At 60.2% G+C, this 57,262-nt stretch carries 54 protein-coding genes (1 of these 54 only partly in view); 24 read left to right on the top strand and 30 right to left on the bottom strand.

The features are described 5' to 3' along the window. Together mksE and mksF are read left to right on the top strand one after the other, a co-directional pair. Positions 1–597, top strand: the 3' portion of a protein-coding gene (gene mksE, locus F3J45_RS06445; RefSeq protein WP_167059083.1) for an Mks condensin complex protein MksE. The gene continues 111 nt to the left of window position 1, outside the view; 597 of the gene's 708 nt are visible here — the last part of the coding sequence; the start codon falls outside the window, past its left edge; its stop codon occupies positions 595–597. Beyond that, positions 594–3,425, top strand: coding sequence for an Mks condensin complex protein MksF (gene mksF / locus F3J45_RS06450; RefSeq protein ID WP_167059086.1), 2,832 nt, complete (start codon positions 594–596; stop codon positions 3,423–3,425). The genes mksE and mksF overlap by 4 nt, the downstream gene beginning before the upstream one ends. A 124-nt stretch (positions 3,426–3,549) precedes the next feature. Here the strand turns inward: mksF and F3J45_RS06455 are convergent, their stop codons facing one another. The 5 genes from F3J45_RS06455 to rplU form a co-directional block, all read right to left on the bottom strand. Then, positions 3,550–4,011 (bottom strand): CreA family protein, encoded by a 462-nt coding sequence (locus tag F3J45_RS06455; RefSeq protein WP_167059089.1) that lies wholly within the window; start codon positions 4,009–4,011, stop codon positions 3,550–3,552. Then, positions 4,008–5,126 carry a glutamate 5-kinase gene (proB, locus tag F3J45_RS06460; protein ID WP_167059092.1) on the bottom strand — a complete coding sequence of 373 codons (1,119 nt, stop codon included), beginning with the start codon at positions 5,124–5,126 and terminating at the stop codon, positions 4,008–4,010. The genes F3J45_RS06455 and proB overlap by 4 nt, the downstream gene beginning before the upstream one ends. An 85-nt stretch (positions 5,127–5,211) precedes the next feature. Then, a complete protein-coding gene (gene cgtA / locus F3J45_RS06465) occupies positions 5,212–6,441 on the bottom strand; it encodes an Obg family GTPase CgtA (protein ID WP_167059095.1) in 1,230 nt (409 codons plus the stop codon). 188 nt (positions 6,442–6,629) lie between these two features. Beyond that, positions 6,630–6,887 carry a 50S ribosomal protein L27 gene (gene rpmA, locus F3J45_RS06470; RefSeq protein WP_003247464.1) on the bottom strand — a complete coding sequence of 86 codons (258 nt, stop codon included), beginning with the start codon at positions 6,885–6,887 and terminating at the stop codon, positions 6,630–6,632. Positions 6,888–6,925: 38 nt separating this feature from the next. Then, positions 6,926–7,240 (bottom strand): 50S ribosomal protein L21, encoded by a 315-nt coding sequence (gene rplU, locus F3J45_RS06475; protein WP_003247466.1) that lies wholly within the window; start codon positions 7,238–7,240, stop codon positions 6,926–6,928. 244 nt (positions 7,241–7,484) lie between these two features. Here rplU and F3J45_RS06480 point away from each other — a divergent pair, with 244 nt between their 5' ends. From F3J45_RS06480 to F3J45_RS06490, 3 genes are all read left to right on the top strand, one after another. Then, positions 7,485–8,453 (top strand): polyprenyl synthetase family protein, encoded by a 969-nt coding sequence (locus F3J45_RS06480; protein ID WP_167059100.1) that lies wholly within the window; start codon positions 7,485–7,487, stop codon positions 8,451–8,453. A 168-nt stretch (positions 8,454–8,621) separates the two neighbouring features. Then, positions 8,622–8,963, top strand: a complete 342-nt coding sequence (locus F3J45_RS06485; RefSeq protein ID WP_167059102.1) for a zinc ribbon domain-containing protein YjdM — start codon at positions 8,622–8,624, stop codon at positions 8,961–8,963. A gap of 81 nt (positions 8,964–9,044) precedes the next feature. Beyond that, on the top strand, positions 9,045–9,290 hold the full coding sequence (locus F3J45_RS06490) for a hypothetical protein (protein WP_167059105.1): 246 nt from the start codon (positions 9,045–9,047) through the stop codon (positions 9,288–9,290). A gap of 102 nt (positions 9,291–9,392) precedes the next feature. Here F3J45_RS06490 and F3J45_RS06495 read toward each other — a convergent pair whose 3' ends face one another. The 5 genes from F3J45_RS06495 to F3J45_RS06515 form a co-directional block, all read right to left on the bottom strand. After that, complete coding sequence (locus tag F3J45_RS06495) at positions 9,393–10,010, bottom strand: FKBP-type peptidyl-prolyl cis-trans isomerase (protein WP_167059108.1); 618 nt, start codon at positions 10,008–10,010, stop codon at positions 9,393–9,395. An 86-nt stretch (positions 10,011–10,096) separates the two neighbouring features. Further along, on the bottom strand, positions 10,097–10,402 hold the full coding sequence (locus F3J45_RS06500) for a DUF6482 family protein (RefSeq protein ID WP_167059110.1): 306 nt from the start codon (positions 10,400–10,402) through the stop codon (positions 10,097–10,099). A 202-nt stretch (positions 10,403–10,604) separates the two neighbouring features. Continuing rightward, positions 10,605–11,093 carry a TIGR00645 family protein gene (locus F3J45_RS06505; protein WP_167059113.1) on the bottom strand — a complete coding sequence of 163 codons (489 nt, stop codon included), beginning with the start codon at positions 11,091–11,093 and terminating at the stop codon, positions 10,605–10,607. Positions 11,094–11,201: 108 nt separating this feature from the next. Beyond that, the gene (locus F3J45_RS06510; RefSeq protein WP_167059115.1) at positions 11,202–11,540 is read right to left on the bottom strand and encodes a hypothetical protein; all 339 of its coding nucleotides are present in this window, start codon (positions 11,538–11,540) and stop codon (positions 11,202–11,204) included. A gap of 163 nt (positions 11,541–11,703) precedes the next feature. Continuing rightward, positions 11,704–14,142: a Lon protease family protein gene (locus F3J45_RS06515; protein WP_167059118.1), complete on the bottom strand. Its 2,439-nt coding sequence runs from the start codon at positions 14,140–14,142 to the stop codon at positions 11,704–11,706. Positions 14,143–14,395: 253 nt separating this feature from the next. On the opposite strand from F3J45_RS06515, the gene F3J45_RS06520 reads away from it, so the two are divergent. The 4 genes from F3J45_RS06520 (at position 14,396) to F3J45_RS06535 (ending at position 17,895) form a co-directional block, all read left to right on the top strand. Continuing rightward, positions 14,396–14,884 (top strand): DUF3015 domain-containing protein, encoded by a 489-nt coding sequence (locus F3J45_RS06520; RefSeq protein ID WP_167059120.1) that lies wholly within the window; start codon positions 14,396–14,398, stop codon positions 14,882–14,884. A 75-nt stretch (positions 14,885–14,959) separates the two neighbouring features. Further along, entirely contained in the window at positions 14,960–16,813 is a 1,854-nt protein-coding gene (locus F3J45_RS06525; RefSeq protein WP_167059123.1) for a DUF4105 domain-containing protein, read from the top strand. Positions 16,814–16,975: 162 nt separating this feature from the next. Continuing rightward, positions 16,976–17,338, top strand: a complete 363-nt coding sequence (locus F3J45_RS06530) for a hypothetical protein (RefSeq protein WP_240164546.1) — start codon at positions 16,976–16,978, stop codon at positions 17,336–17,338. Positions 17,339–17,406: 68 nt separating this feature from the next. Continuing rightward, on the top strand, positions 17,407–17,895 hold the full coding sequence (locus F3J45_RS06535) for a GreA/GreB family elongation factor (RefSeq protein WP_167059125.1): 489 nt from the start codon (positions 17,407–17,409) through the stop codon (positions 17,893–17,895). 144 nt (positions 17,896–18,039) lie between these two features. Here the strand turns inward: F3J45_RS06535 and gdhA are convergent, their stop codons facing one another. The 3 genes from gdhA to F3J45_RS06550 all read right to left on the bottom strand — a co-directional run bounded on the left by gdhA (position 18,040) and on the right by F3J45_RS06550 (position 21,961). After that, positions 18,040–19,380 (bottom strand): NADP-specific glutamate dehydrogenase, encoded by a 1,341-nt coding sequence (gene gdhA / locus F3J45_RS06540; RefSeq protein WP_167059128.1) that lies wholly within the window; start codon positions 19,378–19,380, stop codon positions 18,040–18,042. A gap of 303 nt (positions 19,381–19,683) precedes the next feature. Then, positions 19,684–21,351 carry an energy-dependent translational throttle protein EttA gene (ettA, locus tag F3J45_RS06545; protein ID WP_167059131.1) on the bottom strand — a complete coding sequence of 556 codons (1,668 nt, stop codon included), beginning with the start codon at positions 21,349–21,351 and terminating at the stop codon, positions 19,684–19,686. A gap of 274 nt (positions 21,352–21,625) precedes the next feature. After that, complete coding sequence (locus F3J45_RS06550; protein ID WP_205300424.1) at positions 21,626–21,961, bottom strand: hypothetical protein; 336 nt, start codon at positions 21,959–21,961, stop codon at positions 21,626–21,628. Positions 21,962–22,304: 343 nt separating this feature from the next. Between F3J45_RS06550 and F3J45_RS06555 the strand changes: the two genes are divergently transcribed. The 4 genes from F3J45_RS06555 (at position 22,305) to F3J45_RS06570 (ending at position 29,314) form a co-directional block, all read left to right on the top strand. After that, positions 22,305–26,135 (top strand): GGDEF and EAL domain-containing protein, encoded by a 3,831-nt coding sequence (locus F3J45_RS06555; RefSeq protein WP_205300002.1) that lies wholly within the window; start codon positions 22,305–22,307, stop codon positions 26,133–26,135. A 213-nt stretch (positions 26,136–26,348) separates the two neighbouring features. Next, on the top strand, positions 26,349–27,602 hold the full coding sequence (gene glyA, locus F3J45_RS06560) for a serine hydroxymethyltransferase (protein ID WP_167059136.1): 1,254 nt from the start codon (positions 26,349–26,351) through the stop codon (positions 27,600–27,602). Between the two features lie 235 nt (positions 27,603–27,837). Further along, a complete protein-coding gene (locus F3J45_RS06565; RefSeq protein WP_167059139.1) occupies positions 27,838–28,794 on the top strand; it encodes an arsenic resistance protein in 957 nt (318 codons plus the stop codon). A gap of 202 nt (positions 28,795–28,996) precedes the next feature. Further along, positions 28,997–29,314 (top strand): DNA-binding transcriptional regulator, encoded by a 318-nt coding sequence (locus tag F3J45_RS06570; RefSeq protein ID WP_167059143.1) that lies wholly within the window; start codon positions 28,997–28,999, stop codon positions 29,312–29,314. Between the two features lie 94 nt (positions 29,315–29,408). On the opposite strand, the gene F3J45_RS06575 is transcribed toward F3J45_RS06570, so the two are convergent. From F3J45_RS06575 to F3J45_RS06610, 8 genes are all read right to left on the bottom strand, one after another. Continuing rightward, positions 29,409–30,338, bottom strand: coding sequence for a malate dehydrogenase (locus F3J45_RS06575; protein ID WP_167059146.1), 930 nt, complete (start codon positions 30,336–30,338; stop codon positions 29,409–29,411). Positions 30,339–30,437: 99 nt separating this feature from the next. Continuing rightward, positions 30,438–31,973 (bottom strand): hypothetical protein, encoded by a 1,536-nt coding sequence (locus tag F3J45_RS06580; RefSeq protein ID WP_167059149.1) that lies wholly within the window; start codon positions 31,971–31,973, stop codon positions 30,438–30,440. Positions 31,974–32,526: 553 nt separating this feature from the next. Continuing rightward, on the bottom strand, positions 32,527–33,144 hold the full coding sequence (locus tag F3J45_RS06585) for a LysE family translocator (RefSeq protein WP_167059152.1): 618 nt from the start codon (positions 33,142–33,144) through the stop codon (positions 32,527–32,529). Between the two features lie 68 nt (positions 33,145–33,212). Then, positions 33,213–33,845, bottom strand: a complete 633-nt coding sequence (locus F3J45_RS06590) for an alanyl-tRNA editing protein (RefSeq protein ID WP_167059155.1) — start codon at positions 33,843–33,845, stop codon at positions 33,213–33,215. Positions 33,846–33,961: 116 nt separating this feature from the next. Further along, positions 33,962–34,771, bottom strand: coding sequence for an AraC family transcriptional regulator (locus tag F3J45_RS06595; protein WP_167059158.1), 810 nt, complete (start codon positions 34,769–34,771; stop codon positions 33,962–33,964). Positions 34,772–34,869: 98 nt separating this feature from the next. Next, complete coding sequence (locus F3J45_RS06600; protein ID WP_167059161.1) at positions 34,870–35,100, bottom strand: hypothetical protein; 231 nt, start codon at positions 35,098–35,100, stop codon at positions 34,870–34,872. A gap of 443 nt (positions 35,101–35,543) precedes the next feature. After that, positions 35,544–36,017, bottom strand: coding sequence for a helix-turn-helix transcriptional regulator (locus F3J45_RS06605; protein ID WP_167059165.1), 474 nt, complete (start codon positions 36,015–36,017; stop codon positions 35,544–35,546). Positions 36,018–36,718: 701 nt separating this feature from the next. After that, positions 36,719–37,537 (bottom strand): hypothetical protein, encoded by an 819-nt coding sequence (locus F3J45_RS06610; protein WP_167059168.1) that lies wholly within the window; start codon positions 37,535–37,537, stop codon positions 36,719–36,721. Positions 37,538–37,878: 341 nt separating this feature from the next. Between F3J45_RS06610 and F3J45_RS06615 the strand changes: the two genes are divergently transcribed. The 3 genes from F3J45_RS06615 to F3J45_RS06625 all read left to right on the top strand — a co-directional run bounded on the left by F3J45_RS06615 (position 37,879) and on the right by F3J45_RS06625 (position 39,423). Continuing rightward, the gene (locus F3J45_RS06615) at positions 37,879–38,598 is read left to right on the top strand and encodes an HNH endonuclease signature motif containing protein (RefSeq protein WP_167059171.1); all 720 of its coding nucleotides are present in this window, start codon (positions 37,879–37,881) and stop codon (positions 38,596–38,598) included. Between the two features lie 80 nt (positions 38,599–38,678). Next, positions 38,679–39,044, top strand: coding sequence for a hypothetical protein (locus F3J45_RS06620; protein WP_167058698.1), 366 nt, complete (start codon positions 38,679–38,681; stop codon positions 39,042–39,044). A gap of 43 nt (positions 39,045–39,087) precedes the next feature. Next, positions 39,088–39,423, top strand: coding sequence for a hypothetical protein (locus tag F3J45_RS06625; protein ID WP_205300425.1), 336 nt, complete (start codon positions 39,088–39,090; stop codon positions 39,421–39,423). 313 nt (positions 39,424–39,736) lie between these two features. On the opposite strand, the gene F3J45_RS06630 is transcribed toward F3J45_RS06625, so the two are convergent. Continuing rightward, the gene (locus tag F3J45_RS06630) at positions 39,737–40,630 is read right to left on the bottom strand and encodes a LysR family transcriptional regulator (RefSeq protein WP_167059174.1); all 894 of its coding nucleotides are present in this window, start codon (positions 40,628–40,630) and stop codon (positions 39,737–39,739) included. A 128-nt stretch (positions 40,631–40,758) separates the two neighbouring features. Here F3J45_RS06630 and F3J45_RS06635 point away from each other — a divergent pair, with 128 nt between their 5' ends. Then, on the top strand, positions 40,759–41,607 hold the full coding sequence (locus F3J45_RS06635) for a nitroreductase family protein (protein WP_167059177.1): 849 nt from the start codon (positions 40,759–40,761) through the stop codon (positions 41,605–41,607). Positions 41,608–42,591: 984 nt separating this feature from the next. Further along, positions 42,592–43,338: a hypothetical protein gene (locus F3J45_RS06640; protein WP_167059180.1), complete on the top strand. Its 747-nt coding sequence runs from the start codon at positions 42,592–42,594 to the stop codon at positions 43,336–43,338. A 102-nt stretch (positions 43,339–43,440) separates the two neighbouring features. Here F3J45_RS06640 and F3J45_RS06645 read toward each other — a convergent pair whose 3' ends face one another. Next, positions 43,441–43,605 carry a hypothetical protein gene (locus tag F3J45_RS06645; RefSeq protein ID WP_167059183.1) on the bottom strand — a complete coding sequence of 55 codons (165 nt, stop codon included), beginning with the start codon at positions 43,603–43,605 and terminating at the stop codon, positions 43,441–43,443. Between the two features lie 248 nt (positions 43,606–43,853). On the opposite strand from F3J45_RS06645, the gene F3J45_RS06650 reads away from it, so the two are divergent. The 3 genes from F3J45_RS06650 to F3J45_RS06660 all read left to right on the top strand — a co-directional run bounded on the left by F3J45_RS06650 (position 43,854) and on the right by F3J45_RS06660 (position 46,365). Next, the gene (locus tag F3J45_RS06650) at positions 43,854–45,437 is read left to right on the top strand and encodes a recombinase family protein (protein ID WP_167059186.1); all 1,584 of its coding nucleotides are present in this window, start codon (positions 43,854–43,856) and stop codon (positions 45,435–45,437) included. Between the two features lie 437 nt (positions 45,438–45,874). After that, a complete protein-coding gene (locus F3J45_RS06655) occupies positions 45,875–46,021 on the top strand; it encodes a hypothetical protein (RefSeq protein ID WP_167059189.1) in 147 nt (48 codons plus the stop codon). A gap of 65 nt (positions 46,022–46,086) precedes the next feature. Continuing rightward, a complete protein-coding gene (locus F3J45_RS06660; protein WP_167059192.1) occupies positions 46,087–46,365 on the top strand; it encodes a hypothetical protein in 279 nt (92 codons plus the stop codon). A gap of 984 nt (positions 46,366–47,349) precedes the next feature. Here the strand turns inward: F3J45_RS06660 and F3J45_RS06665 are convergent. Next, positions 47,350–48,174 (bottom strand): hypothetical protein, encoded by an 825-nt coding sequence (locus F3J45_RS06665; RefSeq protein WP_167059195.1) that lies wholly within the window; start codon positions 48,172–48,174, stop codon positions 47,350–47,352. A gap of 298 nt (positions 48,175–48,472) precedes the next feature. Between F3J45_RS06665 and F3J45_RS06670 the strand changes: the two genes are divergently transcribed. After that, positions 48,473–48,739 (top strand): hypothetical protein, encoded by a 267-nt coding sequence (locus F3J45_RS06670; protein WP_167059198.1) that lies wholly within the window; start codon positions 48,473–48,475, stop codon positions 48,737–48,739. A 279-nt stretch (positions 48,740–49,018) separates the two neighbouring features. Further along, on the top strand, positions 49,019–49,411 hold the full coding sequence (locus tag F3J45_RS06675; protein WP_205300426.1) for a hypothetical protein: 393 nt from the start codon (positions 49,019–49,021) through the stop codon (positions 49,409–49,411). 836 nt (positions 49,412–50,247) lie between these two features. Here the strand turns inward: F3J45_RS06675 and F3J45_RS06680 are convergent. From F3J45_RS06680 to F3J45_RS06705, 6 genes are all read right to left on the bottom strand, one after another. After that, positions 50,248–51,465, bottom strand: coding sequence for a hypothetical protein (locus F3J45_RS06680; protein ID WP_167059201.1), 1,218 nt, complete (start codon positions 51,463–51,465; stop codon positions 50,248–50,250). A 286-nt stretch (positions 51,466–51,751) separates the two neighbouring features. Further along, entirely contained in the window at positions 51,752–52,555 is an 804-nt protein-coding gene (locus F3J45_RS30470) for an endonuclease NucS domain-containing protein (RefSeq protein ID WP_167059204.1), read from the bottom strand. A gap of 583 nt (positions 52,556–53,138) precedes the next feature. Next, positions 53,139–53,894: a DUF3944 domain-containing protein gene (locus F3J45_RS06690; protein WP_167059207.1), complete on the bottom strand. Its 756-nt coding sequence runs from the start codon at positions 53,892–53,894 to the stop codon at positions 53,139–53,141. 243 nt (positions 53,895–54,137) lie between these two features. Next, the gene (locus tag F3J45_RS06695) at positions 54,138–54,413 is read right to left on the bottom strand and encodes a hypothetical protein (protein WP_167059210.1); all 276 of its coding nucleotides are present in this window, start codon (positions 54,411–54,413) and stop codon (positions 54,138–54,140) included. After that, entirely contained in the window at positions 54,410–55,390 is a 981-nt protein-coding gene (locus F3J45_RS06700) for an integrase domain-containing protein (RefSeq protein ID WP_167059213.1), read from the bottom strand. Before F3J45_RS06700 ends, F3J45_RS06695 begins: the two co-directional genes overlap by 4 nt. A 412-nt stretch (positions 55,391–55,802) precedes the next feature. Continuing rightward, a complete protein-coding gene (locus F3J45_RS06705; protein ID WP_167059216.1) occupies positions 55,803–56,627 on the bottom strand; it encodes a hypothetical protein in 825 nt (274 codons plus the stop codon). A 424-nt stretch (positions 56,628–57,051) separates the two neighbouring features. Here F3J45_RS06705 and F3J45_RS30280 point away from each other — a divergent pair, with 424 nt between their 5' ends. Beyond that, a complete protein-coding gene (locus F3J45_RS30280; RefSeq protein ID WP_255431987.1) occupies positions 57,052–57,183 on the top strand; it encodes a hypothetical protein in 132 nt (43 codons plus the stop codon). The last annotated feature ends 79 nt before the right edge of the window (positions 57,184–57,262 follow it).

Genomic DNA, 57,262 nt, shown 5'->3' on the forward strand with positions numbered 1-57,262 from the left:
TTCCAGGACCAGTACCGCACCCTGTTCAAGGCCCTGGGCTTCGAGCTGGTGTGCGATACCCGCGGCTTCTACTACTTCGTGCCCGAGCAGGCTGCCGCGCAGGTCAACAAGACCGCCCAGCGCCTGTCGCTGTTCACCTTCATCCTGGTCGAGTACCTGGCCGACCAGGGCCGCGACCCGATGGCCGTGCTCGACGGCGGCAGCATCGGCCGCGACGAGCTGCCCTCGCTGCTGGACAAGTACCGCGACCTGTTCCTGCAGGCCGAAGTGCAGACGGTGGACGAGCTTGAAGAAAAGATCATGCGGCGCATGACCCAGCTGGGCTTCGCCCATGAGGAAGGCGGCATCTACCGCTTCCTGCCGCCGATGCACCGCTTCCTCGACGTGTGCCTGTCGGTGCAGCAGGACCGCGACCTGGCCGCCAGCCTGCACAGTGACCTGCCACTGCCCACTCCGGAGCTGGTGGTGGAAGAAAGCCCCGAACAACTCAACCGCACCGACGACCCGCTCGACCTCAGCCCGTTCGACGGCGAGGAAAGCGAAGAGGACGCCCTGGCCCGGGCCATCCGCGAAGAGCAACAGGAGATTGACGCATGAGCCAGGAACGCTACGGCATCCGCCGCTTCGCACTGCTCAACACCGCCGGCTACAGCCTCGGCCTGTTCCCGCTGGAGCACCCGCTGTCGGTCTACGGCGCCAACAACCTGGGTAAATCGGCGTCGATCAACGCCCTGCAGTTCCCGATTCTGGCGCGCATGTCGGACATGAGCTTCGGCAAGTACAGCCTGGAGCAGTCCCGCCGCTTCTACTTCGCCAGCGATACGTCCTACATCCTCTGCGAACTGAACCTGCCCCACGGCCCGCACGTGATCGGCGTGGTCGGCCGCGGCCCGGGCGGCGGTTTCGGCCACCAGTTCTTTGCCTACAAAGGCGAGCTGGATCTGGCCCACTACCAGAAGAACGACACCTGCCTGCGCCAGAAGGAGCTGTTCACCAACCTTGAGCGCCTGGGCCTGAAGGCCTATGAACTGAAGCCGGACGAACTGCGCCGGCTGCTGGTGGGCGGCCACTCCACCTGCCCGCTCGACCTCACCCTGATTCCGCTGCGCTCAACCAGCGAGCAGAGCCTGAAAACCTTCCGCGCGCTGTTCATCAACCTGCTGCACATGCGCGAGATCACCGCCGCCAAGCTCAAGCAGCTGTTCCTCGACGCCTTCGAGCACAGCCTGCGCTCGGGCAGCGTCGACTACATCGCCGCCTGCGAGGAAGCCTTCCGCGACGTGCGCCGCATGGAGCAGGACTACAACGCCCTGGTCGCGGCCGGCCCACTGGTCGAGGCCCTGGCCGGCGGCGTGGCCCAGCGCGACATCCTGCGCGGCAAGCTGCACCGCATTTCGCCGGTGCTCGACACCCTGCTCGGCACCTGGCAGGAATACGCCATGGCGCGCAAGGAAGAGCTGGTGATCCAGGCCGAGCACTACCGTGGCGAGCAGGACCGCCTGCAGAACGACCAGCGCGGTGGCACCCAGGAACTGATGCGCCTGGAGCGTGAAATCACCGGTATCCAGCGCTGGCTTGGCGAGCTGTCGGTGCTCAAGCACCGCTTTGCCCTGGTCGATGACGTCAAGGTGCTGGAACAAGGGCTGCTGGCGGCCAAGGACGCCCACGACGAACTGGCCGGTGCCCTGGCCCAGTCGCGCCAGTTCAGCGCCGAAGACCTCGACGAGCGCGTGCGCGACCTGGAAAAACGCCTGAAGCAGGTCAAGCAGCAGCTCGACCACGCCGACAACAACAGCTATGCACGCCTGCGCGAAGAGTTCTCGCAGCAGGACGTCGACCGCCTGATGCGCCTGTTCAACGGCGCGCTGTTCAGCCTGCCGCTGGGCGACCGTGGCATCGAGCTGGACGACAGCGACCTGTGGGTGAAATCCCTGGAAGCGGTGCTCGACGGCTTCAAGGGCGAGCGCTTCGAGGCCCCGGGCCTGTCGATCGACCTCACCCACATCGACCCGCCTGCCCTGCAGGCCCTGGCCGACCGCGCCGCCCTGCGCGACCAGAAAGAGCGCCTGGAAAAAGAGCTCAAGCAGCTCAAGACCCAGCAATCGGTTGCCGCCGACCGCTCCGCCTCCAAGGCCCAGACCGAAACCCTGTACCAGCAGGTGCTGGATGCGCAAAAGGCCCTGGAAGATTTCCGCCGCAGCGAAACCCTGGCCGCCGAGGAACCCGAGAAGCTGGAGCAACTGGCCCAGCTGGAAGCTGCCCAGGACGAGCTCAAGCGCTCAAGCGACGCCTTCACCGAGCGCGTTCAGCAGCTGTCGGCCAAGCTGCAGCTGGTCGGCCGCCAGATCGGTGACCTTGAGTCCAAGCAGCGCACCCTGGAAGACGCCCTGCGCCGCCGCCAACTGCTGCCAGCCGACCTGCCCTACGGCACGCCGTACATGGAAGCCATCGACGACTCGATGGACAACCTGCTGCCACTGCTCAACGACTACCAGGACAGCTGGCAGGGCCTGCAGCGCGTCGACAACCAGATCGAGGCGCTATACGCCCAGGTGCGCCTGAAGGGCGTGGCCAAGTTCGACAGCGAAGACGACATGGAGCGCCGCCTGCAGCTGCTGGTGAACGCCTATGCGCACCGCACCGACGAGGCCCTGACCCTGGCCAAGGCTCGCCGCGCCGCAGTGACCGACATCGCCCGGACCCTGCGCAACATCCGCAGTGACTACGACAGCCTGGAACACCAGTTGGCCCTGTTCAACCGCGAGATCAACAAGCGCCAGGTGTCCAACCTGGAAAGCTTCCGCGTGGTGCTGGCACCGAACAAGGAAGCGCTCAAGCACATCGACCAGATCATCCACAGCGCCGGCCAGTACGAAGAAGGCGAAACCCTGTCGGTGTTCGACCTGACCCAGAGCGCCGAGCAGGACAACAAGAACGAAGAGGCCAAGGAATACCTGGCCCGCCTGGTGGCCGCCAACCACAACCAGCTGGGCCTGAAAGACCTGTTCGAGCTGGCGTTCGAGATCACCAAGGTCAATGGCCAGCCGATCATCCACGCCGACATCGACGGCGCGGCGTCCAACGGCACCACCATGACCATCAAGGCGCTGACCAACATGTACCTGTTGCTGCACTTGATGGACCGCGACCTGGCCGGGCGCATTCGCCTGCCGTACTACCTGGACGAGGCGGCGGACATCGACGAACGCAACCAGGCGGCGCTGCTGGAAACCAGCCTGCAACTGGGCTTCGTACCGATTCTGGCGAGCGTGAAGCCGCAGGTGTCGGCGCGCGTGGCGATTGACCTGGAAGGTGGCAGCGGGCCGAATGGCATCTACATCGACGAGGCGGACTGGAAGTACATCAGCCGGCTGGATGAGGTGAAGGCGGTTGTGCGTGAGGATCAGGCCGAGGAGTTGGCCTGATTCAGGTGCAAGGGGCCGCTTTGCGGCCCTTCGCGACCTCTGGTCGCTCCTACCGGGGAAATTGCATCTCCCTGTAGGAGCGACCAAAGGTCGCGAATGGAGGCCAAAGGCCTCCCCTGGGCCCTCAATGATTCCAAGGCAAAATCGGAATCGCGGTCACCGCATTCTGCGGGCTACCTTCAACGATGCGGTCGCTGTACACCAGGTACACCAGCGTATTGCGCTTCTTGTCCAGGAAGCGCACCACCTGCATGGTCTTGAACACCAGCGAGGTGCGCTCCTTGAACACCTCCTCGCCATCTTTGAGCTCACCCTTGAAGTTGATCGGCCCCACCTGACGGCAGGCAATCGACGCCTCCGCGCGGTCCTCGGCCAACCCCAGGCCACCCTTCACGCCACCGGTCTTGGCCCGCGACAGGTAGCAAGTCACGCCCTCGACCTTGGGGTCGTCGAACGCTTCGACCACGATACGGTCGTTCGGCCCCAGGAACTTGAACACCGTGGACACCTGGCCGATTTCCTCGGCCCCGGCCAGCATCGGCAGGGCAAAGGCTGCCAGGGCCACTGCCCGCTTGAGCCTCTTCATACCAGCACCAGGTTGTCGCGGTGCACCAACTCAGGCTCGGCGATGTAGCCCAGCACGGCCTCGATCTGGTCGGAGGGCTGGCCGATGATCTTCTGCGCTTCCAGCGCGCTGTAGTTGGCCAGGCCCCGGGCCACTTCACCGCCATCCGGGCCGACGCACACCACCATCTCACCGCGACGGAAACTGCCCTGCACGGTTTTCACGCCCACCGGCAGCAGGCTCTTGTTGGCTTCGCGCAGCGCCTGCACGGCGCCGGCGTCGAGCACCAGGGTACCGCGGGTTTGCAAGTGACCAGCCAGCCACTGCTTGCGCGCCGCGAGCATGCCGCGCTCGGGCGACAACAGGGTGCCCAGGCGCTCACCGGCCTTCAGGCGGTCCAGCACGCGCTCGATGCGCCCGCCAATGATGATGGTATGGGCGCCGGAACGGGCCGCCAGGCGCGCAGCGCGCAGCTTGGTCTGCATGCCGCCACGGCCCAGCGCGCCGCCGGTGCCGCCGGCCACGGCGTCAAGCGACGGGTCGTCGGCGCGGGCTTCATAGATCAGCTGGGCTTCAGGGTTGTTGCGCGGGTCGGCGTCGAACATGCCGTCACGGTCGGTGAGGATCACCAGCAGGTCGGCTTCCACCAGGTTGGCCACCAGCGCGGCCAGGGTGTCGTTGTCGCCGAAGCGGATCTCGTCGGTGACCACGGTGTCGTTCTCGTTGATCACCGGCACCACGCCCAGGTCCACCAGGGTACGTAGGGTGCTGCGGGCGTTCAGGTAACGCTTGCGGTCGGACAGGTCGTCGTGGGTCAGAAGAATCTGCGCAGTGTGCTTGCCGTGCTCGCCGAAGCTCGACTCCCAGGCCTGCACCAGGCGCATCTGGCCGATCGAGGCGGCCGCTTGCAGCTCGTTCATTGCACTGGGTCGCGAAGTCCAGCCCAGCTGGCTCATGCCGGCAGCCACGGCCCCGGAGGACACCAGTACCAACTCCACGCCCGCTTCACGCAGCGCGACCATCTGCTCGACCCACACGGCCATGGCGCCGCGGTCGAGGCCCTTGCCATCGGCGGTCAGCAGGGCACTGCCAATCTTCACGACCCAGCGCTTGGCGCCCGTCACCTTGCTTCGCATCTTCTTCCAACCTATGTCGAATCTGTAGATACCGTGGATACAAAAACGCCGCTCCAATGAGCGGCGTTTAGTGTACTGCAACCGATCAGTCGCGCACGTAAATGATTTCCGGGCCGTCTTCGTCGTCCTCGAAATCATCATCCCAGCCATCGTCGTCATCGCCGATGTCGTGCACGCTCTTGACGCCGGTGCGACGCAGGGTACGGGCGTCGTCCAGGGCCTGCAGCTGGGCGCGGGCTTCGTCTTCGATGCGCTGGTCGAGCTCGGCCAGCTCCTCGGCGTAGGCCGGGTCGTTGGCCAGGCGGTCGGCGCGGTCTTCGATGTAGCGCATCAGGTCGTGGCTGAGCTGCTCGGTGCCCTGCTTGGAGATGGCCGAAATCACGTAGACCGGGCCCTCCCACTGCAGGCGCTCGACCACTTCCTTGACCCGCTCGTCGCGCTCGTCTTCCATCAGCATGTCGGACTTGTTCAGCACCAGCCAGCGCTCACGGTCGGTCAGCGACGGGCTGAAGCGGGTCAGCTCGTTGATGATGACTTCGGCGGCATCGGCCGGGCTGCTGCCGTCCAGCGGCGCCAGGTCGACCAGGTGCAGCAGCACGCGGGTACGCGCCAGGTGCTTGAGGAAGCGAATGCCCAGGCCAGCACCGTCGGAGGCGCCTTCGATCAGGCCGGGGATGTCGGCGATGACGAAGCTCTTCCAACGGTCGACGCTGACCACGCCCAGGTTCGGCACCAGGGTGGTGAACGGGTAGTCGGCGACTTTCGGCTTGGCAGCCGACACCGAGCGAATGAAGGTGCTCTTGCCAGCATTCGGCAGGCCCAGCAGGCCAACGTCGGCCAACACCTTCAGCTCCATCTTCAGGTCGCGCTGGTCACCCGGTTTGCCGGGGGTGGTCTGGCGCGGTGCACGGTTGGTGCTGGACTTGAAGCGGGTGTTGCCCAGGCCGTGCCAGCCGCCCTGGGCGACCATCAGCTTCTGGCCAGGGGTGATCAGGTCACCGATCACTTCCTGGGTCGAGGCGTCGATCACGGTGGTGCCGACCGGCACGCGCAGGAACAGGTCGTCGCCCTTCTTGCCGGTGCAGTCGGTGCTGCCGCCGTTGGAGCCGCGCTGGGCTTCGTGGTGACGGGTGTAGCGGTAGTCGACCAGGGTGTTGAGGTTTTCGTCGGCCACCATGTACACCGAACCACCGTCACCACCGTCGCCGCCGTTGGGGCCACCGTTCTCGATGAACTTCTCGCGACGGAAGCTCATGCAACCGTTGCCGCCGTCACCGGCCTTGACCCGAATGGATACTTCGTCAACAAACTTCATTAAAACCGCCTCTCGCCTGCGGGCGAGCTGAATACCTAAAAAACCTGAGGCTCTTGCAAAAATGAGCGCGGCGGCCCCGTACGACCGTAGAAAACCACGCCGGCAGCCCATACAAACAGCTTTGCAAGAGGCTCACCACAAACGAAAAAGCCCCGTCGCATGACGGGGCTTCTGGAGCGACGTCGCGATTAGGCTGCGACGATGCTCACGTAACGGCGCATGAACTCGCCTTTCTTCTCGAACTTGATCACGCCTTCGATCTTGGCGAACAAGGTGTGGTCCTTGCCCATGCCAACGCCGTAGCCAGCGTGGAATTCGGTGCCGCGCTGACGGACGATGATGTTGCCTGGCTTGATAACCTGGCCGCCATACATCTTCACGCCAAGGCGTTTCGATTCTGAGTCGCGACCGTTACGAGTACTACCACCAGCCTTTTTGTGAGCCATGGTTCAATTCTCCAAATAAATTCAGGGGACCTAGGCGATTAAGCCTGGATACCGGTGATTTTGATCTCGGTGAACCACTGGCGGTGGCCCATACGCTTCATGTGGTGCTTACGACGACGGAACTTGATGATGCGCACTTTGTCGTGACGGCCTTGCGAAACGACTTCGGCAACCACTTTAGCGCCGGCGACGACTGGTGCGCCGATGGTGACTTCTTCACCGTTGGCAACCAGCAGAACGCGATCGAAGGTTACGGATTCGCCAGTGGCGACTTCCAGTTTTTCGATCTTGAGGAATTCACCTTCAGCGACTTTGTACTGCTTGCCGCCGGTAACGATTACTGCGTAAGACATGGTATTTCTCCGATAATCCTGCTCACCCAGCGCTTTATATGATGAGTATTGGCTGGCATGGCTGCACGGGGCTGGAACGGCCCTGTGCAATTGCGTAAGGCAGGTGCTGCCCAGGAAGTTAGGGTGCGCGATTGTACGCAACCGGCGTTTTGCTTGCAAGTGCCGCCCCCGGCCCGCTGGCACCGCGCCTTGACACACCGGGACCTGCGACCTAGCATGCCGCGCAACCTCACTGGAGCAACCGATGCAACCCCAATCCTTCTACCGCGCGGTAGCTGACGATTTCAGCGCCGTCGACGAGATCATCAAGAAGCAGCTGACCTCGCGCGTGCCGCTGGTATCGAAGATCGGCGATTATATCACGTCGGCCGGCGGCAAGCGCCTGCGCCCCCTGCTGGTGCTGCTGTGCGGCAAGGCCCTGGGCCGCGAGGGCGACGACCTGCGCCTGCTGGCCGCGACCATCGAATTCCTGCACACCGCGACCCTGCTGCATGACGACGTGGTCGACATGTCTGGCATGCGCCGTGGCCGCTCCACTGCCAATGCCCTGTGGGGCAACGCGCCAAGCGTGCTGGTGGGCGACTTCCTCTATTCGCGCTCGTTCGAGATGATGGTCGAGCTGGGCTCGATGCCGGTCATGCAGATCCTCTCCAAGGCCACCCGGGTGATCGCCGAAGGCGAAGTGCTGCAGCTGTCGCGGGTACGCGACGCCAGCACCACCGAAGAGGTGTACATGGAGGTGATTCGCGGCAAGACCGCGATGCTGTTCGAAGCCTCGACCCACAGCGCCGCCGCACTGGCCGGCGCCACCGATGCCCAGCGCGAGGCGCTGCGCACCTTCGGTGACCACCTGGGGGTGGCCTTCCAGCTGGTCGACGACCTGCTCGACTACGAAGGCGATGCCGATGCCCTGGGCAAGAACGTCGGTGACGACCTGGCCGAAGGCAAGCCGACCCTGCCGTTGATCTACACCATGCGCGAAGGCACGCCCGAGCAGGCTGCACTGGTGCGCAAGGCGATCCAGAAGGGTGGCCTGGAGGATCTGGAGCAGATTCGCGAGGCTGTCGAAGCGTCGGGCGCATTGAAGTACACCGCCGAGCTGGCGCGTGACTACGTCAAACGTGCCATCGCCTGCCTGGAAGTGCTGCCGGCCAGTGAATGCCGGGATGCGCTGGTTGAGCTGAGCGAGTTTGCTGTCGCCCGTACCCACTGATAGACCGAGTCGCCTTCATTCGCGGGGCAAGCCCGCTCCTACACAGGATATGCGTTCCCTGTAGGAGCGGGCTTGCCCCGCGAAGCTTTTGTACGGACAAAAACACTTCCCCGGCAAAACCTTATACACTGTGGGCTTTTAACCGCCCGTCTGTTTTAAGGATCCGAAGTGAGCACTCTGCCACCCTGCCCCAAATGCAATTCCGAATACACCTACGAGGATGGCACCCAGCTGGTCTGCCCCGAGTGCGCCCACGAGTGGTCGGCCAACGGCGAAGCCGAAGCTGCCAGCGATGACGTGGTGAAGAAGGATTCGGTCGGCAACGTGCTGCAGGACGGCGACACCGTCACCGTAATCAAGGACCTCAAGGTCAAGGGCTCGTCCCTGGTGGTGAAGGTCGGCACCAAGGTCAAGAACATCCGCCTGTGCGATGGCGACCACGACATCGACTGCAAGATCGACGGCATCGGGGCGATGAAGCTGAAATCCGAGTTCGTCCGTAAGGTCTGATTACAAATTCCGCCAATTGGCACTTGCTATTATGATAATAAGAATTATTCTCATTGGAATTGGTATCCAAGGAGAATAGCCATGACTTATCTGATCGACGCTTGGCTGGACCGCCCCCATCCCTACCTGCGCATTCTTCACCGGGAAACCGGTGAGGTGTGTGCGGTGCTTGAAGAAGAAGCGCTGGACGAGCTGCGCGACCAGGGTGACCTGGACCTGAACGGGTTGAATTCGAGCGAGCCGATCGTGCTCAAGGAGTTGGTGCGCAATTTGTTTCTGTTCTGCTATGCGCGGGCGTTGCGCCCTGGGGGAGCGGATTGGAATTGAGGCTGGCAGGGCCGGCCTCTTCGCGGGGCAAGCCCGCTCCTGCAAAGGAAACCTCTATCCTTGTAGGAGCGGGCTTGCCCCGCGAATGGCCTTAAGCAGGCATTACAGAACGTCGAGCAGCTCGACGTCGAACACCAGGGTACTGTGCGGCGGGATGCTACCAACGCCTTGGGCGCCGTAAGCCAGCTCGCTCGGCACGTACAGGCGCCATTTGCTACCGGCATTCATCAGTTGCAGGGCCTCGGTCCAGCCCGCGATCACGCCACCCACCGGGAATTCAGCCGGCTGGCCACGGTCGTAGGAGCTGTCGAACACGGTGCCGTCGATCAGGGTGCCGTGGTAGTGGGTACGCACGTTGCTTTCGCGGGTCGGCTTGGCGCCTTCGCCAGCGGTCAGCACTTCGAACTGCAGGCCCGAAGCCAGGGTGGTGACGCCGTCACGCTTGGCGTTCTCGACCAGGAATTCCTTGCCAGCGGCAGCGGCCGCTTCGGCCTTGGCAGCCGCTTCGGCTTGCATCACTTCGCGGATCACCTTGAAGCTGGCCGACAGGTCGGCTTCGCTGACGCGGCTGTCGGCACCGTTGAAGGCGTCGGTCAGGCCGGCCAGGATGGCTTCCAGGCTAACGCCCGGTGGCGGGTTGTCGCGCAGTTGGCCGCCCAGCTGGCGGCCGATGCCGTAGCTGACGCGCAGTTCGTCGGTGGACAGGTTGAGTTCGGACATTGTCATGCTCCACTGCAGGGCGCAGTGAGGCCGCGCCCTTGATGAAAAGGGCGAGCAGCCTAGCACACTGGAAGCAACGCGAGCAGCTACCAGGCCGAACGCTGGGAAATCGGCACCTTCAGGTCTTCTTCAGGGTGCGAGCCCATGCCGCACATTTCATCCTGCACCGACCAATGCACCAGGTTCATCGAAACCATCGGGATGGTCTGCAACAAGGTGCGTGCATCTTCCACCGAATGCACCCGCAGGCGTTCGCCGCGGATATCGGCCAGGGGGTGCGCATGGCCTTTGACCCGCGCCTCGATCAGGTAGTCGCCGCCTTCGATGGCGATCAGGTTCAGTTCGTCGACATGGCCTGCCCTGGCCTCGGAGTTGAGTTGATGCAGGTTCATGAGATCACCTCGCGATGGGAACCACGCATGAGTGCTCATTTTTTGTACGGGCAGGGGGATTAGACAAGACCCCGCTCGTCAGTTGGTGTGGGAGCGGGCTTGCCCGCGAAGCAGGCACCGCAATGGATGGCACGGGCTGCGCCCGTGTTCGCGGCGGTTCGACGCCTCGACAAGCCCGCTCCCACAAGGACCCTCACAGGCCTCAGTGCTTGGTCAGCTTGTCCAGGTAGCCCATGCAGAAGGCCGAGATGACGAAGGTCATGTGGATGATCACGTACCACATCAGGTAGTCGGTGGAGATGTTCTGGGCATCCATGAACACCCGCAGCAGGTGGATGGAGGAAATCGCCACGATGGACGCTGCCACCTTCATCTTCAGCGACGAGGAGTCCATCTTGCCCAGCCAGCTGAGCTTTTCCTTGCTTTCGTCGATGTCCAGCTGCGAGACGAAGTTCTCGTAGCCGGAAATCATCACCATCACCAGCAGGCCGCCCACCAGCGACATGTCGATCAACGACAGGATCACCAGGATCAGGTCGGCCTCACTGAGGGCGAAAACGTTGGGCAGGACGTGGACCACTTCCTGGAAGAACTTCAGCGCAAGCGCCAGCAAGCCCAGGGACAGGCCGAAATAGATGGGTGCGAGCAGCCAGCGCGAGGCATACATCGCGTTTTCGAGAAAACGTTCCATGGAGGGTTTGGGACTCGTCAGGTGACTGGAAAATCGAGCGCGAGTATAGCCAGCCACCTGTGACAGCAAAAGCCTGCGGCCAGTTGCCGCAGCGAGCAGGATGTATGCTCAGGTTTCAGGATGGAACTGATAGTCCCCGAGGTTACGGCAGCGCTCGCCGTTGATCCGGCGCAACTGCGCCTGCAGGTGCAGGCACCAGATCTGCGGGTCTTCGGCCACCTGATAGCCGTGCAAGGTCAGGCTGTCGACGATGGCATTGAGCACGGATTCAGCCACCAGCGGCCCATGGAACGGGCCCTGGGACTTGATCGCCGAGGGTTGTTCACCGGCCATGCCGGCGGCGAACAGCAAGGTCCACATGCCATTGTCGCCGGCCAGTGGGCGGATGCTGCATTCGATGCGGGTCACCAGGCCCAGGCACTGGCGAGTAAGGCTGAGGTTGCGCATGGCCGCGTCCCCTCCAATAAGCCCTGTGTCAGCCCGGAACCCCCAGGCTGTTTCCATCCTGAACCCTGATACCGTCCTAAGTTCCAGCATAGAGGAAACGGCTGAAAAGATGGAAAACCGGCGCTGAACGGTAGCACATGGCCGCCAGCGCCGGTTTATTGACTCAGGCCGGCTTGGCCTGGGCAATTACCTCTTCCAGGCGTTCCTTTTCCGCCTTCTCGATCTCTTCCTCGCTGATCATTTCAGCGATCTCACGCAGGCGCTCGACCACCCGGGCGTTGACGCTGCCCTCGGTGAACAGGCCCTTGTCATCCAGCACCCCGGCCTCCTCGCCCACCAGCAGGCTCAGCGCCTCGTCGGCCTGGCTGACCGCATAGACGTGGAACATGCCGCTCTCCACCGCCTGCAGCACGCGCTCGTCGAGCATCAGGGTGGCGACGTTGGCACGCGGAATGATCACCCCTTGCTCGCCGGTCAGGCCACGGGCTTCGCAAAGGCGGAAGAAGCCCTCGATCTTCTCGTTGACCCCACCCACCGCCTGCACTTCACCAAACTGGTTGATGGAGCCGGTGATGGCGAAGCACTGCTTGAGCGGGGTGCGCGACAGCGCCGAGATCAGCGTGCAGGCTTCGCCCAGCGAGGCGCTGTCGCCGTCCACGTAGCCGTAGGACTGCTCCAGGGCGATGCTCGCGGAGATCGCCAAGGGGAATTCCTGGGCGTAGCGGCTGCCCAGGTACCCGGTGAGGATCATCACGCCCTTGGAGTGGATCGGCTGGCCAAGGTTGACCTCGCGCTCGATGTCGACGATGCCACTGCCGCCGGGGTACACGGTGGCGGAGATGCGCGCCGGCATGCCGAACGCCGAATCACCCACCTCCAGCACGGTGAGGCCGTTGCACTTGCCAATGGCCGCGCCTTCGCTGTCGATCAGGATGATGCCGGCGAGCATGTCGTCGAGCACCCGCTGCGACACACGCCCGGTGCGGGTGGCCTTGGCCTTGAGCGCACGCTCGATGTGGCCGGCGTCGGTCATTTCGTCACTGGCCAGCTGGCGGATGAAATCGGCCTCGCTGACCAGCTGGAACAGGTCGCCGATGCGCGCCGACAGGCGTGACTGGTTTTCCGCCAGGCGGGCGCTGTAGGTGGCCAGGCGCGCCACCGCATCGCTGGTCAACGGCGCCATGCCCTCCTCGTTGGTGCGGGTACGCAGCAACTGGGCGAACTGCTCCAGGTTCTCGTCGACCATCGGCATGTCTTCGTCGAAGTCGACCAGCACCCGGAACATCTCCTGGAAGTCCGAATCGTGGTCCTGCAGCGCGTAGTACAGCTGGCGCGAGCCGATGATCACCAGCTTGACGTTCAGCGGAATCATCTGCGGCTGCAGGCTGACGGTGGCCACGCGGCCCAGCTCGCCCAACGGCGATTCCATCTTCAGCTTGCGCGACTGCAGGGCGCGCTTGAGGGCATCCCAGACGAACGGCTCACCGAGCATCTTCTCGGCTTCGAGAATCAGGAAGCCGCCGTTGGCGCGGTGCAGCGCGCCGGGGCGCAGCTGGCGGTAGGAGGTATAAAGGGCGCCCTGGTCGGTGCTGTACTCGATGCGCCCGAACAGGTTGTCGTAGGTGGGGTGCGGCTCGAACACCACCGGCGCGCCGCCATCGGCATGGTGGCCCACCACCAGGCTTGGCGCGTACTGCTCTTCGAGCAGCTTGCGGGCAACCGCGTCGGTCTTGCTGTCGTCGACCAGTTGCTCGACCACCGTGCGCAGCAGGTTCAGTTGCACGGACTGCAGGTAGGCGCACACGGCGGCGTTCTCGGCGTACTTTTCCGACAACGGCGCCAGCAGCGGCTGCAGGGCCAGGGTGATGGTTTCTTCGTTGAGCTGGCGCAGCTGGTTGTTCGATTCGCGCTTCCACTGGGGGAGGCTGGCCAGCTCCTCGTTGAGGCGTTCCTCAAGCAGGGCGATGTCTTCGTGGAACTGCTCGCGCACCGCCTCCGGCAGTTGGGCAAACTCGGCCTCGTCCAGCGCCTTGCCGTCGGCCATCGGGGTGAAGGCCACGTTGCTGGCGTCGCGGTAGAGGGCCACGTCCTTTTCCAGCGAAGCACGCTCGATCACATCCAGGGCGCGGTCGTAGCGCTGGTTGAAGGCACGGTCGATGGCGCCTTTCTTCTGCTGGTAGGCCGGGTGCTCGAACACGGCCGGGAAGGTTGCCAGCAGGTTGTCGATCAAGCCGTTCATGTCGGTGATGAACTCGGCCGCACTGCCCGATGGCAGCTCCAAGGCGCGGGGCTCGCGGGTGTCGTCGAAGTGGTTGACGTACAGCCAGTCGGCCGGAGTGTGCTGGCGCTTGCCCTCGGCCTTGAGGTAGCGCTTGACGAACGAGAAGCGACCGGTGCCCGGCTCGCCCATCACATACACGTTGTAACCAGGGCGCGGCATGGCCACGCCGAACTGCAGGGCCTCGACAGCACGTTCCTGGCCCAGGACTCCGCGAAACGGCTCCAGATCGTCGGTATTGGCAAAGGCAAACTGCTCGGGGGAGAAACGCCGGGTCAGGGCTTCAGGCGCGAGACGCAGGCGCGCAGCGACAGGATCGGGCATTGGGTTTCCTTACTTCGGCGGGGCAGATACGCAGCATTCTGGCGCTGCCCGCGCGCGCCTTGCAAGGCTCGGCAGGACTTTATGTCGCAGCGGCGATGCCGTCATCTGCGTGCAAATTTTTCGCAATCAACAACGCAACCTTTAGATCATGCCTAAACTCCAAGCTGCGCGGGTGGGTGAAACGCTTTCCCGACCTGGCAACCGAGTTGCCAGTATCCCTGACCCTTGGTTAAGACAAATAGAGAAAAACGCTATGAAACGGATTCTTCTGGGTACTCTGTTCACCGTGGTCTCCCTCAATGCCCTGGCCGAGGCGCCAGGCGGCCCGAACTGCGGCTGGGGCAACATGCTGTTCGAAGGCCAGCGCGGCACGCCGGCCCACTTCCTGGCCTCCACCACCAACGGCACCTCCGGCAACGCCACCTTCGGCATGACCTCCGGCACCAACGGCTGCTCCACCAAGGCTTCGCTGACCTACGGTGGCAAGTCGTGGTTCGCCATGAATGGCATGATGAACGAGCTGTCCGAAGACATGGCCATGGGCCAAGGCGAAGCCCTGACCACCTATGCCGTGGTGCTCGGTGTTGCCCCACAGGACCGCGCCTACTTCAACTCGGTTACCCATCAGCACTTCAACCAGATCTTCAGCAGCGCCGACGTGACTGCCGAAACGGTCCACAGCAACACCCTGGCCGTTCTGAAGAACGACCCACGCCTGGCCAAGTACGCCACCGAGGCCTGAGTGCAGTGCTTCCCGCCCCGGCCACTGGGGCGGGCTTCACCTTTTTTCGGCATCGTTCAGAAGTAGTTGCCCGATATGCTCAAATGCCTCGCTTCCCTGGCGCTGCTGGCCTGCGCCCCGGTTCACGCCACGCCCTTGCTCGATGATGGCCAGGTCCGCCAACTGGCCAACACGCCCTACTGGCATGCCCTGGGGCATTACGAAAGCGCCAAGCTTGGCGGCTGGCGCAGCTATGTGGACGACCGCAAGTTCTTCCTCGCCGAAGACGGCGCACACCACCCCGACCAGGAACTACGGGCCACGGTACAGGCGCTGTATGCCCCGGCCAGCCTTGGCGACCAGCACGCCCAGTGCGTTTTCCCCGCGCGCACCCGCTGGCTACGCGAGCAACTTGGCCTGCAGAACCTGCCCCAACCCAACTGCCAGGCATTCAAGGCTTGGTATGAATCGGTCGACCCGCACAGCGCCGCATTGATTTTCCCGGCCGCCTACCTGAACAGCCCGTCGTCGATGTTCGGCCACACCCTGCTGCGCATCGACCAGTCCAACACCCGCAGCGACGACACCACCCTGCTGAGCTACGCCATCAACTTCGGCGCCTACATCGAGGGCAGCGACAACAGCATCCTGTATGCCTGGAAGGGCCTGATGGGCGGCTACCCGGGCCTGTTCGCGCTGATGCCCTACCAGGAAAAACTCTCCGAATACCGCAGCCTGGAAAACCGCGACCTGTGGGAATACCAACTGGACCTGACGCCGGAAGAAACCGGGCGCATGGTCGAGCACGTGTGGGAGCTCAAGCAGATCCAGTTCGATTACTTCTTCTTCGACGAGAACTGCTCGTATCGCCTGCTGGAACTGCTGCAGGTCGCCCGGCCAAGCCTGGACCTGACCTCGCAGTTCCCGCTCACCGCCATTCCCACCGACACGGTCAAGGCGGTGAAGCAGTCTGGCCTGGTGGCCAGCGAAACCTACCGCCCCTCCCGTGAGCGCGAGCTGCTGGCCCGGGCAGAGCCACTGGAGCCTGAAGAAAAGCGCCAGGTACTGGCCGTCAGTGCCGACACCACGAACTTGCAAAGCCCCGAATTCCAAGCCCTGCCCCGCGAGCGCCAGGCCTTGGTGCAGGATGCGGCCTATCGCCTGGAGCGTTACCGGGCCAACGGCCAGGAACGTGACCCCGGGCAGGCCAAGCGCAGCTTCGAGTTGTTGCGGGCGATCAACAGCAACCCGCCACCACCCTTGCAGATCGAGCGCCCTGGCCTGCCCGAGGACGGCCACGATTCGCGCACCTGGCAGCTGGGCGTGGGCACCCGCGAAGACCGTGCCTACGCCGAGTACGGCCTGCGCATGGCCTACCACGACCTCAACGACAACGCCTATGGCTTCCCGCTGGGGGCGCAAATCGAAATCCTGCAGCTCAAGCTGCGCCAGTACGAAGGCAACGACTGGCAGGTACAGCGCCTGGACCTGGCCACCATCCGCTCGCTGACGCCGCGCAACGCGCTGCTCAAGCCTTGGTCCTGGCAAGTAGCCGGTGGTCTTGAGCGGGTGCCGGGCAAGCATGATGACGAAGTGCTGGTGAGCCATGTGAATGGCGGCGCTGGCGGCACCTGGCAACTGGCCGACAACGTGCTGGGCTTTGCCCTGGGCACGGTGCGGGTCGAGCACCACAATGATTTTGCCGGGTTCATCGCCCCGGCGGCGGGGTTCAACGGCGGGCTATTGTGGCGCAACGGGCTGGGCAACCTGACGCTGGAAGCCAAGGGCGACTACTTCACCAATGGCGAAGTGCGGCGCAGCCTGAGCCTGAACCAACAGTGGGAAATCAGCCAGAACCTGGGGCTGAGGTTGAGTGCATCGCGTGAATACAGCCACCTGGCCACGGCGCAGAACGAGGTGATGCTGGAGGTGAAGTGGTATCACTATTGAGTCGTGGGTTGAGGCCATTCGCGGGGCAAGCCCGCTCCTACAGGTGCGGGCTTGCCCCGCGCTCGATGACCACACTGTGACCCAACCGACTCTTTGACACTGTTTTGACATCGGCCTGACAAATTGCCACCTAGACTTTGCGGTATCTCTCCAGGGGTTCAGGTGGTCATGTCGCGGTACGGGTTGGGCTTGTTCATTGCCTTGTTGCTGGCGGGTTGCGAAACCACCCACGACCAGATGGTCAACCACGGTTATCCCCCCGCCTACGCCGATGGCTTCCAGGACGGTTGCAGCAGTGGCCGCCAGGCCGCCGGGCTGATGGTTGGCGATTTTCGCAAGGACGTGCCGCGCTACCTGCACGAGCGCCCCTACGAAAGCGGCTGGGACGATGGCTTTCGCCAGTGCCAGGCCATGCAGAACAGCGAGGACGAGCGCCAGTACCGCGAACGGTTCTGGGACGAGCGCGACCGCCAGTGGCAGCAGGAAAAGGACCGCGACGCAGCACGTGCCTACCGCCGCAATTAGGTCGCAAACGGACATCCATTGAAACCGCCAACCTGCCACCATGGTCTTCTGCACCCAGGAGGCCAACCATGAGCCGAGCATTCGTCAACGAAGACCAGGCCGCCGCCCAGGCAGACCAGCCGGTGGAGCGCCGCATCAGCGACCAGCCCAACTACGTCACTGCCAATGGCCTGCACCAGCTGCAGCAACGGGTGGCGCAGCTCAATGCCGTGCGCAGCGAGCTGCAGGCCCAGGGTGACCGCGCCGACAAGCAGCGCCTGGCCGATACCGAGCGCGACCTGCGCTACTTCAGCGCCCGGGTGCAAAGCGCCCAGGTGGTGCCGGCGGCAACGTCCCAGGGCAAGGTGCAGATCGGCAGCCGGGTGCGCTTCGTCGATGAGCACGACCAGGAACAGGTGGTGCAGCTGGTGGGCGAGGATGAGGCCGATGCCGGGCGTGGGATGATCAACTGGGGGTCGCCGCTGGGGCGGGCGTTGCTCGGGGCGGGGCCTGGGGATGAGGTGGTGTGGCGCAGGCCGGTGGGGGATCAGGTGATTGAGGTTGTCGAGATTGGGTGAGGTGTTGGGGGCCGCTTGCGCGGCCCAATCGCGACCCTTGGTCGCTCCTACCTCGAACCATGAACGGCCAGGCCGCGAGGGTACCCTGTAGGAGCGACCGCAGGTCGCGAAGGGGCCGCGCAAAGCGGCCCCAATAACCTCGAATCAGACCACGCCCTGGGCCAACATGGCATCGGCAACCTTCACAAAGCCGGCAATGTTCGCACCCTTCACGTAGTTGACCGTGCCATCGGCCTCTTCGCCGTAATGCACGCAGGCATGGTGAATCGACTGCATGATGTTGTGCAGCTTGCTGTCCACTTCACCGGCAGTCCACAGCAGGCGCATGGCGTTCTGCGACATCTCCAGGCCCGACACGGCCACGCCGCCGGCGTTCGACGCCTTGCCCGGCGCGTAGAGGATGCCTGCCTCGATGAACAGGTCCACCGCCGCCAGGGTGGTCGGCATGTTGGCGCCTTCGGCCACGCAGATGCAGCCGTTGCGCAGCAGGGTGCGGGCGTCTTCCAGGTCCAGCTCGTTCTGGGTGGCGCACGGCAGGGCGATGTCGCACGGCAGGCTCCACGGCGTCTGGCCCTTGCGGTACTCCAGGCCGAACTGCTCGGCCAGCTCGCTGATGCGGCCACGCTTGACGTTTTTCAGCTCCATCAGCGCGTCCCACTGGGCGTCGGTCAGCCCGGCTTCGGCGAACAGGGTGCCTTCGGAGTCCGACAGCGAGATCACCTTGCCGCCCAGGTCCATGACCTTGCGCGCAGCGTACTGGGCAACGTTGCCGGAACCGGAAATGGCCACGCGGCGGCCATCGATGCGCTTGTCCTGGCGCTTGAGCATTTCCTCGGCGAAGTACACGCAGCCGTAGCCGGTGGCTTCAGGGCGGATCAGGCTGCCGCCGTAGGTCATGCCCTTGCCGGTCAGCACCGAGGTGAACTGGTTGGCCAGGCGCTTGTACTGGCCGAACATGAAGCCGATTTCGCGGGCACCCACGCCGATGTCACCGGCTGGCACGTCGCAGTCGGCACCGATGTGGCGGTACAGCTCGCTCATGAAGGCTTGGCAGAAGCGCATCACTTCGGCATCGCTCTTGCCTTTCGGGTCGAAGTCCGAGCCGCCCTTGCCGCCGCCCATGGGCAGCGAGGTGAGGGAGTTCTTGAACACCTGCTCGAAGGCCAGGAACTTGAGCACGCTCAGGTTCACCGACGGGTGGAAGCGCAGGCCGCCCTTGTATGGGCCGATGGCGCTGCTCATCTGGATGCGGTAGCCGCGGTTGACCTGCACCTTGCCCTGGTCATCCACCCACGACACGCGGAACAGCACGGCGCGCTCGGGCTCGACCATGCGTTCGAGGATGCCCGACTGCAGGTAGTGAGGGTTGGCTTCGAGGAAAGGCCAGAGGGTGCGCAGCACCTCTTCCACGGCCTGGTGGAATTCCGGTTGACCCGGGTCGCGTTGTTGCAGACGTGCAAGGAAATTGTCGACAGATTCGATCATGGTAGACATCTCACCAAGAGGATTGGACTTATTGGTTTTTTCTGGAATGTACCAAGAAGCAATCGCACTGGAATAGGGCAAAATGTCGTTTTTATGAAAATATTTGGTGCGTTTTATATAAATGTATACAAAATCAGCCTCGGTGGCGCCTGTTTCGCGGGGCAAGCCCGCTCCTACAGGGGGCGCAGAATCAGGGTTGTCCTGTAGGAGCGGGCTTGCCCCGCGAAGCAGCAACCAGCCTTTCCAGACAGGCACAAAAATGGGGCCACCCAGGGCCCCATTCTTGTGCATCAATTCACTGGCTTACTGCGCCAGCTTCTTGTGCCGTACACGGTGCGGCTGGGCAGCAGCATCGCCCAGGCGCTTCTTGCGGTCCGCTTCGTACTCGGTGTAGTTGCCCTCGAAGAACACCACGTTCGAGTCGTCTTCGTACGCAAGGATGTGGGTAGCCACACGGTCCAGGAACCAACGGTCGTGGGAAATCACAATGGCGGCGCCCGGGAAGTCCAGCAGGGCTTCTTCCAGGGAACGCAGGGTTTCCACGTCCAGGTCGTTGGACGGTTCGTCGAGCAGCAGGACGTTGCCGCCCTCCTTCAGGGTCAGGGCCAGGTGCAGGCGGCCACGCTCACCACCGGACAGGTCCTTGACGAACTTCTGCTGGTCGCCACCTTTGAAGTTGAAACGGCCAACATAGGTACGCGACGGGATCTCGTAGCTGCCGATGCGGATCTGGTCGGAACCGTCGGAAATCTGCTGGAACACGGTCTTGGCGCCGTCCAGGTCTTCGCGGCTCTGGTCCACGCAAGCCAGTTGCACGGTTTCACCGATTTCGATGCTGCCCGAATCCGGCTGCTCCTTGCCCATCAGCATGCGGAACAGGGTCGACTTACCGGCACCGTTACCACCGATAACGCCAACGATGGCGCCTTTAGGCATGGCGAACGACAGGTTGTCGATCAGCACGCGGTCGCCGTAGCCCTTGGTGACGTTCTTGAACTCGATGACCTTGTCGCCCAGGCGTGGGCCAGCCGGGATGTAGATCTCGTTGGTTTCGCTGCGCTTCTGGAATTCCTGCGACTGCATTTCCTCGAAGCGCTGCAGACGGGCCTTGGATTTGGACTGGCGGGCCTTGGCGCCTTTGCGCACCCACTCCAGTTCCTCTTTCATGGCCTTCTCGTGGGCGCTCTGCTGCTTGGATTCCTGCGCCAAGCGCTCGGACTTGGCTTCCAGCCAGCCCGAGTAGTTGCCTTCGTACGGGATACCGGCGCCACGGTCCAGTTCCAGGATCCAGCCGGCGACGTTGTCGAGGAAGTAACGGTCGTGGGTAATGGCCACCACGGTGCCCGGGAAGTCGTGCAGGAAGCGCTCAAGCCAGGCCACCGAGTCGGCGTCCAGGTGGTTGGTCGGTTCGTCCAGCAGCAGCATGTCGGGGGCCGACAGCAGCAGGCGGCACAGGGCCACGCGACGTTTTTCACCACCGGACAGGTGCTCGATGCGCGCATCCCAGGCCGGCAGGCGCAGGGCGTCGGCGGCGACGTCCAGCTGACGCTCCAGGTTGTGGCCATCGGCGGCCTGCAGGATGGCTTCGAGCTTGGCCTGCTCGGCGGCCAGCTTGTCGAAGTCGGCGTCGGGTTCGGCGTAGGCGGCGTAAACCTCGTCCAGGCGGGCCTGGGCGTCCTTGATCACGCTGACCGCTTCCTCGACCACTTCACGCACGGACTTGTTCGGGTCCAGTTGCGGTTCCTGTGGCAGGTAACCAACGTTGATGTCGGGCATCGGACGGGCTTCGCCGTCGAATTCCTTGTCGACGCCCGCCATGATCCGCAGCAGGGTCGATTTACCGGCGCCGTTCAGGCCGAGCACGCCGATCTTGGCGCCAGGGAAGAACGACAGGGAGATATTCTTGAGAATTTCCCGCTTCGGCGGCACGACCTTGCTCAGCCGATGCATGGTGTAGACGTATTGAGCCAAAACCAAGCCCTCTAATCAGATAGGTAAAGACATCGACGATCGCCCAGGCGATGGGCCTGGGGGATGTGTTTACGGGGTGTAGTGAACAAAGTCGACCATTCTACGCCAACGCGCGGCGTTGCACAGGGTGGTCGGATGATGGGGGTGGGATCGTGAGGCTTTGGTTGCCTGTGCCGGCCCTTTCGCGGGGCAAGCCCGCTCCTACAAGGGTTTCAATCACATTGTAGGAGCGGGCTTGCCCCGCGAAGAGGCCAGCAAGGCGAATGAAGCAGGCTCAGACGTGACGCTGTTTGCCCGCCTTGCCGCGCGGCAAGCGGCTACGGCCGTTCTGCTCGGCCAGGCGCGCCGCATAAGCGGCCTTGACGCTGAAACCACCGCTACGGGCCGGTTGCGCGGCCGCTGGGGCAGGCTTGGCCGCAGCCGGCGTGCTGACGACCTTGCCAGCGGGCTTGGCGGCAACAGCCACGGGGGCTACATCAACCGGTGCCGCTGCCGCCTTGGCGGTCTTGCGCAGTTCGGCCAGCGATGGCGTCTTGTTCTTCGAGGCCGCAGCGGCGTCGGGCTTGTCCAGCGAACGCTGGCAGGATTTGCAGGATACGTCCGCGGTCACGGCAGTGCTGACAAGGGTCTGACTGCTGCGCCCACAGGCGGAATCGAGGCCATTGGTGGAAAAGTGAGTAACCAAAACCGAACATCTCCGATGCGTTGTCATGTGAAGCGGGCGGCATTCTCGCACAACCTGCAGGGTCTTGCCGAACGGCCCGCCCGCACCACGACCACCGGCCATGAACAGTCCATGTACAATCATACTGGCGCTTTGCCATAACTGCAGGCATGCTAGCCCGTTCGGGTGTCCGGCTATATAGTGCGCCACCGCGGTCCAGGCCTTCGCATCCCGGCATATACCGTGCATGCTCACGCCCTGCCACCGCCCCCAAACGCAGGACCAACGCTTGACCAATCTCAATCATCCGTCATCGCTTGGCCCCGACACGCCAGCCCCGGTTGCTTCGATGCGCAGCTCGGTGAAGGGTGCGCTGGCCCTGCTGGCCTTGATTCTGCTGGGTTTGCTGCTGTGGCAACTGTTTGCCCAGTTCCGCCATACCCAGGCCGACCAGCGCCAGCAAACCCTGGATGCCAGCGCCGAGCTGGCCGACCACCTGGGCCTGAACATGGCGCTCAAGGCCCAGCAGGCGCTGAATGTGGTTCAGCCCTACGTCAAAGCGCCGTCGCCTGCCGCCCTGCCCAGCTTGCTGGCGACCCTGCGCGAACGCCTGCCAACGCTGCGCGACCTGGCCTGGCTGGATGACGCCGGGCAGGTGCGCAGCGACAGCCTGGCCGGCACCCCCGACCGTCAGTTGATTGACGAACTGGTTGGGCTGAACCAGGGCCGCGGCTACTTCTTCGCCAACTCGGCAGACAACCGCACCATCTACCTGCTGTTGCGCCAGGCCGCCGAGCAAGACCGTGGTTATTGGCTGCTGCGCCTGTCACCTGACTACTACCAGGCACTCACCGCACACCTGGACGGCCCCAGCCACCCGCTGTGGCTGCTGGAAAACAGCCGCAGCGGCGAGGTGCTGGAGCGCCACGCCCCGGTAGAAACCAGCAAGGAGCCCCTGCAAAGCGTGATGCTGGCCTACATCGACAGCAGCACCTGGCAACTGCGCGGCCTGTTCGACGCGGGCCTGGCGCAGCAGAAGCTGCTGCCAGCGTTGCTCGGCAAATGCCTGCTGGCGCTGTTCTGCGCCCTGCTCCCGGTACTGGCGCTGATCAACATGCGCCGGCGCCAGCGCGCCCTGCAGGAAGACCGCCGACGCTACCAGGAAATTTTCGAGGGCACGGGCGTGGCCCTGTGCGTGCTCAACCTGTCGAGCCTGCCCGGCGAGCTCGACCGCTACCACCTGCGCAACCCTGCCGCGCTCAGGCAGAGCCTGGCCTTGGACCCCAACCTGCGCCGCACCCTGCTGCTTGAGTTGAAGATCACCGAGATCAACCAGGTGGCGCGCCAGTTGCTCAACGTCGACTGCAACGAAGGCGCCTGGCAGCGGTTGATCGAAGGCAGCGGCGATGGCCGCGACAGCATCGGCATGCAACTGATCGACGCGCTGATCGAACAGCGCCCATCGCTGGAACTGGAGGTACGCCTGCCGGCGCCGTTGGGCGGCGAGCTGCACCTGTGGCTGATGGCGCGCTTGCCGCAACAGCGCCGTGACTACCAGGCGGTGATTCTCAGCATCAGCGACATCACCAGCCGCAAGCAGGTGGAGCTGTCGTTGCTGGAGCGCGAAAGCTTCTGGTCGGACGTGGTGCGTACCGTGCCCGACCAGCTGTACGTGCAGGATGTGCTCAGCCAGCGAATGATCTTCAGCAACCGCCACCTCGGGCAAACCCTGGGCTACGACCGCACCGAGCTTGCGCAGATGGGCGACCGCTTCTGGGAGCTGCTGCTGCACCCCGAGGATGCCGCCCAGTACCAGGCGATGCGCCAGGGGCAGCGCGACACCGGCCACAGCCAGGCGCTGCACACCCAGCTGCGTTTTCGCCACCGCGACGGCAGCTGGCGCTGCTACGACATCCGCGAGCAAGTGCTGACCCGCGACGCCAGCGGCCTGGTGACGCGCATCATCGGCGTGGGCAAGGATGTCACCGTGCAGATCGAGGCTAGCCAGTCGCTGCGTGACAGCGAACAGCGCTACCGCATGCTCGCCGAAAGCATCAGTGACGTGATCTTCTCCACCGACAGCCGCCTGCAGCTGAACTACGTCAGCCCCTCGGTACAGGCCGTGCTGGGTTACCAGGCCGACTGGATCTTCGACAACGGCTGGCAGTCGATCATCGCCAACCCCGCCCAGCTCACCGGCATCTACAGCCTGATGGAGCGGGTCAGCAAGGCCATGGGCGACAGCGCGCAACTGGCGCAATTACGCGAGCAACTGCCAACCCAGCTGTTCCTGTTCGACTGCCTGCGCGCCGATGGCCGCAAAATTCCCATCGAGCTGCGCCTGGTGCTGGTGTGGGACGAGTTCGAGCGTTTCGAAGGCGTGCTGGGCGTGGGCCGCGACATCAGCCAGCAACGCCGCGCGGAAAAAGACCTGCGCATGGCGGCAACGGTATTCGAGCATTCCACCTCGGCCATCCTCATCACCGACCCGGCCGGCTACATCGTGCAGGCCAACGAGGCGTTCAGCCGGGTCAGCGGCCATGCGGTGAGCGATGTGCTGGACCAACTGCCCGCCATGCTGGTGGTCGACGAGCAGCAGGAAAGCCACCTGCGCTACGTGCTCAAGCAGCTGCACCAGCGCGGCAGCTGGGAAGGCGAAGTGTGGCTCAAGCGCCGCGACGGCGAACGCTACCCCGCCTGGGTGGGCATTACCGCGGTGCTGGACGACGAAGGCGACCTGGCCAGCTACGTGTGCTTCTTCACCGACATCAGCGAGCGCAAGGCCAGCGAGCAGCGCATCCACCGCCTGGCGTACTACGACGCCCTCACCCACCTGCCCAACCGCACGCTGTTCCAGGACCGCCTGCACACCGCGTTGCAACAGGCCGAGCGGCAAAAGGCCTGGGTGGTGCTGATGTTCCTCGACTTGGACCGCTTCAAGCCGATCAACGACTCCCTCGGCCATGCCGCCGGCGACCGCATGCTCAAGGACATGGCCCTGCGCCTGCTGGCCTGCGTGGACGATGACGACACCGTGGCGCGCATGGGCGGCGACGAGTTCACCTTGCTGCTGCAACCGCGCGCTACCCGCGAGATGGCCCTGAACCGCGCCATCCACGTGGCCGAAAGCATCCTCGCCAGCCTGGTGCGGCCGTTCGTGCTCGAAGGCCGTGAGTTCTTCGTCACCGCCAGCATCGGCATCGCCCTCAGCCCGCAGGACGGCGGTGAGCTGAGCCAGCTGATGAAGAACGCCGACACCGCCATGTACCACGCCAAGGAGCGCGGCAAGAACAACTTCCAGTTCTACCAGGCCGAAATGAACGCCAGCGCCCTGGAACGCCTGGAGCTGGAAAGCGACCTGCGCCACGCCCTGGAGCAGAACGAGTTCATCCTCTACTACCAGCCGCAATTCAGCGGCGACGGCAAGCGCCTGACCGGCGCCGAGGCGCTGCTGCGCTGGCGCCACCCAACCCGTGGCCTGGTGCCGCCGGGTGACTTCATCCCGGTGATCGAGGAACTTGGCCTGGTGGTGGACGTTGGCGACTGGGTGCTGCGCGAAGCCAGCCTGCAGCTCAAGGCCTGGCACAAGGCCAAGGTGCGGGTGCCGAAAGTGTCGGTGAACATTTCCGCCCGGCAGTTCTCCGACGGCCAGCTGGGCACGCGCATCGCCACCATCCTGGAAGAAACCGGCCTACCCCCGGCGTGCCTGGAACTGGAACTGACCGAAAGCATCCTGATGCGCGAGGTGAACGAGGCGCTGCAGATTCTCGCCAGCCTGAAGAACCTGGGCCTGAGCATTGCGGTCGACGACTTCGGCACGGGTTACTCGTCGCTGAACTACCTCAAGCAGTTCCCCATCGACGTGCTGAAGATCGACCGCACCTTCGTCGACGGCCTGCCCGAGGGCGAGCAGGACGCGCAGATTGCCCGGGCGATCATCGCCATGGCCCACAGCCTCAACCTGGCGGTGATCGCCGAGGGCGTGGAAACCCACGAGCAGCTGGAGTTCCTGCGCGAACATGGCTGCGACGAGGTGCAGGGCTACCTGTTCGGCCGGCCAATGCCCGCCAACCAGTTCGAAGCGCAGTTCGCCAACGAAACGCTGTTCATGTTCCAGTAAGCCTTCGCCCGCTCCCACAGGGGGTGCGTCACGGCGGAAAATCGTGCCGAAAAAGCGGACCCCAGAGTCAACTCCAATCCCCAGCCAGCCCATATACGGCGCGGGATGCAACATGAGGCCCATTGGTCCGTGACTTGATGCCACTTCATATGCCAGGCGCGGATCAATCGGTTAGAATGCCCCCCCAAATTACCCCGATCCTTGAGGACCGCCATGTTCAGCCGTGATTTGACCATTGCCAAGTACGACGCCGAGCTCTTCGAAGCCATGCAGCAAGAAGCCCTGCGCCAGGAAGAGCATATCGAGCTGATCGCTTCGGAAAACTACACCAGCCCGGCAGTCATGGAAGCTCAGGGCTCGGTCCTGACCAACAAGTACGCCGAAGGCTACCCAGGCAAGCGCTACTACGGTGGTTGCGAGTACGTCGACGTGGTTGAGCAACTGGCCATCGACCGTGCCAAGGAACTGTTCGGCGCCGACTACGCCAACGTTCAGCCGCACGCGGGCTCGCAAGCCAACGCCGCTGTCTACCTGGCCCTGCTGTCGGCCGGTGACACCATCCTGGGCATGAGCCTGGCCCACGGTGGCCACCTGACCCACGGTGCTTCGGTTAGCTCCTCGGGCAAGCTGTACAACGCTGTTCAGTACGGCATCGACGGCAACGGCCTGATCGACTACGACGAAGTCGAGCGCCTGGCTGACGAGCACAAGCCGAAGATGATCGTCGCCGGTTTCTCGGCCTACTCGCAGGTACTGGACTTCGCCCGCTTCCGCGCCATCGCCGACAAGGTCGGTGCCTACCTGTTCGTCGACATGGCCCACGTTGCCGGCCTGGTTGCCGCTGGCGTGTACCCGAACCCAGTGCCATTCGCCGACGTGGTTACCACCACCACCCACAAGACCCTGCGCGGTCCACGTGGCGGCCTGATCCTGGCCCGTGCCAACGCCGACATCGAGAAGAAGCTGAACTCCGCCGTGTTCCCAGGCGCCCAGGGCGGCCCGCTGGAGCACGTGATCGCGGCCAAGGCCATCTGCTTCAAGGAAGCGCTGCAGCCTGAGTTCAAGGCTTACCAGCAGCAAGTGGTGAAGAACGCCCAGGCCATGGCCGAAGTGTTCATCGAGCGTGGTTTCGACGTGGTATCCGGTGGTACTCAGAACCACCTGTTCCTGCTGTCGCTGATCAAGCAGGAAATCTCCGGTAAAGATGCTGACGCTGCCCTGGGCAAAGCCTTCATCACCGTCAACAAGAACTCGGTACCGAACGACCCACGTTCCCCGTTCGTGACCTCGGGCCTGCGTTTCGGCACCCCAGCCGTCACCACCCGTGGCTTCAAGGAAACCGAGTGCCGCGAGCTGGCTGGCTGGATCTGCGACATCCTGGCCGACCTGAACAACGAAGCGGTGATCGACGCCGTGCGTGAGAAGGTCAAGGCCATCTGCAAGAAGCTGCCGGTTTACGGCAACTGATTGGCAAACGCCTGATGTGAAAAAGCCCGGCCTTGTGCCGGGCTTTTTCGTACCTTGCTCGCAATTCTTGTAGGAGCGGGCTTGCCCCGCGAACACGGGCGAAGCCCGTGCCATCCACCGAGGCGCCTGCTTCGCGGGGCAAGCCCGCTCCTACAGGTTCAGTGCCCGCCTGCACAAACCCTGCAGTCACGTATTACCCTGTGCCCCTTCCAGACGAGCAAGCACAGGCCCCACCTTGACCAGAGAACAACTCGAAACCCGGCAAATCCCGATCTACTTCGCCGTGGTACTAGCAGCCATTGCCTTCGGCCTGCTGGCCACCGACACCGCACGCCACCTGCAATCCCTGGTCACCCCCGCCATCGCCGTGCTGATGTACGCCATGTTCCTGCAGATCCCCTTCCTCGACCTGCGCCAGGGCCTGGGCAACCGCCGCTTCATGGCTGCCCTGCTGCTGGCCAATTTCATCCTCGTGCCGCTGCTGGTGTGGGCACTCACCCGCGGCCTGGTCGCCCACCCCGCGATCCTGATCGGCGCACTGCTGGTACTGCTCACGCCCTGCATCGACTACGTGGTGGTGTTCACCCATATCGGCAAAGGCAACACTTGCCTGACCCTCGCCGCCACGCCGGTGCTGCTGCTGGTGCAACTGCTACTGCTCCCGGTGTACCTGGCGTTGATTCTGGGCGATGGCAGCGGCGTAAGCCTGCGCATCGCCCCCTTCGTGGAAGCCTTCGTGCTGCTGATCGTGCTGCCCATGCTGCTGGCCGTGCTCACCAGCGCCGGCGCCCGCCGCTCCCGTGCAATCGCCACCTGGAACGATGCCTGGGCATGGCTGCCAGTGCCGGCGATGGCGCTAGTGCTGGTCGTGGTGATCGCCTCGCAGATTGCCGTGGTGCTGCGCGATCTCGACCGCTTGCTGCCAGTGCTTCCGGTGTACCTCGGCTTCATGCTGCTGGCACCGCTGCTTGGCTTTATCTCGGCACGCCTGCTTCGTTTGCCCGCAACCGAAGCCCGCTCGGTAACCTTCAGCGCCGCCACGCGAAACTCGCTGGTGGTGCTGCCGTTGGCCCTGGCGTTGCCCGAGGACTTGCGTGGGCTGGCAGCGGCGGCGGTGATAACCCAAACGCTGGTGGAGTTGGTGAGTGAGCTGGTTTATGTGCGGCTGGTTCCGGCGCTTGTGAGGCCCTAATAGACCTGACCATCGCCTCTTGTAACCCTGGACATATCCAGACAATCAATCGATTACCGCTCACTCCGCCAGAGCCAGGAAAATGATTCCCCAGAGCGCATACAGCGTGCGCTCGACGGGCTCAAAGTACCGGCTTCGAGCATTACACCAAAGCCCAGCGTGCCAACATAAGCCCCGCTGAAATCAGCAAGGTGAAATGAATATGCGTGATTTTGATATCGAAAGCGTTGCCAAGGCGATCGAGGCTGATGCAGGTGAACCATTGCCTGAGCTTCGACAAGCCCTTGAAGAGGCCAAGCTGGGCGCGGGGCGGGTTACCACGCCGGAACAGATTCTGGTGCGCCAGGCTCGCGAGCGTTGCGGGCTGACCCAAGTCTCCTTCGCCGAGCGCATTGCCACGCCAGTGGCAACGTTGCGCGACTGGGAACAAGGCCGGTTCGTACCTCCAGGTGGTGTGCTGTGCCTGATGCGCCTGATCATCAAGCACCCGGAACTGTCGCTGGAGTTGGCCACCCACTGATGCTGATAAACCGCGACCTGTAGGAGCGGCCTTGTGCCGCGAAAGGGCTGCAAAGCAGCCCCAAGATCTCGCGGGCTCAAGCCGCGCTACCGGGTCACAACGCCTTCATCTCGGCAATGTCCCGCGCCACCTGGTCCGCCGAGTGATCGAACATCGCCTGCTCCTGCGCATCCAGCGGCAATTCGATCACCCGGGCAATGCCCTCCCCTGCCAGCACGCAGGGCACGCCCATGGCGATATCGGTGCGCCCGTATTCGCCCTCCAGAATCGCCACCGTCGGCAGAATGCGGTTACGCCCATTGGCGATTGCGTCCACCATCTGCGCGATGGCCACGCCCGGCGCATCGCAGGCACTACCGACCTTCTTCAAGCCGAGGATCTCACCGCCACCTTTGCGTGTGCGCTCTACGATGGCCTCGACCTGCTCAGTAGACAAGAAATGCGACAGCGGCACCGAGCCGATCTGGCAGTAGCGCATCAGCGGCACCATGCTGTCGCCATGCCCGCCGAGCACCAGCGCGTTGATATCCCGCGCAGAAAACCCGGTTGCCTCGGCGATGAAACACTTCATGCGCGCAGTATCCAATACCCCCGCCTGGCCGAACACCTTGCCCCGCCCCAGCCCGCTGAGCGACCAGGCCCGGTAGGTGAGCACGTCGACAGGGTTGGACACCACCAGCACCGTGGCTGCCGGCGCGTAGCGATTGATGTCGTGCATGATGCCGTCGATGATCGGCAGGTTGATGCTCAGCACATCCTGGCGCGATTGGCCGGGCTTGCGAGGCACACCCGCGGTGATCACCACCAGCTCGGAGTCTTGCAGCATCTCGGCCTTGGCCCCGCCATGAACCCTGGTATCGGAGCCCGACTCCACCGCCGCCTGCCAGATGTCCAGCGCCTTGCCCTGAGCCAATTCGCCCTGTACGTCGATCAAGGCCAGCTCACGGCAATACTCTTCCCGGGCGATGACCTGGGCTGCCGCTTCGCCCACGATCCCGGCACCCACGATGGATAACTTGTTCACCTCACACCTCCCAGCGGCGCGCGCCATCAGGCGCATGCCTGCTTGTATAGAGAAGTATTGCCTGCTGAGGCGAAATGGCCAGCGTGAGGTTGATGCCGGTCAGTAGTTGCTTATGCCCATCAGAACGGCTGTAGCCCGCTTCTGGTCAGCCATTGCCAGTGCTTCGTGGTAGACCGCCTGGTAAACCGTGCACAAGGTGTCGCGATCACGCCTGTGCAAGTGCTCGTACGCCTGCGGCAAGCGCTGCTCGACCCGCTTGAAGATCGCATCCAGGTCCGCATCCAGCGTGGCTTGTGCAGGCGGATCGTCCTCACGCAGCGGCAGGGTAGCTTCGAACAGGCGCATGCGAGCCGCCTGCAAGTCTGCCTCGGCCTGGGCGGGTACCTGGCTGCGCACGTCCTTGCCTGTGAGGAACCCCCAGCAGGCATCTGCGCCAACCTGTTCAAGCGCTGCCAGGTAGTCGAACTGGCTGCGCCAGTAGTCCATCGCCACCCCGTCCGGGGCCTGCAAGATCGCAAGCCTCAACAGTTCGTTTTGCCGCTGGGTAGTAGCAGCATTGAACAGGCGAAATTGCCTGGCATTGCCCAACGCTTCGGCAATCCGACGTTTCTCGGCTGCAAACTGCTCGGGGGCCTTCTGCTCCAGGATGCGAAATAGCAAAGAGCTGCGCAGGTAGGCGTCAAGCCGCGCGGGTTCACGCAACGACGCCAGGCGCCGGTCGGTGAAATCGGCCGGGTCGGCCAAGCCCGTGATGATGTGTTCGCTACGCAGGGTGCCCACGTCCGGGAACCACATCGCGTCTTGCGGCGTGTTGAGTACGCGCTGAATGAAGTCCTCGCTCAGGCCGCTGTCTTGTAGGGTATGGCGGTAGATCTGGGTGATCGCCTCCGGCTGCTGGTCCGAGCCATAAAGCGCCCCCGCATGAAAACCCAACCGCCCCTCGGGGCCCAGCCAACGTTCCTTGCCCGCCTGGAACACAAGCGTACAGGCACTCATGCAATCGCCGTCGGTGTAGGTAATCAGCCCCTTCTGCCTGACCTGCCTGGCGATGCCTTGAGCCTCCAGTAACAGGCCGCCGCCACTGTCCAACTGCACCCGCGTCACCGCCGGGTGCGCATCCAGCACGTCGCGTACCGCGTCAGCGCTGCCCAACGACCAGCCACCGGCGATGACGAGTTCATCCGGCGCCAGCAGGGTGATGTGGGATGGCGGCAGCTGATCGGGGGCATGCCATACCTGCCAGGCCGACTTGAGCACCGCCAAGCTGTCGTCTTCGACCACGCTGTACAGGGTATAGGCGCAATCGAGCAAAATCAGCCCACACGCCACCCGCACCCACAGCATGCTCCCCCCCTGAGCCCGGTGCCGACGCGCCGAACGCCAGGTGCCCACGCCCTGCCAGACCGCCATCGCCGTCATCGACACTAGCAACACGCCCAGCGCCACGATCAGGGTTGTCGGGCTCGGCGGGTAGGCGCGAATGAGCGGTTCCAGCCCGAACATCGGTAACCAGACCAGGCTCAGCAACACGCTGTTGACCCAGAACGAACGGGCCAGTGAAAGCTCGCCACGCCAGTGCCGCATCAGGTAGGACGTACGCGGGCGGGCAGGGAGTAGGTCGGGAGCACGGTCCATGTGGGTACACAATCCTGGAGGGAGTAATAGCAATCTGCCCGCACCCTATCGGAGCAGAGCGGCTCCAGCAAGCGTGGCAGCCACCGTCATTTGGGCTGATCAGCCAAAGCAACCGTTTCCACCTCGACATAGCTGGATTCCCCACCGCCCTGCCCCCCTGACAACCCCCCCCCACACAAAATGCAGCGTGGTACGTCCGGCTTCATCCACGCCAACCCTGCCACGCGACCAACCGGCGAGGGTTTCACCGTCGACGGTGATGCAGTGGAAAAGCAACTCGATGGTATCGGGCCCTGTTACCCGCCCCACTTGGTGGCCGGTACGTATCCGTCCGCCCTGGTAAGTGCTGGTGATAGCACCCTCTTCGACGTGATAAAGGAAAAGCGTGCCCGTGCCCGACAGGCCCTGGCTATTGTTCGCGACCGCAAAACGACGATTGTGCAGCCGGCTTCTGACTTGTACGAAAGCGCTTTCCATAGCGGTATGACCTCGATGTGGGAGGCCGAGACTAGACCGCTTTTCATCACCGCTGCAACGGCAGTTGCAGGCGACGTTACCGAACAAAAGCGAGGCGCAGGCCAAGCCCCACCAAAATTGCACCCATGATGGCATCGATAGGCCGGCGCACCTTGGCATAGCAAGCACGTACACCGGCGGTGGAAAACATCAACGCCAGCGTCGAAAACCAAACAAACGAAACCACCGTCACAACAACGACCGCTGCAACCAGCACCCAACTTGGGGCATCCACCGGCAGTACGGTGATGAAAAAGCTGCCAAAGAAAGCCGCAGCTTTTGGGTTGGTGGCGGACACCAGCAACCCGACACGCGGCGCCGGGGTATCAGTACGCTTGGCAGTTCTGACTTCCATTGCCTGATAAGGGCGCCGTGCACTCAGCAGCATTTTGCCACCCAGATAAAGTAAGTACGCCGCCCCCACCACGCGAATCGCATCGTAGAGCCACGCCACTGTAGCCAATACGACGCCCAGGCCAATCACCGCCAGAATCGCCCAGATGGCGATGCCCACACTTGTCCCCAACGCCACGCCAAGCCCCCGTTTACGGCTCACCAGCGCGTTGGAAGTAACGGCAATGAAGTCCGGGCCGGGGCTTACGCAACCCAGCAGCATGACGGCGCCAATGGTTAAAAGCTGAGGAACATAGTCCACGGGTGTCTCCAGGTAATTCAGGGCGAGCAGGCGTTAATAAATTGAGCACTTGGTCACTACAGCCGCCGCTATTGGGCGACGTCGTAGTGCACCGACAGCAAGCCCTTTTTCTCTTTGAACTTGAGCACCTTTATGCGCCCGACCACACCTGTGGAGGCGACATGGGTACCGCCGCACCCATGCAGGGGCAACGTGCCGAAGCATACTGACCTGACACCTTCCTGATTGCTGAGATGGCGCGGTGCATCAAGCTCGATCAGGGCGTTGACCGCCTCCTCGACCACTTCGCCGGTCAAAGGCTCGGAATCCGACTGGCGCTCGAAAACAACCCGGCACTCGCCTGGCCAGTGGTGGCCTTTGCTAGGCAGCCAACCCAAGCTCTGCCCGACACAGGCAATCAAGTGGCCGGCTGAATGAAGGCGAGCGTGTAGCGCACGCGTTTCGGGGTCGATGGCGATCTCGACTGCCCCCACGGGTATGTGCCGCCCGACGATATGCGCTACATCACCCTCGATATTGATCACCTCTTCAACCTGGACTCCTGCGATGGAGCCCCGGTCCGCCAACTGCCCGCCACCTTGGGGGTGAAACAGGGTTCGATCCAGCGTCACCCGAAACCGCCCATCCTCCTGGGCTGTGCAACTCACTACTTGGGCGTTCAAGGTCAGCTCATCGCTGGTGAAATAAACCCGTTCAGTCATTATCCAAGTCCTTACAGTCTCTTCAGGGCAATGCCCGATAAGGCACAAGGGTAGAGAGCCAGGATGCTGCGCACTTGTAAAAAATTGACGGGATAGCGGCGCGATGCCGAACGGAATCAGTAGCGCGACGGGGCAACGCCAAAGGCGTGCTTGAAGGCACGGTTGAAGTGGCTCTGGTCGTAGAAGCCCACCTCTTGCGCAATCTGCGTCAGTTCCCACTGGGTATGGCTCAGCAGCACACAGGCGCGCTCCAGGCGCAAACGCACCAGCCACGCATGGGGCGTCATGCCCACGGTGTGCTTGAACAGCTTCAGGAAGTGAAAGCGCTCAAGGCCACAGAGGGCGGCCAATTCCTCAAGCGAGATTTTCTCCGCGAGGTGTTCGTTGCAGTAATCCCGCACGCGCTGCCACTGAATGGCTGAGAGCGAGCCTTTTACGAAGTCTGGCTTCACCATGCGTGCTTGGGCGAACAGCTGACCGAGTAGCATGAGCCATTGCGATTCTGCGAAAAGCGGGTCGGTATTGAGCCCATCGCGCAGTGATTGGTGCAGCCGGGCAAGCTGAAGGGAAAGGCCGGCATCCTGCAACACTGCGCCACCCAGGGCAGAAAACTGGTCCCGGCCGGTCAGCTCCTGCGTCACGTCGCGCAACAGGTCGGCGGAAACCCGAAACGTCTTGAGCGTGTAGGCGTCGTCGCCCGCGCTGTTGCCATCATGGATTTCGCCTGGCGGCATCAGTTGGATGGTGCCCGGTGTGAGGTAGACCGTTTCGCCATTGAGCGCCTGGCGCTGTACGCCGTCGGTAATGAGGCCTACGTGGTAGTCGAGGTGGTAGTGACGGCCGAAACTGAAACTCGAAAACCGCGCCTCGCTTAGCACCAGGCCTGGGATTTCGCTGTTGCGTTTGTATTCGACATGGTTGGCCATTACCCACCTCCTGCAGCGCTGGGGGGATCATCTCATACCTGGGGGTGGGCGGCGTGGGTAGCTGCGCCAGCGCTTTGCTGGCGGCAGCCATGGCGATCTCAGTCGGAGGTATCGATGGAGTCGTTGGTGTTGATTATCTTCCCGCACTGTTCACTGGCCAGCCGGCTGATGATGCGAATGGCTTGGTGAATGCCCGCCGTGTTGCGGAAACTCAGGTGGGGGTTGTGTTCGCACTCCAGCATTTCATCGTGCTGGACCAAGGCTTCGCCTAGTAGTTCTAGGGTCCAGGCGTAGCTCTGGATGGTGGAGAGGCGTTCTTGGTCAGTCATGGGGGGCCTGCCTGGGTTGCGAGGTGGGGCTAGGCTGGGTGCTGAGGTGGGGAGCGGATGCGGGGATCCTGGAGGGACTTCTGGTGGGCATGCATGAGTTCCTTTCGTTATGGAACTGCCACCGCTCGCGGCCAAGCAAGTTGAGGTGGCAGCAGTACGCGGGTTGGCCGACCGGGACGAAAGGAGCCCGGCACACCCGAAGGTGTCCCGCGCACCACCGCCATGACGCGACATCGCGGGCACAAAAAAAAGCGCCTGCGATGAAGTCTGGGCGCTGCTGCGCCTTTCGATTCCGACCGGCCAAGGTCGCATCACCGATGCTTCGGCGACCGGGGCAATTTATCCCCCTGGGCGTGCTTTCGCAAGCGCCTGCAGCGTTCAAAAAGGCAATGTACGACGTAGGAAGAATGCAAGCGGCTAACGACCTGCAGTTCACATCCATCTCACTTTTCCTGGCTGCTTTTCCGCGCCCGTGGTGATGCGGGCCTCGACAGTGCTTTCTTCGCTTTGGCTGCCGGAGGGCTTTTCCCTCGCTTCGCTCCGGAGCTGACCAGCGGCACAAGATTCGCCACCGGCTTCGCGGGCACAGCGATTGGCCCATCAGCCAGGCCGACATTGTTGCCGACGACCGTTGCAGTGGGCTTATGTTTGGCAGCCATCACCATACCCATCCGCACGCCAAAGAGACGCAGTATGGCCTCCAAAGTGCTGAGCTTTGGATTCGACTTCCCACTCTCCAGCTCGTACAGGCTTTTCGTAGACATCTTGCACATTGCCGCGAAAGTCTCTTGGTCAAGCCCGGTGACTTCGAGCCGCAGATGGCGGATGGAGGTCCCAATTGAATCGAGCCCCGCCGCGTTGCGCTTGACGATATCCTCTACGAGCTGAGCGCGTTCTTCAGGCAATAGTTTTTTCATCGCAGTCCCCACCCTACGGGTCGCTTATCCAGGTTACTCACGGGTAGAAAGACGACAAGGCACCCGCCACCACCAACAAACTCGGGGTTATCAACAGTGAGCGTCGCTCCATGCACCACCGGAGAGAGCTTGGATCGTGAGCCTGAGCGGCATCGCCATACCATTAATCAGCACTTTAATGCTGATTAATGGCTTTGGCACGGGATTAACCGGCACCACGCTACCGATTACGCACTCACCGCAATTTAGCCTCCCCCCAACGACTAGGCCAAGCTCAAGTGTGTGATCGACGCTCAGAGCTAAGTCGATCTCGGTTAGGGTGGCAGCTGTACGCAGGTTGGCGAACCGAGGAAAAGGAACCCGGCAGACCCGAAGGTCTCCCACGCACAGCCGCCATTACACGAAACTGCGGACGCAAAAAAAGCGCCTGCAATCGTGGTCGGGGCGACGTTGCGCCTTTTCGTACGGCTCGCCAAACCCGGTCCCGAGTTGGTCGCGACCGGGGCAATTTATTGCCCTGGGCGTGCTTTCGCAAGCGCCTGCCCCATTCAAAAAGGCCATGCATCTCGTAGGAAGAATGCGGACTGCCAAGGGCCTGCGGGGACAACGGAGCGTCTTTCGGTAATTGCCTCGCTTAACCGCTCGCTTAGCCGCTACCCCGTAGTGGGATGTCGCCCTCGGGCCTCAATCTTCGCAGAAACTCAAAGATTACCGGCCATCTTGCGAGCGTAATGCCGATCACTCAGGTCCTTCTTAGGATCAGCCTTGGCCCAGACCATCGGCTTGTCACAGTTCAAACAGGTCAGAACCTTTTTGTCGGCGCTTAGCGAGTAAAGCTTCGCAGTGGCGTTGTCGCCGACCTTCAAACCGTCATCCGTCACTTCGAACCCTGGGAGCTCATAACTAATGCGGTCCATGGTCTCGAACTTGAAGGACCAGACCCTCACCTGCTTGGCCTGCCAGATGCCCATGATGATCAGAGGGTCGTACTTCGTAGCCCGCTGATAAACCCAATCACCCTCGAAGGGCCCCAGCTTTTTCGCCTCGATATCCCGCCGCCCCTGCTCCAAGGCTTGCTTCTGCATTTTTTCCAGCTCGGCATTCAGCGCTTCTTCTCGCTTGTGTGCCTGCTCTTTGAGCAGCTTGTCTGTGTCGTAGGGCCCTTTGGGGTCATAGCTCCAAACAAGCTGATCCGCTTTCAAACCGATCACCTTGCAGTTGAGGCAATCAAGGCTGCGCTCGTCGACGTTGCGTTTCATCACTAGTCGAGTCGAACTGTTCACGTCATCCAGAAAGAGCTTGCCGTCTTTCTCCGAAACGTTGAGCTTGGCCAGCGGTTTGATCCCAGATGCCCCAAAGTCTCCGAAGACTTCCGCTTTATCACCGTGAATATTCAGGACCATGGCACCTTTCAGGCTTGAGTCCTGAAAGCGGTACGCGCCAGTAAAGTCCTCATCCCCACAGCCAGACAAGAGGGCGCCGACGACGGCTACTGAAGCGAATTTTGACAGCGTGCGCATAACGTTTTTTCCGTTGTGTATTTGTCGCCTGGCGGCGATGCTTCCAATCGAGCAATGTCACTTTAACATCATCCATTTGATGTGGGAGGCTCGACAGGGTGACGGAACGGAGCTGAAAGCATGCCTCTGGGACGCAGCAGAAGAGACGGCTCTCTTTGTTGCTAAAGGACAAGAACTTGCTCCAATCGTTGGCCCTGATGAAGAAAGAGGCGACCACGGAAGTAGCCACTCAACCTGCATCAAGGAGAATTGCACCAAGCAAACCACAGGCCCAGCCATTGAGCCGGGCCGACACAGTAGGAGGGCACCGTTCATGCTGCCCAGGATCGAGGGAATAGCCCATGGCAAATGTACTCACCACCGAACACATTGAGAGCGCTTACCGTATCGCCGGCCACGTTATGGACGAAGGCCTTTCGGTAAAACAAGGCGTTGCTCAACTCGTCACCGAAGGTGTCGGGGCGACCTATGCCCAGGATCTCATTAATGTGTATAGGTACATGCGATCGGGACGCTGTTATCACCGCACGATCAACGTCGAAGCGACAGACTATTTCCTGCGACAGCTCTTTAAGGACGGTGGGGCAGCGTTTCTTTCGCATGCCCTCAACGCTACACGTCAGCACATCGATTATTACGAAAAACTTCAAAATCTGACGCTGCACCGCAAGCGAAAAGTGGTGGCAGATCTTGAGAATCTGCTGACTGGATCGGTTATGTCGCACTTTGCTGAATTTGAGATGCAGGTAGAGGCTGCCCTGAAAGACAGTTCAGAGGCCCGTACAGCTCGGTTAGCATCTAGGGCGCATCTGCGACCAGAGAAGGTTGTCATCACGTCAACGGTATTTGTCCGTAACCCTGATGTGGTTGCCGAAACGCTCCATCGTGCTGCCGGAGTTTGCGAGGCATGCGTCCAACCCGCGCCCTTTACTCGAAGATCGAACGGCAAGCCCTACTTGGAGGTCCACCACAAAATTCGTCTGGCCGATGGTGGTCTTGATACCTTGGATAACACTATTGCGTTGTGCCCCAACTGTCACAGGGCCTCCCACTACGGGTAGCTAACTGTTGAAGGAAAACGAAGGACGTATTCACGAGTGCCGAGCGCTGCAACGCACCCAATTAGGAGTTAGGAGAACTCATGAAAAAAGCACCTGTGTCAGCCGAAGGCCAGTCTTGGAACCGCCCGTTTGAAGTGCTCGGTAAGATTTTCTTCTGGGCCTTTTGGACGCCAATCCTCTATATCATCATCGCGCCCTGGTTGAGCCTCGGTGTCATCACCTATTGGCCTAGTCCGATCTTCGCCGGATTCTTCAACTCGATGGCATCGACAGGCTGGCTCGTTGTGTCAGTGGTGGCATTCGTCTGGGCAACTGGCGCGCACGCCCACGGGTATTACCAGCAACGCCAGTCGAAGAAGAAGTTCCGGGCATCACTCGCTGAGAAGAACGCGCGCAAAGCCGCCGGCTCGGAGCAGGCCGCGAGCGAAGCTGAAAAGGTTGGTTGATCGGAGTGAGCAAAAGACCGGTTGTGTTCACTGCGAGGGATCAATGCTGGAAATCGAAGTATCGACCGTTGCCGACCAGAGCCTTTTCGAGCAATCGGCGTACACCCTGGAAACAGGGCTAGGCGGGCGCTGGACGCAGCGCCTGGACGGGCTGGATGAGCGCTACTGGGACCTGCAGGTCAAAACGCAGATCATCACCTTGCACCTGCAGCATTATCTTGGGATCTGCGTGCTGATCCCTTCGGGTTGCGAGCAGCTGGCGCACGGGTTCGCCAGTTGCTCGGCGGCCAGGCGAGCCGGCAGCGCTGATGGCCACATCGCCGGTGCTATCTACCGCGTCGCTTGCTTCGCGGGCAAGCCCGCTCCCACAGGGTGTTGAGTACATGTCGAAAGCCTGGTCCTGCCGAGCATCTGGACCAAACCACTATCACGGCTTATCAGGTGACTCAGGGATGAAGCCCTGCTCTCTCAGCGCCTTGATCACTCCGCGTATGAAGTAATTGCTGGAGAAACCAATCGTGAACTGCCTTGACCCCGAAAAGCTGCATCAAACCTAAAGTACTGGTGCCGGAGACAGGAACGATAGGAATCGAACCGGGGTGTGGCGACCAATGAATTCGAGTGCAATCGCGTGCAGGGCTGGCGAGGTTACCACGGGATTACCACACGCACATCGGAGCTCCTGGTCTGGGTTAGCCATTTGAAAGCAGCTCAACAACCCAATCGACGAACACCCGAACACGGGCATTTAACTGCTTTGTCTGTGCATAGATGACTGAAATCGGAATCGTAGATTGGGTATATGGGGAAAGCAGGGCAACCAGCTCACCAGACTCCAGGAAGGGCCTCACAACGGACTGATGTGTCTGCCCTACTCCGAGCCCAGCGACCATCATGCGGATAAGCCCCGCACTGTCATTAGCTGCCAGGTCGAATCGGGAGAAGCTGCTCTCCTTACCGCCATCAGTGAATCGGAGCGGCCACATCTCGCCTGTCGCTGCACTGAAATATCCAAGGATTTGGTGATCCGTTTCCAGTTCCAGCGGGCTGGCCGGAGTTCCACAACGACCGAGATAGTCAGGACTGGCGCACGTTACAAGGCGGTCTTCGAAAATGGTGCGTGCGATCAATGTCGAGTCGCTCAGCTGACCTGCGCGTATCACGCAATCAACGCCCTCTTCGATCAGGTTGACGGGTCGGTCACTGATCCCTAGCGCCAGCTGGATGTCCGGGTAACGCTGCTTGAAGTCGCTTAGTGCTGGGATCAACACAAAGTTGGCCAAGGAGGCGTGTACATCAATCCGTAGCCGCCCCACTGCCTGAGCCCCCATCCCCCGAAGCGCCATATCAGCATCCTCCAGTTGAGAAAGCACACTGGCGGTACGGCGATAGTATTCAGCCCCCTCCATCGTCGGTGCCACCGAGCGAGTCGTGCGCTGCACCAGTTGGGTTCCCAGATGCTCCTCCAGGTCCTTCAAGGCTTTGCTAAGGGTCGAACGAGGAACGCCCAACTGGGCTGCTGCCTTGGTGAAGGACTTGGCTTCAACAATTCGCTGGAATGCACGGATAGCCGAGAGATGATCCATCAGATTGGTTCCTACGAGCTCTGATTGTGCATTGTGGTGGATAAAGTTGGCATGAAAAAGGGGATTATCTGGACGATGGCAGTCAGTACGGTATGGAACATCCAGTCCATACCGAGGCATCCACTTATATGTCGAACGAAACTCAACGCCACGCAGACCTTTTAGAGCAACGCTATGGGACTCAAACCAAACCAGAGAACATCATCTGGTCTGCTCAAGTCGAAGCAATGCTTAGCCACCGCTCAGTGCGCACGTTCCTGGAAGATGATCTGCCCGATGGAGCACTGGCGACGCTGGTGGCTACTGCTCAATCCGCCTCCACTTCATCGGCACTCAACCAATGGAGCGTCGTGGCAGTGACCGATAAAGCGCTCAAATTGAAGCTCGCCAAGACCATCGCTGAGACAGTGCCAACAGACCGCATACCGTGGATTGAGGAAGCCCCCGCTTTGCTGCTGTGGGTAGCTGATGCTTCACGGTCAGCAGAAATAACCAAGGCCCAAGGCTCGGAGCCGGTGGTGCTGGATTATCTGGACTCATTCCTCATGGCTTCAATCGACACTGCGCTAGCGGCACAGAATGCCTCTCTCGCTGCTGAGTCCATAGGGCTCGGCGTGGTGTTTCTCGGTGTGATGCGCAACGCTGCTAAGGCGGTTGCCGACATCATCGGCCTCCCATCCCACAGCTTTGTCGCCTTCGGCATGGCGGTCGGTCGGCCTGACCCTGAGCGCATCAGCAGCATCCGACCTCGGCCAGCTCAACCCATGGTGTTACACCACAACCAGTACGCCAAAGGGCGTTACCTGGATTACGTAGATGAATATGAGAAAGCCAGCCAAGCGTTCCGAAATGCTCAGGGCATGAGCCCTAAGACCTGGCAAGGAGCTATTCACGGCTCAATGACCAGCATGGACTACATGGGTGGACGCCAGGAGTTGCGTGACATGGTTACTCAACAGGGATTCAAGCTGCTGTGAGCGCACAGGCAGCTATGTGGCCATGTGCTACTTCTTTTGCAGGCTTCAATCAACGCTGCTTACAGGAGTTCATATGTTCACTGATATCAAACCAGGTCCAAAACCAAAACGTGAGGATGGAAAAGACGACCGCAGACGGCACGTAAACCCGCCCAATGATAAAAAACATCCGACTCTGCCCATCCACAAGCACAAACCAGGCGACTGATCGGTAGCAGCCGGTGTAGCCCTCCATCATGGTATGTGCTGGAGGGCTTTTGCTGAAAGGCATTGCATCCATGGACTACGCAAAAAACAGATAGTCGAACGCTCACGCTTCAGCGTTTTGGCCGGCCTTCACGAGTCTCAGCAGGGTGCTCCGTGACGCGCCAGTAGCCTTGCAGACCTCAGACCAGTAAATCCCCCTGTCCAACATCGCCAAGATCGCCTCATTCCTCTCCTTTTCAAAGGGTTTCAAGGAGATTTTATGGTGCGGAGACAGACGGGGGGTTGTTGGCCGTGAGGGCCCGGTTTTCACGGGAGTGGAATTTGGTGGATTTTTTGGCGTACCTCATAGGGTATCTATAAAAAATCAGCTAGTTATGGCTTTCAGTGGAATCGAATCGGGAATTGCGGAGGCTCCTCCCGCCCACTTTAAATGGGACATAAGGAACGGCAGAAACCGACCCAAAGCGGTCCTCCGTGAGGGGCAGAAACCGTCCAGAAGCGGGCATCTTGCAACGTCCCATAGGCACGAGAGAGAACCCTTTTTGATATCATTTTCCCCGTTGATAAACGCATCGGTTCGATGAAGTTTGATATCGGCCCTCTGCTTTCGGATACTACTGAAGCAGCTCCCCCCTTTCGAGTTTGGGGAGGGAAATGGTGGGTCTTAATCGCCGCTTAAGCGCTATTGACCTATTAGGAGGGGCTTTGAAGATAGTTCACACACTGTATCGGCCTGCTAAAGGCTAAGATTGCAATGCTAAATTTATCGAAAAGAAAATGAATACCACACAAAAACTAATAAACGAGCATGAAGATATAGCCGCCTTACTACATCGCTGGGCTAATTTAAGGGGCGTGCACGGGGCATACAAAGCATTTCTGAACGAAGAAATTCTAGTGGGTGAGGATAGGGTCTGCTCTGACATTGCCGACGTAAAGCAAGTCGCCAGCTCACTGCTCACGGTGTACTATTCATATCTTTACAGTATGTTTGACAAGCCGAAAGCATCTACCAACTTCTTAGAAAGTACAAAAAAAATCTTACCCGACCTCGACTCCAAAGCCACCGAAATATGGAATTATATCAACGGCCTGTGGTCGGCAATAGAAAGCGAAATGATGCAGCTTCGTCACAAAATAGGGTTTCACGGAGAGAGAACCTTCGACGGCATGACTCATGGCTACAAGCAGTTTCACAAGATAAATCCATTAATACCAGAGCAGATACTATTATGGATGACGGTTTTCTTTCGTTATGTTGATTTAGCTTATAGCTTAAGTGAAGCACACCTCCATTCTTTGGATGGAAAAGCCGTTGACGGGTTCTTTGCCTATGCTCTAGATCAACAAGAGAAGCTGGCGATATTCTTATTTGCTAACACTCAAGAGTTTATGGATTCGATGACTGAAGAGTTTCTGGTTAATGGTGGTGACATAGATGATTTTAAACAAGCGGTTAGAGATAAGTTTTATTCCTTGATAAATTTTGATCCTCGCTCTGCCGCTCATGTGGTCAAAGATTAACATTAACCTATTCAGCCATGCGAGTTAGTTCAGAGGCAATGCTAATGAGCGGATGATAAGCGTGGCATTGTAAATGGCCAGCCGAGTGGCTGCTATTGTCCGTTAGCGGCCCTTGCGAAGGTCAGCTATGGGTTGATAGCGGTCAGTCGTAACTGGCGGCTCGGCGATGCGCCGCAGGTAGGCAGTGGGCTGCTCGATTGGCGTGCGCTGAGACGCCAGTACGAAGCGGTTGAAGGCATCGTGCAGCACGTCACAGGTGCGTAACATGCACTGGGTCTGCCGGCCAATCCCCACTAGCAGGTCGGAATATGCCCACTGCAAATTGATGCCTTTCCACTCCTTCCCCATTCTCCCTCTCCCTGCAAGATGGCGGATCATAGGCACCCAGAGCGCCTATAGCAAATGGGATTCATTCTTTTTTGCAGGTATTGTGTAGTCCGTACCTGTTCTCAACAATTTAATATGTAACCCTCAGAGTCTGTTACCATCCACCTACAGCTTTCGAGGTCCAGCAAATGAAACAAGCCATATCTTACGTTCGCTTCTCAAGCCACCGACAGCAAGGCGGCACCATTGTTGAACGGCAGGAGAAGATGATTGCTGAGTGGCTGACCTCACACACTGACTACGTGCTGAGCCCCCTCACCTTTCAAGACCTGGGCAAAAGCGGTTTCCACGACGACCATAACAAAGACGGTGGAGGATTCGCCCAACTACTGACAGCGGTACAGGCCGGCCTGATCGGAGCCGGTGATGTTGTGTTGGTGGAGGCCATCGACCGAACAGGCCGACTCCCTGCATTCGAAATGATCGCTGACGTACTGAAGCCGATCCTGTACGCAGGGGTCAACATCATCACACTCGATGATCAAATCGAATATACCAAGATGTCTGTCAACAATGGCCACATGCACTTGCTCGCGGCCAAGATTCAGGCAGCACACCAGTACTCCGAGACGCTTTCGAAACGTGTGACAGCCTCTTATGACAAGCGACGGGAACAGGCAAAGGAAGGCGTCACGCCGAAGCGCATGACTCCGGTATGGCTCAATAGCGACGGCTCTGTGCGTACAGACGTAGCCCCTAAAATCAAGGAAGCATTCGAGCTGTACGTCTCTGGCGTAGGCAAGTCCACAATCGCCAGGAGGATGCGTGAATCTGGCGTTGAGCGCCTTGCCAAGTGCAGTGGCCCCTCCGTGGAAGGCTGGCTACGAAATGAAGCAGCCATTGGACGATGGGACGGCAATAACGTTTACCCCGCCATCATCGAACCGGCCCTGTTCTACAAGGCCCAGATCCATGCAGAGAAGGTGAAGACACAACGCCCGGTGAAGACCGCCAAACACTTTCTTGTCGGTTTGGTGAAATGCGGGTCATGCGGCAAGAACTACATCATCCAGAACAAGGATGGTAAGCCCCACTCCATGCGTTGCCGTATACGCCAGAACCTGAAGGGCTGCGATAACTCGCACATCGTCCCTAAGCCAGTGATTGAGGCCATCTACCGCTGGACCTCCACGCAAGCGGCCTGGGATGCACTCACCCAACAGCAGATGAGCGTCAATGCGAAGGAGATCATCACTAAGGAAGCTGAGCTTCTCGATCTCAGCAAGAGAGCACGCGAAATTGCAGACTTTATCGTCAAGATGGGGACCAAGCCTGAGCTTACGGAAGCATACGAAAAGGTCACAGCGAGCCGTGACTCCCTTGAAAGCGAGCTGACAATTCTCCGTAAAACAGAGGATTCAACGTTCACCATGCACTGGAGCCAAGCGGCCAAGGCTGAAGACCTCAAGAGAGACGACCCCCAGCGCCTTTCCGCCATGCTGCGTAGTGTTGGGTACGAAATCGTTGTAAATGCCGATGGCTGCATAACCACGACAGGATCAGATTGCCTTACATACCAATACGGTGGTGTAGACCGTGCCAGCGGCATGTACAAGGTCATGCGTGGAGACAAGATGCAGCTAGTGCACAAGCTCTCTTATGACGTGTTCTCGGATGAGCAGGATGAGTGGCACGGCTACAACGACGACAGCCCGGCTGAGTCGGTCTGGCTGGACGAGGACTACAAGGATCTTCAGGATCAACATAAGTAACCCTGAGGAGCAAATCTTGTGAAGGGGGTAGCGGATGAAAAATCCGCCTTGGGGCTGCGTCCGAGAGAAAATAGTGCAAACCACTCGGCTCTAGGCCTACAGCGATTACCCACTATTCACCCACAAAGTACGCACAAGTTATCCACAGGCGCTTGTGTTGCAAAGACCACAAGACCTCATTATCTTGTATCCCAGAAACGCAAAACCCCCATATCTTGGGGGTTGTAGAGGTAAGCCAGCGAGCTGAGCACGGTCTGTCGCCAAACTTCACGTGCCCTGCTCGCCCTCCCCGATACGCGCATTTCTAAGAACGCATGAATCTGGGTAGGCGGTCATTAAGCCAAGAGCGTGACCGTCACGTCAATACACGTAAAGTGTAAAAGGCGTCACGCCCAGAGGATTGCACACACTGCAGATCCTCAAGAGGCCATATCTACATGCGTAGACGCCATCCTCGCCGCTCGTCGGCAGCTCGCAACAAAACCGTGTACGTTCACGCCTACCCACGTTTCCGCTTCGGCCGCTGGGAGCACGTCTGCCAGCACTACCGTAGCGCTCCGTATCAGCTGGCATTCGAGTTCTAAGCCAATCAGGCCACACCCGTAGGGTGTGGCCACCCACCCATTAGAGCACCACGGAGAGGTAACACATGAATCAACACGAAGAAGGCTTGGTAAGACAGTACAGAGGCGTCATCAGCGCTCTCGGCGTCGTTGCAATGAAAGGCGAGGACGTGACTGAACGAGTGAAAAAAGCGGTCACAGAACACTGCGAACACTTCCGAATCCTGAAGTCGAGCGAGCCTCAGAACAACCTCATTGCCTACCGGGCAGCACTGAAGATGGCAAGCCACACGACCCATGAATCCCAGCCCCAGGTTAAAGCAACCTACGATTACGCCCTGAGTATTTGCCCGACCGAGCTGTAAACAACAAGGAATGTGCAGATGGGCCTCAAGGACAAGATCAAGAGTAGACTCAAGCACGACCGGCTAGCGAAATCGACTGTTGCGGTCGCCGGCCTAACCAGTGCTGCATCTACAGTTGTTGGAGTTGCGGCCTCAGCAGCTGCCCCGACCGGCCTATCTGCACTCACCGTCGCTTTAGGCATAACTAGCGCCCCGCTGGTCGTCGCGGCGGCCCCTATCTTCGGTGGGGTGGCGGTTGCCGCTGTGGCTGTAGCGGGAACCGTCCGCTTTTAGAACCAGATCCAGATGATGCTGCGGAGTCGCTTGGAGAAGATGGGAAATCGACTTGATATAGATACCCTGCCCCGCCGCCGATAGGATTGAATCGCCCCGGCTTTTCTAGACCATTTTGAGCGGCTGCTTTTGGCCGCTAGCCGACATCGGCCAACGGCTGCAATGGGTCGTTAGCTGTCCCCCACGAAGAGCAGCTATGGGTCGATTGCAACATGTCTCTCAACGCCTGCGGCCCTGCATAGCTCAGTTGCCTGCCGTAGCCGAAATTGCGGCCATCGCGTCTACCCACCAATGCCATGTCGAATCACCTCATCGCCTGGTCTCCGATCCTCGCCCCACGTCATCCTGCCAAGAATGTTGAGTGTTATCAGGGATCAAGGCCCCTGCGACCTGTGGGGAATGTCGTCTACGCGGGACTGGCTGCTCCTTACGACCGAGAGCAAGGGCATCTCATGATCTGGCCTCCTGAGCACCGTTACCGGTGGGCGGGTGGAGGCAGCATTGGCTGACGAGACCAGTGCCTGAAGATCCTGAGCCGGGTGAACACAGCAATGCGATGACCGGGGCATGCCTGACTGTCAGTCAGGTGCAGTCCATTCCTTGGTCTGCGGCACCATCATCTACATCACTGTTGCTGGTGGCATCGGCGTTTGTCACGAGGGGAATTGCCGCAAAGCCATCTGCGATCAGGGCGACTGCAGCGTATGAATGTCAGTCCAGCGCAAGTGTGCCCGAAGGCAGTCGATGATCCGCTTCAAGGGTTTTAAAGTACTCGGTGCTTTTCTCAAGGATCGCTCGCCACTGCGGGAGCTGGCTCTGGTCAAAGTGCAGCTTCAATATGAAACCGTTAGGCCAGGTCATCTGCATGATGCATTGTTGGTTTTTCGCGTTCACGACGGGGTCGTAGCCGAATGCAATCGGGTCACCCTGGCATCCAAAGTACACCGGCAGGCCATCGGGGTAGCGGATGCCCAGATCGGTCGAGCGAAAATAGCTCGGTTTGCCGGGCACTGCATACTCCTGCAGGGAGGGGATGGCGGATACCGGCTGCGGGGCGCTTCTGCGGCGGACCATGTCTTGCTCAAGCTCTTCGACACGGACCGGGCGAACGTTCGGGTCGTTCTGGTAGAACTCGAAGAGGACGATATCACGCCCTTTCTGATCATTGCTCAGAACGCCTTGCTTCCTTTGCTCGGGCGTTGCCGGGGTGAAACCCGGGAACCACACAGCAAAGACCCTACCCCCTGACGCCGGCAAGGGCCCGGTTACGAACTCGGGCACGAAGTCATCAGGGATGGCCACTTTGAGCCCGGCCAGTTCGTACACCCAGCTGGTCGCACCGGGCCGGGGCCCCTTGATCTGGTAGGTACAGTTGTTCTCTTTTTCGCACATGACTCTGAAGAAGTCTTGCTTGGCCGGCTGCTCTTGGGCAGACGAGTTGCCCGGATAGAGTGATACCAGCCCGAACAGGCCGGCCAGCGCAGCATTGCCGGCTTTGAAGTGCAGCGGTTTGTCAGTATTCACAGTGGTGGTCATTCCATTGGTTCAAGTCGCATCTTCCCTGGTTTTTCGAGGTGACGCCGAGCGCCGCGTTTCAGCGCAGCAACGCTTGAGCCGTTTGCTGCCACTGGTATCCACGGCGAGGTAGCGCCCGATCATTCCAGCGTTTGGATGGATCTCAATGGCAGTGCGCAGAGTCGTCGTTGCGGGCACGCAACGCAGCCCTCTCCCTAGACGGGTAATTGCCTCGTCAGTTTCAGCAATCCCTGAAAAACAGGGAGGGGGCGTGTGCTAGGCTCGCGGTGCATCTGCCGGCCTGCACCGCGAGGGAAAAATGCTGGAAATCGAAGTATCGACCGTCGCCGACCAGAGCCTTTTCGAGCAATCGGCGTGCACCCTGAAAACCGGGCTGGGCGGGCGCTGGACGCAGCGCCTGGACGGGCTGGATGAGCGCTACTGGGACCTGCTGGTCGAAACGCAGATCATCACCTTGCACCTGCAGCATTATCTGGGGATCTGCGTGCTGATCCCTTCGGGTTGTGAACAGCTGGCTGCGCGGGTCCGCCAGTTGCTCGGCGGCCAGGTGAGCCGGCAGCACTGATGGCCTCATCGCCGGTGCTATCTACCGCGTCGCTTGCTTCGCGGGCAAGCCCGCTCCCACAGGGAATTGAGGCGCACCTGCTGGCACTGTTCCCTGCGCGACAGCGCAGCCCGTAGGGCGGGGTGATCTCCCACCGTGAGTGCGTTGGCTGGGAAAAGAGCATATTGGACAACAGCTTGAGCTCAGCGGGCTGCTTCATAGCGGGAAACACCCGGCAACTGTTCTCTAGGGAAACCCAGCCGAACATTTCTTACCATAGCGGCCAGCAAAGGAGCCGCCGTGGTCACCACCCCATCCCTCATCTTCAAGATGAAGCCAGCCGACCTGGTAGAGCACCCCACTGGTGGCATCGTCTTTGGTGTGATCCCACCTATTTCTGCCATGAACCTCAACCTTGCCGAAGCCAAGGTCTATGTCAAAGTCGGCCAGCACTTTCAAGGCAAGGGAGGGCATGCCAGCGGTCACGGCATTCTGCACATCTGGCACGGTAAAAAAGCCTTTCTCCGCAAGCGTGAAATCAGTAGCCCTGACCAGTTGGCTGCCTTCATTGCCTCGCTCATGGTACTAGGCACCGAGATCTATCACGATGCCAACCATCCTTCAGCTTCAAAAGCGCATCACGCTGCTGCGAACGGTAGATGGCACGCTGACGCTGGAACCCCGCGAAGGTGACCGGGTGCTCGGCTTCCACTACTCCGTGGTCACCTGGACGCCCCAGCCCACCGCGCGTGGTACCAAAGTCGGTGAAATCATGATCGATTGGGCAAAAGAAAAGGCGACCCTTTCGGGGTCGCCTTTGGATGTTACTGAGGCTGTAGTCGCAGCGATTCTTTAGTTTCCGGATCTACGATCCATCAGGTCAGAACCCAGTCAAATCATCGGCCTTATGGTGGGGCCTATCGACTGTCCCTACGTCAGTGAGCGCCAGCTTCACTGCTGCCAGATTCGGGGGGCCAATTACTGGCAAGCCATGCCCAAAAATGCGCGTTTGCAGTCCTCGGGGAACATTCTCGAAGATTTGCCCTTAAAGGTCAAACCACCTGTTATTGGCAATTTGTTTCAGTGAACGACTGACACCAGCGCCTTGTTGCAGACACAAAAAAGGCCTGCATCGCTGCAAGCCTTGATAGGTGGTGCCGGAGACAGACGGACGGTTGTTGGCCGTGAGGGCGCGGTTTTCGCGGGGCTGGAATTTGGTGGATTTTTTGGCGTACCTCAAAGGGTATCTATAAAAAATCAGCTAGTTATGGCTTTCAATGGAATCGAATCGGGAATTGCGGAGGCTCCTCCCACCCACTTCAAATGGTACCTAAGGAAAGGCAGAAACGACCCATAGCGGACACCCATTCAAGTAAGAAGCTCGGAACAGCACATGACTTGTTGATTCAGCAGGGACCTGTGGGATCGTGCAAGCCTGACGACAGGCCGCTTTCGACCCGAAGCTGCCCTTCATGTCGGGCAGCTTATGGCCTGAGGCTGTCATTGAGGTCTATAAAACCAAAGGCGATTCATTCAGCAGTTACCATCTCAAAGAGAAACTGATCGGTACTCTTCCCAGCCGCCATGAGTGGCAATGAAAGTTCAGCTACAAGTGAGTTATTGTGAGTTGAGAAAAACTCACTGGCAATATCGTCCAAGTCGCCTCCGGCAGCTTGGACATGCAAATCAATGAGGGATCGACGAGTCGACAGCAAGACAATCGGCCCTCTACCATCACGAGAATGTATCTCCAGCACCCACTTGTCGCTCTCATGAATATTGAGCTTCTCGCACAATCCTAATAGATAGTCACGAGCTTCTTGTCGGATTTCTTCATTGAACCATAAGCCAATACCAACAGAGAGATCCGGGATTCCGGCGGTGAGCGGCCCAATGTAGTCGTAAACTTCTCCGGCAATGGTGCCGCTCCACAAAATTAGTTGAGCATCATGACACTTGAAACCGTCATTGGTAAGCGTCAAGCCACAAAAAGTAGGCCAGATGAAGTCTCCGCCACTACCTCCACGAGGAGCTCGAAGTTTGTCAAGATGTGTCCTCTGTAGCTCGATTCTCAAGCAGTTGTCTGCAATTCTACCCAGCCCTGACAACCCTTGAGTAAGTCTTTGATAGGCCGGATAGGCGGTAATGTCAGCCAGATCGATACGAGTTCCGTTCATGCTATTGTCTCCAAGGAATTTCTTCAATTGCTCAGTAAGATAGTTCAATGCACTAGTCGGTGAGCGATGATCCTTAAATTCGCGCAAGTACTTTTCAATAGAGCGCCAATGCAAGGTTTTATGAGTCCAGTCTGATGGTGGCAACGTAGAATGTGTAATTAAGACAAGGCCGCCAAACGTCTCCTTCCGACTTCTACGGTATGACTGATACATGGACAGCTGATCTACTCTCCCCAACTCATCTTGGTATTGGGTAAATCCAGCTGCAATTTTGCTCTCGATGATCAGAAAAAAATTAGAGCATCGCCCAATCAGGTCTGGGCGCTTACCCTCCGCCCCATGGTCGCCAGGACCGATGACGTACTGAGTTTCCCAGACAATGGAATTGAGATTATTCAACTCACCAAGTTGGGCCGGTGCTAATTTGAAGAGATCAGTCAGGACCTCTGCGACTCGACCACCAAGCGTTACCTGACGCAGCCACTCGGCAAAGAGTTCGGTGAGGAAGTCCTCAAGGGGTGTCCGAAATTCGTTCTGTCGGAACGCGAATAAGCGATCAAAAAAACTCATACCTTTCCTTGGCCGTTGGGTACAAGAGCAGATTCTGGCATATTCAGGCGCTCTTTAGCAGGCAAAATGCCATTAATGCCGTTAGAAACGCGCTCATTTGTTCGCCTACCTCAAAAAGACCTCCGAGAGCAAAAACTGGAATTAGACATAATCTCCGCTTTTGGCCCCTTTCATCTCGTAGTCAGCAGCAGAAAACGACCAGAAGAGACCGTAATCCTATCTCGTCAGCGCTCCATTCACTGGAAGATATTGGCTGACCATGGCTTTGCTGGCGGGTGGCATCCAGTCAACTATGCAACGCCACGGATCGAAGCGATACAGCAAGGTCATATTCCATCAGGCGGACATTTGGCACTTGCGATGCCGCGTATCGCAGTTTCTGGCCGATGTCCGACGCAACGATGACGCCATACACAGTTCTCTCGCCCGCAAGGTGCTCTTTCACCCAGCCCATGTAACGAAGGATTTGTCCCATTGCCGCGTCAGGCCCACGGCCTAGTTTCAGTTCGAGGACATAGAAATCACCGTTTCCCGTCGCCAGGATGTCAATTGGACCGACGTCAGTCTGGAACTCCACTCCGTCGCGATCGTCCGTGCGGTATAGCGTGAGCGGCACATCATGGCCAGGTAACTTGGGGAGTTTTTTAGCAAGGTAATCGCGCAGGTGTGCCTCCAGAGCGAACATGCTGTACGCCTCATCGGATGCCTCAATAACCTCACCTGTCGGCAGCGGATTCTCACCCATCCCGTCAGCGAGGCGGACGAGCATTGCGCCATCAGCAGATTGTGCGATCTCCCAGACGCCGTGCTTCTCTGGTTGGTACCAAACGACCCGGCCGCGCCCAGTGCTATACAGATAGTCGTAGGCCGTGTCTGTAAGCCTTGGTTTCTTGTTCTCGCTGTAATGAATACGTGATGGGTGATTCACTGCCCCCGAGATGATGCTGCACGTCATGGAACTGTCGTTGACGTCATGACCATACATCGACCTCACCATTGCTTTAATCGCAGCGTAGGTGCATTCCCCGTTCATCTGCTGTGCCGCTTCCCGAACCATCTGCCATACCGGCGGGCGGATGCTATTGCTCACTTTTTGTACTCCTCGTTATGTTCTGTTTTCGCGTAATGAACCAGGCTCTGATCGTATAGGATTCATTTGATCGTTGTAGCGCTGAGCCAGGAGCCTTCTGCTCGACTTAAACATTGAGTTGCCCGATTTTTCTAGACACAGAATGACCGCCTCCGGCCGATTGCTGCCCTTCGTGAAGGGCAGTTTCGGGTCGATAGCGGTCCGTCGTGACTAGCTGCTCTCGACCCATAGCTGTCAGTGACCAATAGCGCAAATTGGCTTCGTGTTTGAGGGAACCCAGCGGAATGTGGAATACAACAACGGGCGCTCCCTGAACCTACACCAGTACAGCCTGCTGGCCACTGACTCGGCGGGGCGAGCTTTGCTGGGGGACGATTCCCGCGACGGTGCTATTGCGTGAAAATCAGACGCAGGGCTTCACAAGTGGTATCAGCCTGCTCAAAGTAAACGTCCGGCGAACTCACCTTCCGAACTCCAGCATTAAGGTCAATGGTGTCCGCTCAAATACATGGGCACCATCGCTTTCAATGCTGAAGCTCGGAAGATGAGTTCGCCGGACACTTACAGATCCATAGACAATGAGTCAACCAAACGAAACCTGTTCAGCCGCTGCGCCGTAAGCCTGTTTCTGCCGAAGTGCGGCGATCTGGATAACGGTCGGAATGGTGACCCTGAAGGCTGGACTGGCAATGTCCACGGCAGTCCACGCTCCGGTGACAACCCAGCCGATCGGCCCGGTGATGACCGCCATCGTTCTCATCATCGTGCCGGTGGCAGCGAAGCTCAGGCCGCGACCGATGAGCGCCTTGAGGACGGCGTTGACCACAATCGCCGTCAGTTGATACGACTTGAAGCCGCCTGCCCGAAACACGGTTTGGAATACACCAAACATCGCTTCCGCCGTAAACAGGTTGGTGTTCTTGAGGCCAATGGATTCGCCCAAGGCCTTGATCTCTTCGGCGGACATCTTTTCCAGCGCGTCGCGCAAAATCTTGCTCAGCAGGTTCTGTTCGATCAGGTCGATGCTCGAGCCCTTGTTGTAGTTGACCTTGAGCTTGTCGCAGACATCCTCCAGTACCTCACGGTACAAGACACCTTTACCACCACGGAGCATCGTGGCAATCGTGTTCCCCCCGAAACACTGGATCTCGGCGGCGATCTGCTGCCAGTAACGTCTGTGGTCAGGATAATGCGACTTATATTCGGGCGTCGTGGACAGCTCTTCGGTCAGCCGCGAGCTACCGTCTTTGTCATAAACCAAGCAATAGACCAGATCATTCAGGTCACTGGAATCCATCGAACCCAGGAATTTCAAATCCGGATCGTCTCTATATGCCATATCTCGCTCCATGCTTTGATCAGTGTGTCAGGCATACGGTAAAAGGCCGTAATGCTCTGCCCTTATCGGCGGCCATTCCGGAACCTTGATTTTAAAAGAGCAGGGGAAACCGGGAAGTCTCCCGCTTGATAAGACCGAACAGAGACACGATGCTCGCATCTATCCTGGCCTGTAACCGGCCTCCGCCAAGGACAGCTATGGGTCGATTGCTTCCAGTCGTGCCTATCCAGAGCAGTACCTCGCTCAGAGGTTGAACACCCATGCTTTTTGCAAACGACGGGCGAGCAGCCGCACAGTCAGCAGATAGTAATACCGCGTCGCCTCGCTGCGTCGATTTAGGCGATGCTCAAGAAGCCAATCCACATGCTTTTTCTGCCAAGCCCAAGGCGTCTGTCGCTGCCAACGCTCTGAGATTTCTGCTTGGATGACTCTCGCCTGCCGCAAATGGCGTTGTTGTGTGGAATGCGATACGGTCAGCACCGCAGCCAAGAACAGCTCCATATCGAATACCTTATTCATCTGCGACCTCCTACGTAGGCAGCGACAACGTCGATCCGACCGTGCCCCAGTTCATAGCTGATTTGCCGTCGGGCTTCACGATCAAGGTTTCTATCTGCCAAGGAGCATTGGCCACCGTTGATAGGCGCGCGATGTTGGGTGATTTGCTTATAGCGCTCACATGCGTACGCCGCTCGTAGCTCATGGAAGCCTTTGAGATTGTGTGCATGCAGGATGTCCCGTGCAGGGCGGATGATTTCTTGCAGAAGATTTAGATAGCTTTCGTGTGGCGCAATCAGGTTGCGGCTATCCGCAGGCGACACCTGTCGTGCAAACTCAAGTGCACCTCGAACATGGTCGTCCACCGCGATCCAGCGTGGCGCTGAAGCCCCGGCGCGGCCGCCTTTGGTGCCGTCCTGGATGTTAATCCTGCCTAGGTCGTTAGCCTCACGGCTTAGCCGTGGCAGATCAGCCAAGATAGCCTCACGCAAGCGCATGCCGGTGGCTCGCGCCAACAAAACAATCGCGGCAGCCCATAGTTGATGTTGGTTACAAAGCGCATCGACGATCTGCTTAACCAGCTCGCGGTCTTGGCCCTGCGGCACTGAATGTCGAACCCCGGTGCGCTGCATAACCAGCGCCTTGCTCGGACTTGGCAATTTCACGCACTGATCACCGCGAAGCGCCGTCATGGTCCTGTTAACGCTGGATAGCCGATTTTGTGCGGTGCTGACGGCGAGGTCACCGCGCCCAACCGCGTCGCGCAGATACGCTGCATAGTCGGCCAACACTTTTCGATCAATCTGCCGCGCATCATTGATACCGGGTCCCTGTTCGGAGCGGCACCATTTCACGAATGCCAGCCACCGATCACAGTGTGCCTTCACCGTGCCGTAGTGGCCACCGCAGAACATGTCTTTCAGCGCCTGCGGCCCTGCGTAGCTCAATTGCCTGCCATAGCCGAAATTACGGCCGTCGTGTCTACCCACCAATGCCATGCCAGTCACCTCATCATCCGATCTCCGATCCTCGCCCCACGTCATCCCGCCAAGAATGTTGAGTGTTATCAGGGATCAAGGCCCCTGCGACCTGTGGGGAATGTCCTCTTCGCGGGACTGGCGGCTCCTTACGACCGGGAGCAAGGGCATCTCATGATCTGGCCTCCTTAGCACCGTTACCGGTGGGCGAGTGGAGATTGCATTGGCTGACGAGACCAGTGCCGCGAGATCCTGAGCCGGGTGAACGCAGCAATGCGATGACCGGGGCATGCCTGACTGTCAGTCAGGTGCAGCCCATTCCTTGGTCTGCGGCACCATCATCTACATCGCTGTTGTTGGTGGCATCGGCGTTTGTCACGAGGGGAATTGCTGCAAAGCCATCTGCGATCAGGGCGACTGCAGCGTATGAACGTCAGTCCAACGCAAGCGTGCCCGAAGGCAGGCGATGGTCCGCTTCAAGGGTTTTAAAGTACTCGGTGCCTTTCTCAAGGATCGTTCGCCACTGCGGGAGCTGGCTCTGGTCAAAGTGCAGCTTCAATATGAAACCGTTAGGCCAGGTCATCTGCATGATGCATTGTTGGTTTTTCGCGTTCACGATGGGGTCGTAGCCGAATGCAATCGGGTCACCCTGGCATCCAAAGTACACGGGCAGGCCGTCGGGGTAGCGGATGCCCAGATCGGTCGAGCGAAAATAGCTCGGTTTGCCGGGCACTGCATACTCCTGCAGGGAGGGGATGGCGGATACCGGCTGCGGGGCGCTTCTGCGGCGGACCATGTCTTGCTCAAGCTCTTCGACACGGACCGGGCGAACGTTCGGGTCGTTCTGGTAGAACTCGAAGAGGACGATATCACGCCCTTTCTGATCATTGCTCAGAACGCCTTGCTTCCTTTGCTCGGGCGTTGCCGGGGTGAAACCCGGGAACCACACAGCAAAGACCCTACCCCCTGACGCCGGCAAGGGCCCGGTTACGAACTCGGGCACGAAGTCATCAGGGATGGCCACTTTGAGCCCGGCCAGTTCGTACACCCAGCTGGTCGCACCGGGCCGGGGCCCCTTGATCTGGTAGGTACAGTTGTTCTCTTTTTCGCACATGACTCTGAAGAAGTCTTGCTTGGCCGGCTGCTCCTGGGCAGGCGAGATGCCCGGATAGAGCGACACCAGCCCGAACAGGCCGGCCAGCACAGCGTTGCCAGATTTGAGGTACAGCGGTTTGTCAGTATCCACAGTGCCGGTCATTCCATTGCTTCAAGTCGAATCTTCCCTAGCTTTTCGAGGTTACGCCGAGCGCCGCGTTTCATTGCAGCAACGCTTGTGCCGCTTGCTGCTACTGGTATCCACGGCGAGGCAGCGCCCGATCATTCCAGCGTTTTGGATGGATCTCAATGGCAGTGCGCAGAGTCGTCGTTGCGGGCACACAACGCAGCCCTCTCCCTAGACGGGTAATTGCCTCGTCAGTTCCAGCAATGCCTGAAAAATCAGGGAGGGGCCGTGTGCTAGGCTCGCGGTGCATCTGCCGGCCTGCACCGCGAGGGATCAACGCTGGAAATCGAAGTATCGACCGTCGCCGACCAGAGCCTTTTCGAGCAATTGGCGTGCACTCTGGAAACCGGGCTGGACGCAGCGCCTGGACGGGCTGGATGAGCGCTACTGGGACCTGCAGGTGGAAACGCAGATCATCACCTTGCACCTGCAGCATTATCTGGGGATCTGCGTGCTGATCCCTTCGGGTTGTGAACAGCTGGCGGCGCGGGCCCGCCAGTTGCTCGGCGGCCAGGCGAGCCGCCAGCGCTGATGGCCTCATCGCCGGTGCTATCTACCGCGTCGCTTGCTTCGCGGGCAAGCCCGCTCCCACAGGGTAAATTGCAGCGCGC

This window comes from Pantoea sp. Ap-967, assembly GCF_011752565.1.
Classification (GTDB): domain Bacteria; phylum Pseudomonadota; class Gammaproteobacteria; order Pseudomonadales; family Pseudomonadaceae; genus Aquipseudomonas.

Bases quoted from the DNA above. Each gene is read 5' to 3' on its own strand.
- mksF (WP_167059086.1), top strand. From the start codon at position 594: ATGAGCCAGGAACGCTACGGCATCCGCCGCTTCGCACTGCTCAACACC.
- F3J45_RS06455 (WP_167059089.1), bottom strand. From the start codon at position 4,011: ATGAAGAGGCTCAAGCGGGCAGTGGCCCTGGCAGCCTTTGCCCTGCCG.
- proB (WP_167059092.1), bottom strand. From the start codon at position 5,126: ATGCGAAGCAAGGTGACGGGCGCCAAGCGCTGGGTCGTGAAGATTGGC.
- cgtA (WP_167059095.1), bottom strand. From the start codon at position 6,441: ATGAAGTTTGTTGACGAAGTATCCATTCGGGTCAAGGCCGGTGACGGC.
- rpmA (WP_003247464.1), bottom strand. From the start codon at position 6,887: ATGGCTCACAAAAAGGCTGGTGGTAGTACTCGTAACGGTCGCGACTCA.
- rplU (WP_003247466.1), bottom strand. From the start codon at position 7,240: ATGTCTTACGCAGTAATCGTTACCGGCGGCAAGCAGTACAAAGTCGCT.
- F3J45_RS06480 (WP_167059100.1), top strand. From the start codon at position 7,485: ATGCAACCCCAATCCTTCTACCGCGCGGTAGCTGACGATTTCAGCGCC.
- F3J45_RS06490 (WP_167059105.1), top strand. From the start codon at position 9,045: ATGACTTATCTGATCGACGCTTGGCTGGACCGCCCCCATCCCTACCTG.
- F3J45_RS06495 (WP_167059108.1), bottom strand. From the start codon at position 10,010: ATGTCCGAACTCAACCTGTCCACCGACGAACTGCGCGTCAGCTACGGC.
- F3J45_RS06500 (WP_167059110.1), bottom strand. From the start codon at position 10,402: ATGAACCTGCATCAACTCAACTCCGAGGCCAGGGCAGGCCATGTCGAC.
- F3J45_RS06505 (WP_167059113.1), bottom strand. From the start codon at position 11,093: ATGGAACGTTTTCTCGAAAACGCGATGTATGCCTCGCGCTGGCTGCTC.
- F3J45_RS06510 (WP_167059115.1), bottom strand. From the start codon at position 11,540: ATGCGCAACCTCAGCCTTACTCGCCAGTGCCTGGGCCTGGTGACCCGC.
- F3J45_RS06515 (WP_167059118.1), bottom strand. From the start codon at position 14,142: ATGCCCGATCCTGTCGCTGCGCGCCTGCGTCTCGCGCCTGAAGCCCTG.
- F3J45_RS06520 (WP_167059120.1), top strand. From the start codon at position 14,396: ATGAAACGGATTCTTCTGGGTACTCTGTTCACCGTGGTCTCCCTCAAT.
- F3J45_RS06525 (WP_167059123.1), top strand. From the start codon at position 14,960: ATGCTCAAATGCCTCGCTTCCCTGGCGCTGCTGGCCTGCGCCCCGGTT.
- F3J45_RS06535 (WP_167059125.1), top strand. From the start codon at position 17,407: ATGAGCCGAGCATTCGTCAACGAAGACCAGGCCGCCGCCCAGGCAGAC.
- gdhA (WP_167059128.1), bottom strand. From the start codon at position 19,380: ATGATCGAATCTGTCGACAATTTCCTTGCACGTCTGCAACAACGCGAC.
- glyA (WP_167059136.1), top strand. From the start codon at position 26,349: ATGTTCAGCCGTGATTTGACCATTGCCAAGTACGACGCCGAGCTCTTC.
- F3J45_RS06570 (WP_167059143.1), top strand. From the start codon at position 28,997: ATGCGTGATTTTGATATCGAAAGCGTTGCCAAGGCGATCGAGGCTGAT.
- F3J45_RS06580 (WP_167059149.1), bottom strand. From the start codon at position 31,973: ATGGACCGTGCTCCCGACCTACTCCCTGCCCGCCCGCGTACGTCCTAC.
- F3J45_RS06590 (WP_167059155.1), bottom strand. From the start codon at position 33,845: ATGACTGAACGGGTTTATTTCACCAGCGATGAGCTGACCTTGAACGCC.
- F3J45_RS06595 (WP_167059158.1), bottom strand. From the start codon at position 34,771: ATGGCCAACCATGTCGAATACAAACGCAACAGCGAAATCCCAGGCCTG.
- F3J45_RS06600 (WP_167059161.1), bottom strand. From the start codon at position 35,100: ATGACTGACCAAGAACGCCTCTCCACCATCCAGAGCTACGCCTGGACC.
- F3J45_RS06605 (WP_167059165.1), bottom strand. From the start codon at position 36,017: ATGAAAAAACTATTGCCTGAAGAACGCGCTCAGCTCGTAGAGGATATC.
- F3J45_RS06610 (WP_167059168.1), bottom strand. From the start codon at position 37,537: ATGCGCACGCTGTCAAAATTCGCTTCAGTAGCCGTCGTCGGCGCCCTC.
- F3J45_RS06615 (WP_167059171.1), top strand. From the start codon at position 37,879: ATGGCAAATGTACTCACCACCGAACACATTGAGAGCGCTTACCGTATC.
- F3J45_RS06620 (WP_167058698.1), top strand. From the start codon at position 38,679: ATGAAAAAAGCACCTGTGTCAGCCGAAGGCCAGTCTTGGAACCGCCCG.
- F3J45_RS06625 (WP_205300425.1), top strand. From the start codon at position 39,088: ATGCTGGAAATCGAAGTATCGACCGTTGCCGACCAGAGCCTTTTCGAG.
- F3J45_RS06630 (WP_167059174.1), bottom strand. From the start codon at position 40,630: ATGGATCATCTCTCGGCTATCCGTGCATTCCAGCGAATTGTTGAAGCC.
- F3J45_RS06635 (WP_167059177.1), top strand. From the start codon at position 40,759: ATGTCGAACGAAACTCAACGCCACGCAGACCTTTTAGAGCAACGCTAT.
- F3J45_RS06640 (WP_167059180.1), top strand. From the start codon at position 42,592: ATGAATACCACACAAAAACTAATAAACGAGCATGAAGATATAGCCGCC.
- F3J45_RS06645 (WP_167059183.1), bottom strand. From the start codon at position 43,605: ATGTTACGCACCTGTGACGTGCTGCACGATGCCTTCAACCGCTTCGTA.
- F3J45_RS06650 (WP_167059186.1), top strand. From the start codon at position 43,854: ATGAAACAAGCCATATCTTACGTTCGCTTCTCAAGCCACCGACAGCAA.
- F3J45_RS06655 (WP_167059189.1), top strand. From the start codon at position 45,875: ATGCGTAGACGCCATCCTCGCCGCTCGTCGGCAGCTCGCAACAAAACC.
- F3J45_RS06660 (WP_167059192.1), top strand. From the start codon at position 46,087: ATGAATCAACACGAAGAAGGCTTGGTAAGACAGTACAGAGGCGTCATC.
- F3J45_RS06665 (WP_167059195.1), bottom strand. From the start codon at position 48,174: ATGACCACCACTGTGAATACTGACAAACCGCTGCACTTCAAAGCCGGC.
- F3J45_RS06670 (WP_167059198.1), top strand. From the start codon at position 48,473: ATGCTGGAAATCGAAGTATCGACCGTCGCCGACCAGAGCCTTTTCGAG.
- F3J45_RS06680 (WP_167059201.1), bottom strand. From the start codon at position 51,465: ATGAGTTTTTTTGATCGCTTATTCGCGTTCCGACAGAACGAATTTCGG.
- F3J45_RS06690 (WP_167059207.1), bottom strand. From the start codon at position 53,894: ATGGCATATAGAGACGATCCGGATTTGAAATTCCTGGGTTCGATGGAT.
- F3J45_RS06695 (WP_167059210.1), bottom strand. From the start codon at position 54,413: ATGAATAAGGTATTCGATATGGAGCTGTTCTTGGCTGCGGTGCTGACC.
- F3J45_RS06700 (WP_167059213.1), bottom strand. From the start codon at position 55,390: ATGGCATTGGTGGGTAGACACGACGGCCGTAATTTCGGCTATGGCAGG.
- F3J45_RS06705 (WP_167059216.1), bottom strand. From the start codon at position 56,627: ATGACCGGCACTGTGGATACTGACAAACCGCTGTACCTCAAATCTGGC.